This is a genomic window from Ruegeria sp. CE6, assembly GCF_056537485.1.
Map to the genome: position 1 here is coordinate 622974 of NZ_JBQFRR010000002.1, position 55876 is coordinate 678849.

General features: G+C 55.8%; 60 protein-coding genes, 1 other RNA gene and 1 pseudogene (2 of these 62 only partly in view). 26 read left to right on the forward strand and 36 right to left on the reverse strand.

Annotation, left to right across the window (positions count from 1 at the left end):
- The 3 genes in view from ACR0DK_RS11560 to ACR0DK_RS11570 are tightly spaced (at most 30 nt apart) and all read left to right on the forward strand, a layout consistent with a single transcriptional unit that may run on beyond the window.
- A protein-coding gene (locus tag ACR0DK_RS11560; RefSeq protein WP_170405694.1) for an ABC transporter ATP-binding protein crosses the window boundary here: on the forward strand, positions 1–224 show its 3' end. Its footprint begins 550 nt before the window's first position; the window shows 224 of its 774 coding nt (coding positions 551–774); its start codon lies off the left edge, out of view; it ends in the stop codon at positions 222–224.
- Between the two features lie 5 nt (positions 225–229).
- The gene (locus tag ACR0DK_RS11565) at positions 230–2116 is read left to right on the forward strand and encodes an AMP-dependent synthetase/ligase (protein ID WP_480736224.1); all 1887 of its coding nucleotides are present in this window, start codon (positions 230–232) and stop codon (positions 2114–2116) included.
- Between the two features lie 30 nt (positions 2117–2146).
- Positions 2147–3307 carry an ABC transporter substrate-binding protein gene (locus ACR0DK_RS11570; RefSeq protein ID WP_480736226.1) on the forward strand — a complete coding sequence of 387 codons (1161 nt, stop codon included), beginning with the start codon at positions 2147–2149 and terminating at the stop codon, positions 3305–3307.
- Positions 3308–3367: 60 nt separating this feature from the next.
- On the opposite strand, the gene rpsI is transcribed toward ACR0DK_RS11570, so the two are convergent.
- On the reverse strand, positions 3368–3853 hold the full coding sequence (rpsI, locus tag ACR0DK_RS11575; protein WP_010440030.1) for a 30S ribosomal protein S9: 486 nt from the start codon (positions 3851–3853) through the stop codon (positions 3368–3370).
- A 6-nt stretch (positions 3854–3859) separates the two neighbouring features.
- Entirely contained in the window at positions 3860–4318 is a 459-nt protein-coding gene (gene rplM / locus ACR0DK_RS11580; protein WP_039536983.1) for a 50S ribosomal protein L13, read from the reverse strand.
- Positions 4319–4557: 239 nt separating this feature from the next.
- Here rplM and ACR0DK_RS11585 point away from each other — a divergent pair, with 239 nt between their 5' ends.
- Positions 4558–4923, forward strand: coding sequence for a nuclear transport factor 2 family protein (locus tag ACR0DK_RS11585; RefSeq protein WP_223118062.1), 366 nt, complete (start codon positions 4558–4560; stop codon positions 4921–4923).
- A 3-nt stretch (positions 4924–4926) separates the two neighbouring features.
- Here ACR0DK_RS11585 and ACR0DK_RS11590 read toward each other — a convergent pair whose 3' ends face one another.
- Positions 4927–6330, reverse strand: coding sequence for an aminotransferase-like domain-containing protein (locus tag ACR0DK_RS11590; RefSeq protein WP_480736228.1), 1404 nt, complete (start codon positions 6328–6330; stop codon positions 4927–4929).
- Positions 6331–6429: 99 nt separating this feature from the next.
- Between ACR0DK_RS11590 and ACR0DK_RS11595 the strand changes: the two genes are divergently transcribed.
- Positions 6430–6657 carry a YjiS-like domain-containing protein gene (locus ACR0DK_RS11595; RefSeq protein ID WP_170393113.1) on the forward strand — a complete coding sequence of 76 codons (228 nt, stop codon included), beginning with the start codon at positions 6430–6432 and terminating at the stop codon, positions 6655–6657.
- A 59-nt stretch (positions 6658–6716) separates the two neighbouring features.
- Here ACR0DK_RS11595 and ACR0DK_RS11600 read toward each other — a convergent pair whose 3' ends face one another.
- Entirely contained in the window at positions 6717–7160 is a 444-nt protein-coding gene (locus ACR0DK_RS11600; RefSeq protein ID WP_480736231.1) for a PaaI family thioesterase, read from the reverse strand.
- 49 nt (positions 7161–7209) lie between these two features.
- On the opposite strand from ACR0DK_RS11600, the pseudogene ACR0DK_RS11605 reads away from it, so the two are divergent.
- The 4 genes and pseudogenes from ACR0DK_RS11605 to gluQRS form a co-directional block, all read left to right on the forward strand.
- Positions 7210–8004 (forward strand): annotated as a pseudogene (locus tag ACR0DK_RS11605) (enoyl-CoA hydratase); the annotation flags it as partial.
- Positions 8005–8255: 251 nt separating this feature from the next.
- Positions 8256–9596, forward strand: coding sequence for a methylenetetrahydrofolate--tRNA-(uracil(54)-C(5))-methyltransferase (FADH(2)-oxidizing) TrmFO (gene trmFO / locus ACR0DK_RS11610; protein ID WP_480736233.1), 1341 nt, complete (start codon positions 8256–8258; stop codon positions 9594–9596).
- Between the two features lie 38 nt (positions 9597–9634).
- Positions 9635–10249: a class I SAM-dependent methyltransferase gene (locus ACR0DK_RS11615; protein ID WP_170510396.1), complete on the forward strand. Its 615-nt coding sequence runs from the start codon at positions 9635–9637 to the stop codon at positions 10247–10249.
- Positions 10246–11091: a tRNA glutamyl-Q(34) synthetase GluQRS gene (gene gluQRS / locus ACR0DK_RS11620; RefSeq protein ID WP_480736236.1), complete on the forward strand. Its 846-nt coding sequence runs from the start codon at positions 10246–10248 to the stop codon at positions 11089–11091. Before ACR0DK_RS11615 ends, gluQRS begins: the two co-directional genes overlap by 4 nt.
- Before the next feature lie 23 nt (positions 11092–11114).
- Here gluQRS and hisI read toward each other — a convergent pair whose 3' ends face one another.
- Positions 11115–11504: a phosphoribosyl-AMP cyclohydrolase gene (gene hisI / locus ACR0DK_RS11625; protein ID WP_170421534.1), complete on the reverse strand. Its 390-nt coding sequence runs from the start codon at positions 11502–11504 to the stop codon at positions 11115–11117.
- A gap of 48 nt (positions 11505–11552) precedes the next feature.
- On the opposite strand from hisI, the gene ACR0DK_RS11630 reads away from it, so the two are divergent.
- Together ACR0DK_RS11630 and ACR0DK_RS11635 are read left to right on the forward strand one after the other, a co-directional pair.
- Positions 11553–12005, forward strand: coding sequence for an iron-sulfur cluster assembly scaffold protein (locus ACR0DK_RS11630; RefSeq protein ID WP_170405662.1), 453 nt, complete (start codon positions 11553–11555; stop codon positions 12003–12005).
- Between the two features lie 55 nt (positions 12006–12060).
- Complete coding sequence (locus ACR0DK_RS11635; protein ID WP_170393121.1) at positions 12061–12699, forward strand: MarC family protein; 639 nt, start codon at positions 12061–12063, stop codon at positions 12697–12699.
- 185 nt (positions 12700–12884) lie between these two features.
- Here ACR0DK_RS11635 and ACR0DK_RS11640 read toward each other — a convergent pair whose 3' ends face one another.
- The 5 genes from ACR0DK_RS11640 to sciP all read right to left on the reverse strand — a co-directional run bounded on the left by ACR0DK_RS11640 (position 12885) and on the right by sciP (position 18677).
- A complete protein-coding gene (locus ACR0DK_RS11640) occupies positions 12885–13007 on the reverse strand; it encodes a hypothetical protein (RefSeq protein WP_255612104.1) in 123 nt (40 codons plus the stop codon).
- 110 nt (positions 13008–13117) lie between these two features.
- A complete protein-coding gene (recG, locus tag ACR0DK_RS11645; protein WP_223118069.1) occupies positions 13118–15208 on the reverse strand; it encodes an ATP-dependent DNA helicase RecG in 2091 nt (696 codons plus the stop codon).
- The gene (gene ligA, locus ACR0DK_RS11650; protein WP_480436878.1) at positions 15205–17457 is read right to left on the reverse strand and encodes an NAD-dependent DNA ligase LigA; all 2253 of its coding nucleotides are present in this window, start codon (positions 17455–17457) and stop codon (positions 15205–15207) included. Before ligA ends, recG begins: the two co-directional genes overlap by 4 nt.
- Positions 17458–17582: 125 nt before the next feature.
- Entirely contained in the window at positions 17583–18299 is a 717-nt protein-coding gene (ctrA, locus tag ACR0DK_RS11655; RefSeq protein WP_170393124.1) for a response regulator transcription factor CtrA, read from the reverse strand.
- A gap of 84 nt (positions 18300–18383) precedes the next feature.
- A complete protein-coding gene (sciP, locus tag ACR0DK_RS11660) occupies positions 18384–18677 on the reverse strand; it encodes a CtrA inhibitor SciP (RefSeq protein ID WP_170393125.1) in 294 nt (97 codons plus the stop codon).
- A gap of 130 nt (positions 18678–18807) precedes the next feature.
- On the opposite strand from sciP, the gene mnmA reads away from it, so the two are divergent.
- Positions 18808–19953 carry a tRNA 2-thiouridine(34) synthase MnmA gene (gene mnmA / locus ACR0DK_RS11665; protein ID WP_170421523.1) on the forward strand — a complete coding sequence of 382 codons (1146 nt, stop codon included), beginning with the start codon at positions 18808–18810 and terminating at the stop codon, positions 19951–19953.
- Here the strand turns inward: mnmA and ACR0DK_RS11670 are convergent.
- The 18 genes from ACR0DK_RS11670 to ACR0DK_RS11755 all read right to left on the reverse strand — a co-directional run bounded on the left by ACR0DK_RS11670 (position 19950) and on the right by ACR0DK_RS11755 (position 36061).
- On the reverse strand, positions 19950–20531 hold the full coding sequence (locus tag ACR0DK_RS11670) for a cadmium resistance transporter (RefSeq protein ID WP_170393127.1): 582 nt from the start codon (positions 20529–20531) through the stop codon (positions 19950–19952). The two genes, mnmA and ACR0DK_RS11670, sit on opposite strands and share 4 nt — an antisense overlap.
- The gene (gene lpxB, locus ACR0DK_RS11675; protein ID WP_480736243.1) at positions 20531–21688 is read right to left on the reverse strand and encodes a lipid-A-disaccharide synthase; all 1158 of its coding nucleotides are present in this window, start codon (positions 21686–21688) and stop codon (positions 20531–20533) included. Before lpxB ends, ACR0DK_RS11670 begins: the two co-directional genes overlap by 1 nt.
- Complete coding sequence (locus tag ACR0DK_RS11680; RefSeq protein ID WP_480736245.1) at positions 21688–22482, reverse strand: LpxI family protein; 795 nt, start codon at positions 22480–22482, stop codon at positions 21688–21690. Before ACR0DK_RS11680 ends, lpxB begins: the two co-directional genes overlap by 1 nt.
- A gap of 4 nt (positions 22483–22486) precedes the next feature.
- A complete protein-coding gene (gene lpxA / locus ACR0DK_RS11685) occupies positions 22487–23272 on the reverse strand; it encodes an acyl-ACP--UDP-N-acetylglucosamine O-acyltransferase (RefSeq protein WP_170405636.1) in 786 nt (261 codons plus the stop codon).
- Positions 23269–23742, reverse strand: coding sequence for a 3-hydroxyacyl-ACP dehydratase FabZ (gene fabZ / locus ACR0DK_RS11690; RefSeq protein ID WP_170393131.1), 474 nt, complete (start codon positions 23740–23742; stop codon positions 23269–23271). Before fabZ ends, lpxA begins: the two co-directional genes overlap by 4 nt.
- A 72-nt stretch (positions 23743–23814) precedes the next feature.
- Complete coding sequence (locus ACR0DK_RS11695; protein WP_170393132.1) at positions 23815–24399, reverse strand: OmpH family outer membrane protein; 585 nt, start codon at positions 24397–24399, stop codon at positions 23815–23817.
- 6 nt (positions 24400–24405) lie between these two features.
- Positions 24406–26766 carry an outer membrane protein assembly factor BamA gene (gene bamA / locus ACR0DK_RS11700; RefSeq protein ID WP_170393133.1) on the reverse strand — a complete coding sequence of 787 codons (2361 nt, stop codon included), beginning with the start codon at positions 26764–26766 and terminating at the stop codon, positions 24406–24408.
- A gap of 128 nt (positions 26767–26894) precedes the next feature.
- Positions 26895–27023, reverse strand: a complete 129-nt coding sequence (locus ACR0DK_RS11705) for a hypothetical protein (RefSeq protein WP_255612105.1) — start codon at positions 27021–27023, stop codon at positions 26895–26897.
- A gap of 91 nt (positions 27024–27114) precedes the next feature.
- Complete coding sequence (rseP, locus tag ACR0DK_RS11710) at positions 27115–28467, reverse strand: RIP metalloprotease RseP (RefSeq protein WP_480736249.1); 1353 nt, start codon at positions 28465–28467, stop codon at positions 27115–27117.
- A gap of 5 nt (positions 28468–28472) precedes the next feature.
- Positions 28473–29645 carry a 1-deoxy-D-xylulose-5-phosphate reductoisomerase gene (gene dxr / locus ACR0DK_RS11715; protein WP_480590431.1) on the reverse strand — a complete coding sequence of 391 codons (1173 nt, stop codon included), beginning with the start codon at positions 29643–29645 and terminating at the stop codon, positions 28473–28475.
- Entirely contained in the window at positions 29645–30427 is a 783-nt protein-coding gene (locus ACR0DK_RS11720) for a phosphatidate cytidylyltransferase (RefSeq protein WP_170393136.1), read from the reverse strand. The genes dxr and ACR0DK_RS11720 overlap by 1 nt, the downstream gene beginning before the upstream one ends.
- Positions 30424–31155, reverse strand: coding sequence for an isoprenyl transferase (locus ACR0DK_RS11725; RefSeq protein ID WP_170421502.1), 732 nt, complete (start codon positions 31153–31155; stop codon positions 30424–30426). The genes ACR0DK_RS11720 and ACR0DK_RS11725 overlap by 4 nt, the downstream gene beginning before the upstream one ends.
- Positions 31156–31164: 9 nt before the next feature.
- The gene (gene frr, locus ACR0DK_RS11730) at positions 31165–31728 is read right to left on the reverse strand and encodes a ribosome recycling factor (RefSeq protein WP_480736252.1); all 564 of its coding nucleotides are present in this window, start codon (positions 31726–31728) and stop codon (positions 31165–31167) included.
- 184 nt (positions 31729–31912) lie between these two features.
- Positions 31913–32908: an acryloyl-CoA reductase gene (gene acuI, locus ACR0DK_RS11735; protein ID WP_480736254.1), complete on the reverse strand. Its 996-nt coding sequence runs from the start codon at positions 32906–32908 to the stop codon at positions 31913–31915.
- A gap of 50 nt (positions 32909–32958) precedes the next feature.
- The gene (locus tag ACR0DK_RS11740) at positions 32959–34053 is read right to left on the reverse strand and encodes a dimethylsulfoniopropionate demethylase (RefSeq protein WP_480736256.1); all 1095 of its coding nucleotides are present in this window, start codon (positions 34051–34053) and stop codon (positions 32959–32961) included.
- Position 34054: 1 nt separating this feature from the next.
- Positions 34055–34561: a DinB family protein gene (locus ACR0DK_RS11745; RefSeq protein WP_170393141.1), complete on the reverse strand. Its 507-nt coding sequence runs from the start codon at positions 34559–34561 to the stop codon at positions 34055–34057.
- Positions 34561–35265, reverse strand: coding sequence for a DUF1326 domain-containing protein (locus tag ACR0DK_RS11750; protein WP_170393142.1), 705 nt, complete (start codon positions 35263–35265; stop codon positions 34561–34563). The genes ACR0DK_RS11745 and ACR0DK_RS11750 overlap by 1 nt, the downstream gene beginning before the upstream one ends.
- A gap of 4 nt (positions 35266–35269) precedes the next feature.
- Complete coding sequence (locus tag ACR0DK_RS11755) at positions 35270–36061, reverse strand: DUF2182 domain-containing protein (RefSeq protein WP_170562820.1); 792 nt, start codon at positions 36059–36061, stop codon at positions 35270–35272.
- An 89-nt stretch (positions 36062–36150) separates the two neighbouring features.
- Here ACR0DK_RS11755 and ACR0DK_RS11760 point away from each other — a divergent pair, with 89 nt between their 5' ends.
- The 9 genes from ACR0DK_RS11760 to ACR0DK_RS11800 all read left to right on the forward strand — a co-directional run bounded on the left by ACR0DK_RS11760 (position 36151) and on the right by ACR0DK_RS11800 (position 43139).
- On the forward strand, positions 36151–36882 hold the full coding sequence (locus tag ACR0DK_RS11760; RefSeq protein ID WP_170421487.1) for a GntR family transcriptional regulator: 732 nt from the start codon (positions 36151–36153) through the stop codon (positions 36880–36882).
- A gap of 116 nt (positions 36883–36998) precedes the next feature.
- Positions 36999–38399, forward strand: coding sequence for a selenium-binding protein SBP56-related protein (locus ACR0DK_RS11765; RefSeq protein WP_170393145.1), 1401 nt, complete (start codon positions 36999–37001; stop codon positions 38397–38399).
- 13 nt (positions 38400–38412) lie between these two features.
- Positions 38413–39063: a hypothetical protein gene (locus ACR0DK_RS11770; protein WP_170393146.1), complete on the forward strand. Its 651-nt coding sequence runs from the start codon at positions 38413–38415 to the stop codon at positions 39061–39063.
- Between the two features lie 62 nt (positions 39064–39125).
- Positions 39126–39488 carry a DUF4345 family protein gene (locus tag ACR0DK_RS11775; RefSeq protein ID WP_480561531.1) on the forward strand — a complete coding sequence of 121 codons (363 nt, stop codon included), beginning with the start codon at positions 39126–39128 and terminating at the stop codon, positions 39486–39488.
- 36 nt (positions 39489–39524) lie between these two features.
- Positions 39525–39872: a transfer-messenger RNA gene (gene ssrA, locus ACR0DK_RS11780) on the forward strand.
- A 99-nt stretch (positions 39873–39971) separates the two neighbouring features.
- Positions 39972–40403, forward strand: a complete 432-nt coding sequence (locus tag ACR0DK_RS11785) for an ester cyclase (RefSeq protein ID WP_170393148.1) — start codon at positions 39972–39974, stop codon at positions 40401–40403.
- Between the two features lie 129 nt (positions 40404–40532).
- The gene (locus ACR0DK_RS11790) at positions 40533–41348 is read left to right on the forward strand and encodes a chromate resistance protein ChrB domain-containing protein (RefSeq protein ID WP_480736263.1); all 816 of its coding nucleotides are present in this window, start codon (positions 40533–40535) and stop codon (positions 41346–41348) included.
- Positions 41345–42595, forward strand: a complete 1251-nt coding sequence (chrA, locus tag ACR0DK_RS11795; RefSeq protein ID WP_480736265.1) for a chromate efflux transporter — start codon at positions 41345–41347, stop codon at positions 42593–42595. Before ACR0DK_RS11790 ends, chrA begins: the two co-directional genes overlap by 4 nt.
- A gap of 76 nt (positions 42596–42671) precedes the next feature.
- Positions 42672–43139 carry an SspB family protein gene (locus tag ACR0DK_RS11800; protein WP_480736268.1) on the forward strand — a complete coding sequence of 156 codons (468 nt, stop codon included), beginning with the start codon at positions 42672–42674 and terminating at the stop codon, positions 43137–43139.
- Between the two features lie 27 nt (positions 43140–43166).
- Here ACR0DK_RS11800 and ACR0DK_RS11805 read toward each other — a convergent pair whose 3' ends face one another.
- Positions 43167–43730: a hypothetical protein gene (locus ACR0DK_RS11805; protein ID WP_480736270.1), complete on the reverse strand. Its 564-nt coding sequence runs from the start codon at positions 43728–43730 to the stop codon at positions 43167–43169.
- Between the two features lie 207 nt (positions 43731–43937).
- On the opposite strand from ACR0DK_RS11805, the gene fumC reads away from it, so the two are divergent.
- The 4 genes from fumC to ACR0DK_RS11825 are packed head-to-tail and all read left to right on the forward strand — an operon-like array spanning position 43938 to position 46388.
- The gene (gene fumC / locus ACR0DK_RS11810; protein ID WP_170510046.1) at positions 43938–45332 is read left to right on the forward strand and encodes a class II fumarate hydratase; all 1395 of its coding nucleotides are present in this window, start codon (positions 43938–43940) and stop codon (positions 45330–45332) included.
- Entirely contained in the window at positions 45332–45508 is a 177-nt protein-coding gene (locus tag ACR0DK_RS11815) for a DUF4169 family protein (protein ID WP_170393154.1), read from the forward strand. The genes fumC and ACR0DK_RS11815 overlap by 1 nt, the downstream gene beginning before the upstream one ends.
- Entirely contained in the window at positions 45505–45726 is a 222-nt protein-coding gene (locus ACR0DK_RS11820; protein ID WP_170393155.1) for a ribbon-helix-helix domain-containing protein, read from the forward strand. The genes ACR0DK_RS11815 and ACR0DK_RS11820 overlap by 4 nt, the downstream gene beginning before the upstream one ends.
- 59 nt (positions 45727–45785) lie before the next feature.
- Positions 45786–46388, forward strand: coding sequence for a DNA-3-methyladenine glycosylase I (locus tag ACR0DK_RS11825; protein WP_480736272.1), 603 nt, complete (start codon positions 45786–45788; stop codon positions 46386–46388).
- Positions 46389–46400: 12 nt separating this feature from the next.
- Here the strand turns inward: ACR0DK_RS11825 and ACR0DK_RS11830 are convergent, their stop codons facing one another.
- From ACR0DK_RS11830 to ACR0DK_RS11845, 4 genes are all read right to left on the reverse strand, one after another.
- Positions 46401–47282, reverse strand: a complete 882-nt coding sequence (locus ACR0DK_RS11830; RefSeq protein ID WP_480736274.1) for a fructose bisphosphate aldolase — start codon at positions 47280–47282, stop codon at positions 46401–46403.
- A 72-nt stretch (positions 47283–47354) separates the two neighbouring features.
- Positions 47355–48704, reverse strand: coding sequence for a cytochrome P450 (locus ACR0DK_RS11835; protein WP_480736278.1), 1350 nt, complete (start codon positions 48702–48704; stop codon positions 47355–47357).
- Complete coding sequence (locus ACR0DK_RS11840; protein ID WP_480736280.1) at positions 48701–49915, reverse strand: hypothetical protein; 1215 nt, start codon at positions 49913–49915, stop codon at positions 48701–48703. The genes ACR0DK_RS11835 and ACR0DK_RS11840 overlap by 4 nt, the downstream gene beginning before the upstream one ends.
- 87 nt (positions 49916–50002) lie before the next feature.
- On the reverse strand, positions 50003–50755 hold the full coding sequence (locus ACR0DK_RS11845; RefSeq protein WP_170393160.1) for a cytochrome c biogenesis CcdA family protein: 753 nt from the start codon (positions 50753–50755) through the stop codon (positions 50003–50005).
- Between the two features lie 105 nt (positions 50756–50860).
- On the opposite strand from ACR0DK_RS11845, the gene ACR0DK_RS11850 reads away from it, so the two are divergent.
- Complete coding sequence (locus tag ACR0DK_RS11850; protein WP_170393161.1) at positions 50861–51094, forward strand: sulfurtransferase TusA family protein; 234 nt, start codon at positions 50861–50863, stop codon at positions 51092–51094.
- Positions 51095–51150: 56 nt separating this feature from the next.
- On the opposite strand, the gene ACR0DK_RS11855 is transcribed toward ACR0DK_RS11850, so the two are convergent.
- The 3 genes from ACR0DK_RS11855 to ACR0DK_RS11865 all read right to left on the reverse strand — a co-directional run.
- Positions 51151–53982, reverse strand: coding sequence for an Rne/Rng family ribonuclease (locus ACR0DK_RS11855; protein WP_480436901.1), 2832 nt, complete (start codon positions 53980–53982; stop codon positions 51151–51153).
- A gap of 507 nt (positions 53983–54489) precedes the next feature.
- A complete protein-coding gene (locus ACR0DK_RS11860) occupies positions 54490–55824 on the reverse strand; it encodes a sigma-54-dependent transcriptional regulator (protein WP_170393162.1) in 1335 nt (444 codons plus the stop codon).
- Between the two features lie 11 nt (positions 55825–55835).
- Positions 55836–55876: the end of a sensor histidine kinase gene (locus ACR0DK_RS11865; protein WP_370644429.1), read on the reverse strand. It continues 1738 nt past the right edge of the window; 41 of the gene's 1779 nt are visible here — the last part of the coding sequence; its start codon lies off the right edge, out of view; it ends in the stop codon at positions 55836–55838.

The window sequence follows — 55876 nt, forward strand, 5'->3', positions numbered from 1 at the left end:
TGAATGACGAACAGAGCATGACAATGATGCTGGTCGAGCAGAACGCCAATGCGGCACTGGAACTCGCCCATCATGGCTATGTAATGGAGATCGGACGGATCGTTATGGATGGTGCGGCTGAAACCTTGCTGCAATCCGAGGACATTCAGAATTTCTATCTGGGCGTTCAGGAAGAAGGCGCGCGAGAAAACCGCCGCTGGAAACGCAAGAAGACATGGAGGTGAGCTGGATGGACGCAAGCCCCCTGCCCCCTCAGATCAGAATCAACGGTGTGCAGTTCAACGCTACGCCAGGTCAGAGACCCCTGCGAGTCGATGGCTGTGTCACGATATGCGAGCTATTCCAGAAACGCTGTGCCGAACTGGAACAGCGTACGGCGCATCGCGAGAAGGACTTCGGCATCTGGAAATCCTACTCATGGGCCGACTACTGGCAACACGCCAAATGGATCGGGCTGGCCCTGCGCAAGCTGGGTCTGCAACGTGGCGAGGTTGTCTCGATCCTGTCCGAAGACCGCAAGGAATGGGCGTGGTTCGACATGGGCATCCAGTGTGTCGGAGGGATTGCTTCGGGCGTCTACACCACAGATTCGGCCAGCCAGTTAAAATACCTGATCAATGACAGTGGCAGCCGGTTTCTGATCGTTGAAGATGAAGAGCAGTTGGACAAGTTCCTCGAAGTCGAGGCGGATCTGTCCGATCTGCTCAAGGTCATTATCCTTGAGGATGAAGGCCTGCACGACCTGGATCATCCGCGTTGCATGATGATCGAGGACTTGTATGCTCTGGGGCAACAGGCTGAGGTCGATGAACCCGGCGCATTCGAAGCAGAAATCGCTGAAACCACGTCACAAGACACCGCCCTGCTCATATATACGTCAGGTACCACCGGTAATCCCAAAGGCGCCATGCTAAGCCATGAGAACATCATGGCCGCGATTGAGGCAGGGGCGCATTCCCTGCCCTCCCAATCAACCGACGAACAGCTATGCTTTCTGCCGCTCTGTCATATCCTCGAACGCGACGTGTCGATCTACTACCCGCTTGCGATGAAGACTACTGTGAATTTCGCTGAAAGCCCCGAGACAGTGTTCTCCAACCTGCAAGAGGTCTCTCCCGCCACCTTCACTGCCGTCCCGCGCGTGTGGGAGAAGATCTACTCGCAGGTCATGTTCATGGCGAAGGAAGCAACGCCCACAGGACGCTTCGCCTTTGCACAGGCGCTTAAGTCTGGAATGGCGCGCGCTGAATTTATCCTTGCGGGCAAACCTGTTCCAGCACCGATCGCTATGCAGTTCTGGCTTTGGGATCGGCTTGTTCTGCGTAACCTGCGCCGGATGCTGGGCTTAGATCGTCTCCGCCGAGGCGGCTCTGGTGCAGCGCCGATCTCTCCCGATTTGCTCAGGTGGTATTGGGCAATTGGTGTGCCCATAGTAGAGGGCTTCGGTATGACCGAAACCGCCGGCATAGCAGCGCTGAACACGCTTGAGGCCAACAAGATCGGCACCATTGGGAAACCTGTTCCTGGCAACGACCTGCGCATCTCGGATGACGGAGAAATTCAGGTCAAAGGCCTGAACGTCTTTCAGGGCTACTGGCGCAACAATGCCAAAACAGCCGAAAGCTTCACCTGCGACGGTTGGCTGCGCACTGGGGATATGGGGCATATCGACGAGGAAGGTTTTGTCACCATCACAGGGCGCCTCAAGGACATCATCATCACTGCGGGCGGTAAGAACGTCACGCCCGCAGAGATCGAGAGCGGGTTGAAGTTCAGCCAGTATATCTCGGACGCGGTGATCATCGGGGATCGGCGCAAGTACCTGACGGCGCTAATCATGATCGATCAGGAAAACGTGGAGAAATTCGCACAAGAGCGCAAGATCCCCTTCTCGAACTTTTCTTCCCTTTGTGCTGCGTCCGAAGTGACGGAGCTGATCGGCGAGGAAATCGCAGCGGTCAATAAGGACTTTGCGCGGGTCGAACAGATCAAGGATTTCCGGCTGATCGACGTGTTGCTCACTGCCGAAGATGAGGAGCTGACGGCGACGATGAAACTCAAACGTGGTCTGGTGGAAAAGAAACACGCACATCTCATTGAAGATATGTACAATTAGTTAAGGGGCGACCCAACAGGGAGGAGAAATATGAAACACTTATTTAAGGGCCTTGCGGCAGCGACGGCATTGACTGCATCCGCCACGATCAGCTGGGCGCAAACACAAGGCGTGACAGATGACGAGATCGTCATTGGCTCAGTCAACGACCTCAGTGGCATCTTCGCTGCCGTGGGCGTTCCGGCCACCAAAGGCGCAAATGTGGTCTTTGATCGCGTCAACGCCGAGGGTGGCGTGCATGGCCGCAAGATCCGCTTTGTCGTCGAGGATAACGGCTATCAGATGCCACGCGCGATGCAGGGCTATAACAAGCTGCTGAACCGTGACAAGGTTTTTGCGATGTTGCAGTCGCTGGGTACGCCGATGAATGTTGCTGGGTTCAAGCTGCTGGATCCGAAAGGTATTCCCAACGTCGCCCCTCTGACCGCCGCGCGGCAAATGCTGCAAGAGCCGATGAAGAACAAGTTCACCTCGTTCTCGACCTATTACGATCAAGCTCGGATCGGGGTGAAGTATCTGAACGATGAGTTCGGCTCACAAACCGTATGCACCATGTATCTGCCCACCGATTTCGGTGAGGAAATTCTGGAAGGCAGCAAAGCGGGAGCCGAAGAGGCTGGCATCACTTTCGGCGCTGAGACCACCCATAAACCGGACGAGACGGATTTCGTGGGGTCCTTGAGCAAGCTTAAAGAAGAAGGTTGTGACATCGTCACGATGGCGCTCGGCGTGCGTCAGGCAATCACTGTTGTTGGAACGGCCAAGAAAATGGGCCTGACCGACATGAAGTTTCTCGGCACCTCGGCCAGCTTCCTAACCGTGGTCGCACAGGTGCCCGGTGGTGTGACCGACGGTTTCTATGCGGCGGCCTCGTGGCTGGATCTCTGGGCGCGCGCCGAAGAGCCCGCCCCGGCAGCATTTATTGCTGAATACAAAGAGGCTACGGGCGAAGACCCGGTCGGATTTTCAATGCTGGGCTATTCAGCGGCCGAGATGATGGTCAAAGCGCTTGAAGCTGCAGGTCCTGATCTGACGCATGATAGCTTCATCGCCGCGATGGAATCTCTGGATTACATGGATGAGTTGGTCGGCAACCAGATCACATATGGGCCCGATGACCATCAGGGTGCTGACTCTGTGTTTGTCAGCGTCGTCGAAAATGGTGCGTGGAAACTGGTTTACGAAGAATAAACCGACCAAGGAAAAAGGGCTCGCAGTTGCGAGCCCTTTCCAATTCGGTATCCGTAGCGATTAACGCTTCGAGAACTGGAACGAACGACGCGCTTTGCGCTTACCGTATTTCTTACGTTCCACAACGCGGCTGTCGCGGGTCAGGAAGCCTGCGGCTTTCAGAGCGCCACGCAGGTTGGGATCGTACAGTTGCAGCGCTTTCGAGATGCCGTGCTTGACCGCACCGGCCTGACCGGTCAGGCCACCACCTTTGACGGTTGCAACAACGTCGAACTCACCTTCCACACCAGCAACCTGGAACGGCTGGCGCAGGATCAGCTGCAGAACGGGACGCGCAAAATACTTGTCCTGATCCTTTCCGTTCACGGTGACCTTGCCGGAACCCGGCTTGATCCAAACGCGGGCAACAGCGTCTTTACGCTTGCCGGTGGCGTAGGAACGACCCAGCTCGTCACGTACGGGTTCACGTACGATGACTTCTTCGGCCACGGTTTCAACGCCTGCGACGGCGCTCAGCTCTTCGAGAGTATTGATCTGATCAGCCATCGGTCATTAGCTCCGGGTGTTTTTCTTGTTCATGGACTTAACGTCCAGAACTTCGGGCGCTTGCGCCTCATGAGGATGCTCGGCACCTGCGTAAACGCGCAGGTTGGTCATCTGCTGACGCGCCAGACGGTTGCCCGGCAGCATGCGCTTGACCGCTTGGGTCACGACGCGCTCGGGGTGTGCACCCTCAAGGATCTGCTGCTTGGTGCGCGACTTGATGCCGCCCGGGTGGCCAGTGTGCCAGTAGAAGTTCTCTTCGCGCTTCTTGCCAGTCATCTGGATTTTGTCAGCGTTGATCACGATGACATTGTCGCCCATGTCCATGTTGGGTGTGAACGACGCTTTGTGCTTGCCACGCAGGCGCATGGCGACGATCGAGGCAAGACGGCCCAGAACAACACCCTCGGCGTCGATCAGGATCCATTTCTTGTCGATGTCTGCAGGTGTTGCAGAAAAGGTTTTCATGGCAGGATAGTCCTGTTTGATGTGAAAGACCGCCCCTTGGCGGAGCGGCCCGAATTCGATGGAGGGGGTTTAGACCTACTAGTTATGCAGGTCAATACAGGCAAAGTATAATATATCTATCAATAACAATAACTTATAAAATAGGTATTATTTTACCCCAAAATTTCTTCGGCATATCCAGCTTTACGTAGTTTAGCTAAGCTAGACTCAACCAAGATCATCCAATGTCGGAGGTGGCTATGCAAGAATTGGAACAGGTTATCGCTGCCTATGGTGCGGCATGGCAGTCGACCGATCCCGAAAGGCGACGGAGCCTTCTTGAGCAGTGTTTTGCACAAACTGGTCGTTACGTCGATCCAACTGCAGAAGTTTCCGGCAGAGATCAACTCAATGCCCATATCGGAGCGGTTCTGAGTGATACAAAGGGCCGAGTTGAGCTGACCAGTGAGCCGAATTCACACCATGATGTGGTCCACTTCACCTGGCATATGGTTGCTCCCGATGGTTCCATTATGGTGGCCGGACATGATTTCATTCGTCTCGATGCCGATGGTAAAATTGCACATTTGTCGGGCTTTTTCGGCGACCCTGACCCGGTGCAATAACGGCTAGACGCTTATTTGTTCGGGTGGGTTATCCAGCAGCGCGCGCAGGCGCAGCATGGCATCTTCGAACTTCTCAAGCGTGACATGCCCGTTCACCGCTATACGAACGGCATTTGGCGCGCGACCATCCCGAAGCGCGAATTCATCGGCCGATCGCAGCTGAATACCTTCCCGCTCGGCCGCCCGGCTGAACGCAGCAGACCGCCAACCGGAAGGCAGATGAAGCCAGACGAAGGGAATCTCCGAATCCCAGTTTAGATCGAAGCCACCCAGGGCGTTTACCGCCACACGTACATATTCGCCCATCTTGGTACGGACGTTTTTTGCAAGTTGCCTCGCCTCTGGATGTCCCAACAGCAACCGCGTCAACTCAGCCAAAGGCTGGGCGAGCCCGAAATACCCGTATTCTGCAGAACGCCGCAGATCGACGCTCTGCTCTTTCGGTGCGATGGCGAAACCTACCCGTAATGCTGGTGTTAGAGTTTTCGAAATTGACGAAACATGCCAGCCCCGTTCGGGTGCCAAAGCACGATAGCTGGGCGCGCGGGCCTCGCCCATGCGATAGCAATCGTCTTCAATGATCTGTAATTCATGCTTTCGCGCAATCTCGACAACTTCTTTGCGCCGTTCCAACGGTGAATGCCCGCCCGTTGGGTTCTGCACTTCGGGTGAGACGCAGATCGCCTGCGCCTTCGTCTGCCTGAGGATGTGGTCCAGCGCATCGGGGCTTATGCCCCATTTGTCCATTTTTACCCCGACAACCTCGGCGCGCATCAACTCACCTGCCCGTCTGAACCCGGCATAAGACAAGTCCTCAACCAACACGATGGGTTTCGGATCTTTCAGAACGGTCTGGAACACAACGCAAATGCCACTTTGCCCACCATGTGTCAGTACAATGTCATCTGCATTAAATGAGCCCAGAGGAAGATCTGACAACCAGTCGGCCACAACCTGGCGCACGGGTAGGTAGGCATCTCGGGTCGGATAGTTCATAAACATCCGCGGATCGCCTTTTGCAACCTTTTCAAGGCATTCGCGGATTAATGTCACCTGCCCCACATCTGGCAAGCGTGGGCTGAACAGACTGACGTTGGATTCATATTTGTCGTCCCTCAGATGTAACTGCCGCGACCAGACATCGTCCAGAATGGGCGATCTCGGCGGGGCTACAAATGTACCACGCCCGACCTCGGCTTGTAGCAAACCTTCATCGGTCAGGATCGTATAGGCGCGCGCGACTGTGCCTGGTGTAATCTTTAATCGATACGCCAGTTCCCGCACCGGAGGTAGTTTCTTTCCAACCTCCAGTGTTTTGTTTTCTATCGCTTTTCGGATCGTGTCAGCGACCAGAGTATATTTTGGACCTTTGGATTTCGGTAACGCCTCTGGCCAAATTGTATCCATTACAATTCTTCCTTTGATTTCGACACAATGCTGAATGTATCAAAGCAGTGTACCGAACATTTTTACTTTGTGTCAATACAATTAGAAAGGATACCCAAGATGACACGCGCAATGCACAACCCCGCCCTCTTGCTGCTGAACGACAGCCCCCGGCTGCCGCTGATCGCCGCGCTGGCCGTGCGGTTTGCGGCGTCGGTCACACAATGGGAACAACGCCGCCGCAGCCGGGTAAACTTAGGTAAGCTGGATGACAGGCTGCTCCGCGATGTCGGGCTGACCCGCCATCGGGCAGATGCAGAAGTCAGCCGCTATTTCTGGATGAAATAGACTATCCCCAGTCCCATCTAAGGGACCTCTTCCTGGCCGGGGTTTATCCCCGGCCTTTTTTACCCAAAGGCAGCAGCGGCTGAGCCTTCTGGAGGAAGCGAATAGGTCATGCTGGCCCGCGCGACGGGCTTGTCAGAGCCTTCCGAGTAAATCAGCACATCCCCAACAGCCAATGTTCTACCTAATTTCAACAACTTACACTCAGCAATCAGGTCCGCCCCGCCTTCGGGCTTGCGCAAGAAATCCAGAGAACTGTTGGTGGTGACAGCCAGAGATTGTCGACCTTTCCGTGCCAAAACCATTGCATATACACTGACATCGGCCAGCCCGAACATGGACGGACCAGATACTGTGCCTCCGGGGCGCAGGTGACGGTCTTCGACCTTCAGGCGCATGGTGATGTTGGCTTCTGTCAGATCCTCGACCACAAAGTCGCTATGAACCTGTGGAAACACCTGCGCCAGGTATTCCGTCAATTCTTGCTTGTTCAGTGCTAATGACATGCTTCCCCTCGTCGCTCTGCCCGCCTAGAGTTGGCCTGAACGCCAGCGGGAGGGCAAGATGGCAATTCTGGAACGTCACGACACAGGTGCGATTGCACGGCTTCGAATGAACGCGCCTGAGCGGTTGAACGCCCTCAGCGATGAAATGCTGGCGGCCCTGCAGGCAGAGTTCGATGCGCTGCGCGAAGACAAGTCGATTCGTGTTGTTGTTATTTCCGGTGCGGGGAAAGCGTTTTGCGCGGGGCACGATCTGAAACAGATGACCCAGGGGCGGCAGGCACCCGATGGTGGACTTTCCTATTTTCAGGATCTGTTCGACCGATGTGCCAAGATGATGATGTCCATTCAGTCCCTGCCCCAACCCGTGATCGCCCAAGCGCACGGGATCGCCACTGCCGCAGGGTGTCAGCTTGTAGCAACCTGTGACCTGGCAATCGCGGCCGAGGGCACACGGTTCGGCGTAAATGGAGTCAATATCGGCTTGTTCTGCTCCACTCCGATGGTGGCTCTCAGCCGGAATATACCGCGGAAACAGGCGTTTGAAATGCTCACGACCGGTGATTTTATCACCGCCGAACGCGCGGCTGAGCTGGGTCTGATCAATCGAGCGGTTCCCGAGAACTTGTTGGAAGATGAAACCAATGCGTTGGCCGAGAAGTTGGCAGGCAAGCTCAGCAGTGCCGTGAAAATCGGTAAAACCGCTTTTTATCAACAGATTACAATGCGGACTGATCAGGCATACGATTATACCGCCGAGGTAATGGCACAGAATATGATGGACCGGAATACTGAGGAAGGGATTAGTGCCTTTATCGAAAAGCGCCCGCCTGATTGGCACCAGTAACGCAATTATTTAATACATTTTTGCCGACTGTTCGCATTTTTTCACTTTTCAAAAGGGCGACACTGTGGCAAAGCTGGGTCAAGGCCAAGGCCTGACCATACTTTTGGGTCGCCGTGGGCGGAAGGTCCCTCCAAGCTGGTTTCTCTCACCGGCGTTGACATTCCCGCAGCGGCGACCCCAAGAATCCCCCTCAGAACTAAAGCGATTACTGCGCATTGCGCATGGCGCTGCTCTGCCCTATTTGGCAGCACATGACAGAGACATTGCATATCGTGGGCGGCGGCATGGCCGGGTCCGAGGCCGCCTGGCAGGCAGCGGAAATGGGCGTGGATGTTGTGATCCACGAAATGCGTCCTAATGTGGGCACGTTTGCACACCAGACCAGCAATCTGGCCGAGATGGTGTGTTCGAACTCATTCCGATCGGATGATGATGAACAGAACGCAGTCGGCTTGCTGCATTGGGAAATGCGCGCGGCAAACGGGTTGATCATGACGACCGCAGATAGCCATCGCCTGCCTGCGGGTGGCGCGCTTGCGGTTGACCGTGATCCTTTTGCCGAAGCCGTAACTGCCAAGCTGAAGGCCCATCCACGGGTCTCGGTCTCAGCGGAAGAAGTAACCAGTCTACCCCAAGACGGAAAGTGGATCTTTGCAACCGGGCCGTTGACCTCGCCCGCATTGGGGGAAGCCATTCGCGCAGAGACTGGTACCGAGGCGCTGGCCTTTTTCGACGCGATCGCCCCCATCGTCTATGCAGACAGCATTGATATGAGCAAAGCCTGGATGCAGTCACGCTACGACAAGGGCGAGACTGAGGAAGAGCGCACCGCCTACCTCAACTGTCCGATGAATCGTGATCAGCACGAAGCCTTCATTGATGCGCTGCTGGCTGCAGATAAGACCGAATTCCACGAGGGAGAGACCGCTGGTTATTTCGACGGCTGTCTGCCGATCGAGGTTATGGCCGAGCGTGGTCGTGAAACTTTACGCCATGGCCCGATGAAACCTGTTGGCCTGACAAATCCGCATCAACCGGACGTAAAACCTTATGCCGTCGTCCAATTGCGACGCGACAATGCCTTGGGCACGTTGTTCAACATCGTCGGTTTCCAAACCAAGATGAAATACGGTGCGCAAACCGAGGTATTTCGTATGATACCGGGTCTGGAAAATGCCAGCTTTGCGCGATTGGGTGGCATTCACCGCAATACTTTCATCAACTCTCCGACTTTGCTGGACGCGCAGATGCGGCTCAAGTCTAGGCCAAATATTCGTTTTGCGGGGCAAATCACGGGGGTGGAAGGCTATGTGGAAAGCGCAGCGATGGGCCTTTTGGCAGGCCGTTTGGCCGCTGCCGAAATACTAGGCCGATCCCTTCCCGACGTACCGCAAGACAGTGCGATGGGCGCACTGATCCACCACATCACGGGCGGCGCCGAAGCCAAGACCTTCCAGCCGATGAACGTGAATTTCGGTCTGTTTCGCCCGGTCGACGGCCTGAAGGGGGGGCGCCGAGGCCGCAAGGACCGCTACAAGGCCTATACCGATCGCGCCAAGGAAGTCTGGAGCGATTGGGTAAAGCAGTGTTGACTGGACGTCGCCCCCAGCCTGCGCCTAACATGTAAGGTATGAGCGATAAGTTTCTGAAAGACACATACAATCTGAATTCTGCCCAGGAAACGCACGATCACTACCAGAAATGGGCGGCCTCATACGATGATGAGGTCGGTGAGCACGGATATGTCACCCCGGACCGTGTTGCGGCAGCATTGAAATCCTTTGTCTCAGATGCTGATGTGCCGGTGCTGGACTACGGATGCGGTACCGGGTTGTCGGGTTTAGCACTTCGCAAGGCGGGTTTTCGTGTCATCGATGGGATGGATCCAACACCAAAGATGCTGGAAGGTGCCGCTGCCAAGGGGGTTTATCGCAACTTGATAAACTTCGAAGTTACTGATCCCAACCCCATTGAGGCCGAGGCTTACTCAGCCATAACATGCATTGGCGTCATCGGCGTTGGTGCCGCGCCGCCTGAAACCTTTGATCTACTTATGAACGCGCTGCCACGTGGCGGATATCTGGCGTTTTCCTTCAACGATCACACTTTGGCTGACCGCACTTACACCGGGCGGCTGAACGACTGGCTGGACATGGGTCACGCAAGGCTGTTATTCCGCGAATACGGTCCGCATCTACCGGGTATGGACATGAAATCAGACGTTTATGTTGTTGAAAAAAAGTGATATTCACAACGCGTTTTGCGCCATCGCCAACAGGTCCGCTGCATTTGGGGCATGCCTATTCCGCGCTTCTTGCGTTTGATCAGGCACGGGCTGCGGGTGGATCATTTCTTTTACGGATCGAAGATATTGATCAATCGCGATCCAGGTCCCATTGGGAAACCCAGATCTACGACGACCTGCACTGGCTTGGACTGCGCTGGCCGCACCCGGCGATGCGCCAGTCGGACAGGCTGCCGCGATACAGAGAGGCATTGGAAATTCTGAAAAACATGGGCCTTGTCTACCCTTGCAGCTGCAATCGTGCCGATATCGAATCTGCGGCCGGTGCTCCGCAGGAAGGTGTACCCCAGTTCGGACCTGACGGGCGCATCTATCCAGGCACGTGCCGCGACCGCCCTTTGTCGGATGCTTCAGCTGGGGATGTTCTGCGCCTGAACATGCACAAGGCAATCAAGGCATCCGAACTTCGTGGATTTTGTGAAACTGGTGCGAAGTATTTGGGAACGCATGAGCTTGATGCGCACAACCTCATGAACGCGGTTGGCGACATCATTCTCGTTCGGCGCAATATGGGCAGTTCGTATCACCTGTCCGTCGTGGTTGATGATGCGGACCAGAACATCTCACATGTGGTCCGGGGCGAGGATTTGTTCGATGCCACGCAGATACATGTCCTTTTACAAGGGCTGCTTGGGTTGCCGACACCTGTTTATCATCATCACCGTCTGATCCGGGACAACAACGGCAAACGCCTCGCGAAACGTGACGACGCACGCGCCATCTCGCTTTATCGCGACCAAGGAGCATCTCCCGCTGAAATCAGAGAGATGGTGGGCATTTGACCTGACCACCATCAGAGGCCCCTCTATTCCATTGGCTTCATGAGTTCGACTTCGGTCCCATCGCGGACGGCCGTGTAGAAACAACTTCGCCGGTTGGTGTGACAGGCTGGCCCCGTTTGGTTCACCACAACCAGCAGGCAATCCCTGTCGCAATCGACGCGAAAATCCACCAGGGCCTGCAAGTGGCCTGAGCTTTCGCCCTTGATCCAGAACGCCTGTCGTGACCGCGACCAATACGTAACCCGTCCGGTTTCCAACGTGTGCTCGATGGATTGGGCATTCATCCAGGCCATCATCAGAACCTCGCCCGTCGCTTCGTCCTGTGCGATCGCGGGGATCAAACCCGCCTCATTGAATTTCAGTGTCGACGGATCGAACAAGACTGCGTCAGCCATCGCAAAAACCTTTTGCATCCCAGAATCCCGCCATTATGTATGGGGAATGGACAACGAGGGAAAGCCATGAGCGGCGAAACCGATCTGATCAAGCTCTATTCCGGACGCATCTTGGCGCTAGCTGCGGATATTCCGCATCTGGATCGCTTGGATAATCCCGATGCGACGGTAAAGAAACGAGCCCCTTTGTGTGGATCGACCGTGACTGTAGACGTCAAGCTCGAAGATGGGCGGATCGTGGACTTTGGGCAAGACGTAAAGGCCTGTGCGTTGGGTCAGGCCTCGGCTTCGGTCGTAGGCAGCGCCGTGATCGGGGCGACGCGGTCGCAGGTCGAAACCGCACGTGATCAGCTTTCCGCAATGCTGAAGAAAGACGGCCCTGCCCCAGAGGCGCCCTTTGACGGGCTCGAAGTTCTGATGCCCGCGCGGGACTACAAGAACCGCCACGCGTCAATCCTGCTGGCGCTTGACGCGACCGCCGAGGCGATGGAGCAGGCCGAACAAGCCAACTGCGCCTGATTGGCTTTTCCATACAAAGCCGTATAGGGTGCCCCCAATGATTGGGGGGGCTAACGTGAACAATTTGCTGGAACATTTTGTGACGCTCTGGGTCGTGATCGACCCCATCGGCACCATCCCCGTCTTTATCGCTGTCACTGCTGGGATCGCGACGGGTGCGCGTCGTAAAACTGCTTTACTGGCCGCGTTGGTCAGCGCAGGCATTCTGCTGTTCTTTCTGATCTTCGGGCAACTTGTGATCGAGGCTTTGGATATCGGCCTTAACTCGTTTCAGGTTGCAGGCGGAATTATTCTGTTTCTCTTCGCTCTGACCATGATCTTTGGCGAAAGCAAACAGGTGATCGAGCAGCGCCAGGCCGAAGAAGACCTGGACGACAAAATGCACAAGACCAATCCGGCCATTTTCCCTTTGGCCGTCCCTTCGCTTGCGTCACCGGGCGCGATGCTGGCGATAGTGGTTCTAACGGACAACAACCGATACAGCGTCGCCGATCAGAGCATCACTGCACTGGTTATGTTGGTCGTTATTGCCATAGCGTTTGTGCTGATGCTGCTGGCCGAGCCGATCATCCGGTTGATCGGGCATTCCGGCGCAGCGATCATCAGCCGCGTGATGGGGATGATCCTTGCATCTGTCGCCGTAAATTCAGTTCTATCCGCCACGATCGAAATCATCAAAACCGGACAGCTGTAAAAAGAACCGCCGCACCTTCCGGGCGGAAAGGGCGGCGGCAAGTCATGCGTTTCTCATGTAGGGTCCGGATCACCGCACGGGGCCGAGGCAGGCCCCTTCAAGGGAAATGGGACAGGCAGGTCACCCTTGACTATGACGGGGAGACAAGCGCGGTGTGATCGGCACGAGATCGCAGGCAGAAAGGCTTAGAACCCGGTTGGCAGGTGAAGGGCAACCACCAGCATCACAACCAGTGAAACCGCGCCCGCTGCATCCTGCAAAATCGTGGATTGTGAACGGGTAAAGGCAGTTTTGATCTGGCTCAGCATGGTCTCACCTCCGGTCAGGTTTAATCCTTTGTTGACCTTTTGTTCTCATATTTTAACGAGTCGGTAAAGAACTTTTTGAGAACATTTGTGAACTTAGTGGGATTTTCGGTCTAACCCACTGATATCAAACGGATCGCCTGATCCTGCTTCATAAGCCACAGAAGAACACGCGCAGCCTGCCCCCGATCCGAGGTCAATTTGGGGTCTGCGGACAGCAAAGCGCGCGCATCTGATTGCGCCACCGCCATCAGCCCAGCTTGCCTTTCAAGATCAGCTATCCGGAACTTTGGCAGGCCAGATTGTGCGGTTCCGATCAAGTCACCCGCACCGCGCATCTGCAGATCGGTCTCGGCAATGCGGAAGCCGTCTTCAGTTTCTCGGAGTACCTCCAGCCGTTTGCGACCACCCTCGCTAAGCGGTGGCTGATACATCAACAAACAGGTTGAGGCATCTTCACCACGTCCAACTCGGCCCCTAAGCTGATGCAACTGCGCCAGACCAAAAATCTCTGCCCGCTCAATCACCATGATCGTGGCGTTCGGCACGTTCACCCCAACCTCGATCACCGTAGTAGCGACAAGGACTTTGGTCTTACCACTCTGAAACGCCGCCATTGCCGCGTCTTTATCGGCGGGCGGCATTTGGCCGTGTACCAGACCCACCACATCGTCCCCCAAGATCGCGCGCAACCGTTTGAAACGCTCCTCAGCCGCAGTCAGGTCCGAGATCTCGGATTCATCGACTAATGGGCACACCCAATAGCATTGTTTGCCTGCATCAATCGCACCGCGCAGATGGGCCACAACTTCGTCCATGCGTTGCGTGCTGACGACTGCGGTCTTGATCGGTTTACGACCCGGCGGCTTTTCATCCAGCACCGAGACGTCCATATCGCCGTACTGCGCAAGCGCCAAACTGCGCGGGATGGGCGTAGCGGTCATCACCAGCACATCGGCGCGTTGGCCCTTTTCGGACAGCTCCATGCGTTGGCGGACGCCAAAACGGTGCTGCTCATCAACGATGGCCAGCCTTAGGGCTTTGAATTCAACATCGTCCTGAAACACCGCGTGGGTACCGACCAATATCTGAATATCTCCCTGCTTCAGCGCAGCCAGCTTCGCTCGACGCTCAGCCCCCTTGTCGCGCCCGGTCAGGATTTCCAGTACAACTCCGGCTTCTTCTGCCAATGGACGCAGCCCTTCAAGATGCTGCCGGGCAAGGATTTCGGTAGGGGCCATCATCACCCCCTGCCCGCCAGCTTCGACGGCTATAAGCAGCGAAACAAATGCTACCAGAGTCTTTCCTGCCCCCACATCGCCCTGAAGCAACCGGTTCATCCGCGTCTCAGCGGCCATATCTGCCGAGATTTCCTCGATCGCGCGTGTCTGCGCTCCGGTTGGTCGATATGGAAGGCTTGCCAGCACCTTGGATTGCAAAGCACCGGTGCCGAGACTGATGATCCCCCGCGCTTTACGCTCACGCTGTCGTGCCAGGGCCAGCGTCAGTTGATGTGAGAGCAGCTCATCGTAAGCCAGACGTTCCCGCGCAGGCGCAAAAGGTGCTACGTCGTCCGCCCCTTGTGGGTGATGCGCCGCGTGAATAGCAGTTGTCCAATCTGGCCAATTCTGTTGTGCCACCTGAGCGGGGTCGGCCCATTCGGCCAATGCAGGTACTCGCGCCAACGCACTTTGAGCAGCTTTATAGGCAGTTTTTTGCGTCACACCCTGCGTCAGATGATAAACCGGTTCAAACTCGGGCAATTCGCCTGCGTTTTCAGGCGCGACCATATGATCGGGGTGTACCATCTGAGCCATGCCATCGAACAGCTCAAGCTTTCCCGATACCACCCGGCGCGCGCCCTCCGGCAACAGCTTCTTCAGATAGTCCCCTCGGGCATGAAAAAACACCAGCTGGAAATCCGCCTGACTGTCTTCAACATGAATGCGATATGCGCCCCCTTTGTTCCGCGGTGCTCGATGCGCGCCGATTGTCACCTCAACAGTCAGAGTCGTCGGAAGGTCGGCGCCCTGAATCGTATCGCGTCGCCGCCGGTCAATCACCGCATAGGGTAGCGAAAACAATACATCGCGCGGTGAATCGATCCCTAATTGGCCCAGAAGCTGCGCGGTCTTCGGCCCCACACCATCTAGTGTTTCAAGACCCGCAAACAGCGGAAAGAGCTGTTCAGGCCTGCCGCTCATAGATCGCCAATCAGTTGAAGCCAGCTATCTTCATCCAAGGTTTCGATGCCCAGATCAGCCGCTTTTTTCGCCTTGGACCCTGCGCCCGGGCCCGCCACGAGCAAATCAGTTTTCTGACTGACCGAGCCAGATACCTTGGCCCCCAGCGCTTCGGCGCGGGCCTTGGCCTCGGCGCGTGTCATCTTTTCAAGCGTTCCCGTAAACACGACGGTTTTTCCTGCGACCGGACTGTCTGACGCAGGAGCCTCTGGTGGAACAACCGTCAGATGTTTACGCAGATCATCAAATGCTTGGCGTTCCTCCGAATTGGCAAACGCATCAGATAGTGACAACCCGAGCGTGGCGCCGATTCCGTCGATACCAATCAGATCAGCCCAGGCGCTGGCGGCATCTGTCGAAACATCCATTCGCACGAAAGCCGCATCCCGAACTTCTTTAACTTTCGCGCGTCTCGCTTCTGCAGTAGCCGCGATTCTCTCGGCGTCTTCCGCTTCATCGGCTGCACGCTGCGCAAGCGCGGCAGGCCGGGCCGTATCAATGGAGGCCGCCATTACATCCCATTCCCGATAAAACAACGCCAAATCTCGTGCACCAACTTCGCCCACATGACGAATCCCCAGAGCGAACAACAGACGGGCAAACGGTATGGTTCGCTTGTCATCGATCGCTGCAAACAGGTTGCTTGCCGATGTCTCGCCCCAGCCGTCGCGGTTTTTCAACCGGGCCAGGTTTTCGGTGTCGCGATCTTTCAACGTAAATATATCAGCGGGTGTGTTTATTGGCAGAAGAGGATCGCCATAAAACATCTCGATTTGTTTTGCGCCAAGCCCTTCGATATCGAACGCCTTGCGCGATACGAAATGTTTGAGTTTTTCAACCGCCTGAGCGGGACATATCAGCCCCCCTGTGCAGCGGCGGACCGCATCCCCCTCTTCCCGGATCGCGTCGCTGTCACATTCCGGGCATGTCGTCGGGAAAGCGAAGGGCCGCGCATCATCGGGTCGTTTCGACAGATCAACATCCGAGATTTTCGGGATCACATCCCCGGCCCGATAGACCTGAACCCAATCTCCAACGCGAATATCCTTGCCCTCACGAATGACTCCGCCTTTGGCGTCCCGCCCTGCAATATAATCTTCATTGTGTAGGGTCGCGTTCGAAACAACTACCCCGCCAACGGTTACCGGATGCAGCCGCGCTACCGGGCTAAGCGCGCCCGTACGACCCACCTGAATGTCGATGGCTTCAAGCCGCGTCCAAGCCAGTTCGGCGGGAAACTTGTGCGCAATCGCCCAGCGGGGCGTGGTAGATCGGAAACCCAGCCGGGCCTGCAGACTCAGATCATCGACCTTGTATACGACCCCATCAATGTCATAGCCCAAGGTCGCGCGCTGAGCTTCAATCTGACGGTAATGTTCCAACATCTCATTAGTCGTTGAGCAACGCCTTGTCAGCGCATTTACCTGGAACCCCAAGGTTTTGAGGCGATCAATTGCGCCCATCTGAGTCTCAGCTAGCGGTGCAGACAGTTCACCCCAGGCGTAGGCAAAGAATTTCAGCGGGCGAGATCGTGTTATTTCGGAATCCAGTTGACGGAGCGAACCAGCCGCAGCGTTGCGCGGATTTGCAAAGGTCTTTCCACCTGTTTCGATCTGACGTGCGTTCAAAGCCTCGAAATCATGGTGAGACATATAGACCTCGCCGCGAACCTCAAGAACGTCTGGTGCACCCTCAATTCGGTGTGGAATATCGGAAAGCGTACGCGCATTTGCGGTAACGTTTTCACCGGTCTCACCATCACCACGTGTTGCAGCCTGCATCAGTTCACCCTGCTCATACCGTAGGGATAATGACAGGCCGTCGATTTTGGGCTCAGCTGTATAGGCGAGCGGTGCCTCATCTCCCAGTCCCAGATATTTGCGGATCGAGCGGTCAAAATCGGCAACATCCGTGTCATCAAACGCATTGCCCAGTGACATCATACGCACGGCGTGGGTCACTTTTGCAAATCCATCTGAAACGCGTGCGCCCACTTGTTCAGTAGGGCTGTCGGAGCGTTTCAGTTCGGGGAATCGCGCCTCGATCTCGGCATTGCGACGCTTGAGAGCATCATAGTCGGCATCCGAAATTTCTGGAGCATCTTCAGTGTGATAAAGCTGGTTTGCCCGCAGCAATTCCTTGGCGAGCCGGGCCAATTCTTCCCGTGCTTCATCTTCTGTCAGATCTGCGATTGCTGTGGTATCGCTCATGGCCCCGCCCTGTCACGTCGTCTTGAAAACCAGTGATAGGACGAGGCCATGGTCAGGTCCAGTGTTGTGCTGACACGCGAGTGGATTTACCGCCCCGGACCATCGACGGTAGCAATCAGATCAGATTAGGCACCCACGGCCATGCGGGTTTCACCCATGTTGTTGGCTTGCGGATCACGCAGGACATATCCACGGCCCCAGACCGTCTCGATATAATTCTCACCACCGGTCGCATTGCTGAGTTTCTTGCGTAACTTGCAGATGAAGACGTCGATAATCTTGAGCTCGGGCTCATCCATGCCGCCGTAGAGATGGTTCAGGAACATTTCTTTGGTCAGTGTTGTTCCTTTCCGCAGGCTCAGAAGTTCCAGCATCTGATATTCCTTGCCTGTCAGGTGTACGGTTTTTCCGTTCACCTCTACGGTTTTGGCATCCAGATTTACGGCGACCTGCCCGGTGTGAATCACGGATTGAGAATGCCCTTTAGAGCGGCGGATAATCGCATGAATGCGCGCCACCAGCTCTTCGCGATGGAAAGGTTTGGTCAGATAATCGTCTGCTCCAAATCCGAATCCTTTGATCTTGCTTTCGGTGTCATCAGCGCCCGACAGAATCAGGATCGGTGTCTCTACCCGTGCTATGCGCAGTTGGCGCAACACTTCATGGCCGTTCATATCCGGCAGGTTCAAGTCCAACAGGATGAGGTCGTAATCATATAGCTTGGCCAGATCGATGCCTTCTTCGCCAAGGTCCGTCGCATACACGTTGAGATTGGCGTGTGTCAGCATCAGTTCGATGCTTTTGGACGTGGTTGGATCATCCTCGACAAGAAGTATGCGCATGTTCACTGCTCCAATTTAGGTCAAATTCTTCAACTGATTTGAGCCTGAATAAAAATGGTTAATCTGACGTTACCGTTGAATCATTTATTCACTTTCACCTTTAAGTTGTCGATATTTTTTTAAGGCCGTCACCTTCAACGCATCGATCCCGTGCTCAGCAACTGCTGAGACCCACGAGTTGAACTCTTCATCGCTGATGCCATAGCGCTTTTTGGCTTCGGACAACGAAATCAACCCATAAAGTACACCACGCACGACGATCACCTTGCGCGACGCCACCCAGCGCCGCGTATCCGCAGGAGGCAAATCGGCGCGTGTCAGCACGCTCCCGTCCGGTAGGGTGACCGACCTTGGACCTTCCACTTTGTGCAAATACATCTCTCATACCTTCTGCTGCTGCGACAAAGCTGCACCCAGCCTACTTAAAAGGGCGTGAAACCGCCCCTTGAGAGTGTCTAGAATTTTCTTATATTCTGCCGGTCTTTCTTAACCCGGACAGGAACCACCTATGGCCCTCGATACCGAGACCCCGCTGAACTCGCTTGGCTTTGCCAAACCACCCTCGGAAACGCGGGTTGTCGTGGCCATGTCCGGCGGTGTGGACAGCTCTGTTGTGGCGGCCCATCTCGCTGATCAAGGCTATGATGTCGTAGGTGTTACTCTGCAGCTTTACGATCACGGTGCGGCGTTGGCCAAGAAAGGCGCGTGCTGTGCGGGGATCGACATTCACGATGCGCGTCGCGTGGCGGAAGAACGCGGGTTCCCTCACTACGTCTTGGACTATGAAAATATCTTCAAGGACGCTGTAATCGACGAATTCGCCGACAGCTATCTGGCCGGCGCGACTCCGGTGCCCTGCATCCGTTGCAATGAACGGGTAAAGTTCAAGGACTTGCTTGAGACCGCCAAGGACCTTGAGGCCGACTGCATGGCCACGGGCCATTATATTCAGCGCAAGATGGGCGCAAACGGGGCCGAATTGCATAGTGCTGAGGATGCAAATCGCGATCAGTCCTATTTCCTATTTTCGACCACACCGGAACAGTTGGATTTCCTGCGTTTCCCGCTAGGCCACCTGCCCTCCAAAGACGCCACGCGCGAGATGGCGGCACAATATGGGCTGGCCGTTGCGGACAAGCCGGATAGTCAGGACATCTGTTTTGTGCCCAACGGAAACTATGCCAGCGTGATCGAAAAACTGCGCCCCGGAGCCGCAGAACCCGGTGAGATCGTACACGCCGATGGCCGCGTTCTAGCGCAGCATAACGGGGTGATTCACTATACGATCGGTCAGCGTCGTGGGCTCGGTATCGGTGGTCTCAGCGAACCTTTGTATGTGGTCAAGCTGGATGTGGACAAGAAACAGGTTGTTGTCGGCCCCAAAGAGATGTTGGCCACAAGAACCGTTCCCGTGCGCGAGATCAATTGGCTGGGAGACGAACCGTTCACGTCAAAGAACGAATGGCATGTTTCGGTCAAAGTCCGCTCGACCCGCCCCCCGCGTGAGGCGATTATTCGCCCCCTTTCGGACACAACAGCCGAGGTTGAATTGCTGACGCCCGAGGAAGGTATCTCTCCGGGTCAGGCTTGTGTGTTCTACGAAACCGATAGCAGCCGTATCTTTGGCGGCGGATGGATCTGGCGCGGTTACTAAATCGCGTCAGTCCACGAGTTGCTGAGGATATAGATCCCGGCACAAATCATCACGTAAGGCACCAGTTTCTCAAGCCGACGTGCGAAACCGCCGGTCATGATTGGGGATTGTGCACCCCAAAGCCCCAGCATGGTCAGCGTCAGCGCTGCGGCCACCGCGCCGGTGACACCCGCAATCCGATAGCTGGGGGCTGAGTCGGCCAATAGCGGCGCAAGCACAGCGAACGTGTCCATCGACAGACTTATGAACAGCAGCATGGTGACGAATGTCGAAGCACCCGTGGATATTTGAGGGGCCTCCTCGGTCTCCGATCCGCGGAACTGACGGATAACTCCGATCAGCCCGAGGCCAAGTGGTATCACGCCCAGATATCCAGCCCAATGTGGCACCACATCATCGACACCCAAGGCCAACAATAAGGCGGCAGCGATGATTAACATCTGCGCCAGCAGGAACCCCGCAACGGTCCGGCGCGGACCAGACACCATCATCAACGCTACAAGAGCTGCAAGGTTGTCGAGATTGGTCAAAACCTGCGCCATGAAGGCAGAAGCAGCAAAGATCACATGATCCAGCATCACGATTTCATTCTGTCCAAAACGGACCTTGCCGCACGCAAACCCGGTGCTTCGCCACCGCGACCAAGACGCTCCATCGTCGTCGCCATGGCTTGATGTTGGGCGTCGGGGGTGGCGGCCACCTGTTCCAACGCCGAAGCGATCTTGTCCGGTTGGCATTCATCCAGCAGACATTCGGGTACTGCGTGTGTCTCCGAGACCAGATTGACCAGTGTGACGGTGTCCAGCATAACCATTCGTTTTGCGATCAGCGTGGTCAGCCAGTTGAGGTTATAGGCGATCACCATCGGTGTTGCCTGCGCGGCCAGTTCCAATGAGACCGTGCCGGATGCAGCCAATGCAAGATCAGCTGCGGCAAACGCTGCCCGTTTCTGCGCTTGCGCGTCGTCCGAGGGCAATTCCCGCGGATCGACAACTATCGGATTCCCCGGCCAGTTCCGAACCTGTTCGACGACCGCATCAACCATATGTGCAACTGCGGGCACGACCACGCGCATACCGGGACGGTCTTTCAGAAATTCCTGCAAAGCAGCGCCAAAGATCGGAGCCAGCCGCTCGACCTCACCCCGTCGAGAGCCGGGCAAAGCCAGCACGATGGGCGCGTCGCCCAGATCGTGAGCCGCGCGGAATCGCTGGATATCCTGATCGGACGCAATGGGTTCGTTCACAACCGGATGGCCGACAAAGTCACACTCCATCCCTGCCCGCTCCATATAAGGCGGTTCAAAGGGTAACAGCGCAAGGACGTGATCGATTACTTTCGCCATCTTGTCTGCGCGCCCCGGTCTCCAGGCCCAGACGCTGGGGGCAACGTAGTGGACAGTGCGAATCTCGCTGGAGGCCTTTACCAGCTTAGCCACACGCAACGAGAAATCCGGGCTGTCGACAGTGATCAGTACATCAGGCTTCGTGTCTAGAACTGCCTGAGCAGTCTCAGCGATACGGCGTTTCAGGTGAAAGAACTTGGGCAGAACCTCGACCAACCCCATAATGCTGAGTTCGGACATGGGAAATCGGCTGGTCAGCCCCTGCGCCTGCATTAGCGGCCCGCCAACCCCATCAAACTGCACCTCTGGCAAAAGGGTACGCAGACCTTCCATCAACGCGGCCCCCAAACGGTCGCCCGAGGGTTCACCGGCGACCAGAAATACGCGCATCAGACCGTGCGCTCGCGGACATAAAGAAACAAACCAAGGCGATTGCATTCATCAATCACGCGGTCGCGCTGCAAAACAATGACGCCGCCCTTTTCGATGACAATGCCCGACAGGCCCGCCGCGACAGCCCCCGAAACGGTGTCGGGTCCGATGGCAGGCATATCTGCGCGGCGATCCTGATCTGGTTTTGGACCCTTGTACAGAATGCCACCGCCCGCGTCGGGGCGCTGAGTCAAGGATTGCAGCATCCAAGCGGTGCCATAGATGCCCTCGATCGCCAACGCTTGGGATTTCAGTACTACGCAAGCCTGACCGATATCCGCCGTCCCCATGTTGCGCAGGATTCCTGCCGCTCGATCTGCGTCGGCGTGATCAGCTTCAGAAGGTTGGGCTTCGGTCAATGAGCCAAGAGGCGGCAGCAAATCCGGTGCGATCTCATGCGCCGCACGGACCGTCAAACCGGCATCCTCAAATATACCAATGACCGCGCGCAATGCGCCGTCGTCACCGGCCATGATGGCCTTTTGCAGGATCGGCACCAGCGGCATCGTCGCCGCATCAATGCGAGCTGGATTGACAGTCGGACGACGCACTGCCCCTGCCATGCAAATCTCGGTCACGCCGCTGGCTTTGAGATCGGCGACGAAGCTACCCAGTTGCTCCAATGGAAAAACCAAGTCGGTGGTCAGTGTATCGGGCTCAAACCCTTCCAGAGCGCAGATCAGCGGGCGGTTTGGCAGACAATTGACCACCTCGTCTGGTAAAGCGCCAGTTCCTGCGATCAATGCCAGCATTGGCCTACTTCCTCGGGGTCAGGAACGAACGGTCTGTTTGCCCCGTCACAAATTCGACGATCTGGCGCACATATTCGTTGTCTGCATCCTCGCCCAGCCGGGTGGCGCGATCCATGAAGGTGCCGTCTCCTTCTGACAGTTCCTTGAAGGCCGCGCGCAATGCCGAGATATCCTCACGCGTTACACCACGCCGTTTCAAACCGACCAGATTCAAGCCATCCAGCTCGCCCCGAGGCGCCTGAACAAGCCCATATGGGATCACATCATTCGGGACCATCGTAAGCGCGCCAATGATGGCACCGCGACCTACGCGCACGAACTGATGTAAGCCCGAAATTCCGCCAACGATGACGTCATCCTCGATAATACAGTGACCAGCTGCGCCAGCGTGATTCACCAGAATGACCCGGTTGCCGATTTGTACATCATGCGCCACGTGGACACCGGCCATCAGTAAGCAGTCATCGCCAATCCGGGTGATACCACCGCCGCCATCCGTGCCGGTGTTGATAGTGACGTGTTCGCGGATACGGTTGCGCTCACCGATTTCAAGGCGCGTGTTCTCACCACCGAATTTCTTGTCTTGCGGAATTTCCCCGACAACAGCAAAGCTGAAAATCACTGTGTCATCACCAATTGACGTATCGCCGGTGACTACGACATGGGATTTCAGTTCGACCCGATCGCCCAGACGGACCTGCGGACCGATATGGCAGAATGGACCAATCGTACAACCCTGCCCGATCTGCGCACCGTCTTCGATAATGGCGCTGGGATGAATACCGCTCATGTTGTTTTTTCCATGTCCCAGTCGACATAGGCCGAAAATTCAGCTTCGGCAGCAACCTCGCCCTCGACTGTCGCGCGGCCGCTGAACTTGAAGATCTTGCCACCTTTCTTACCGCGTACAGTTTCGACATGCATTTCGAGAACATCGCCAGGTACGACCTTGCGGCGGAATTTGCATTTGTCGATATTCATGAAATAGATCAGCAACTCGCTGTCGATTACATCCATGCCGACACCCAGCATAACCCCTGCAGTCTGCGCCATCGCCTCGACAATGGTCACGCCAGGCATGATCGGAGTTCCGGGGAAATGGCCCTGAAAGTGCGGCTCGTTCATGGTGACATTCTTGATGCCCACCGCTGATTGATAGCCATCGATATCCACAACCTTGTCGACCAACAAAAACGGATAGCGATGCGGCAATATACGCTGAATCAGCTGAATGTCGGCGCTCTTGGTTTCCGTGGTCATGGTGCGGATGTCCTGTTCTGGATGTCTCTTTCAAGCGTGGTTAGCAATACCCGTACCCAAGGGCAAGCCAGCCTATTCGTTGTTATTGTTTTCAAGTGTAGCGCCGTCGCCGATAGCGGCATCGATCCTGGCGATCGCAGCGTTGGTAATATCTGAGGCGTCCGTGCTTAGAACCACATTGGACCGCTCGATCACAATCGAGGCGCCAAATTCGCGCAGCAATTCGATCAGCACCGGTTGCGCCATTTCAAAAAACTGACCACGCGCCTCTTCGCCGCGCCGCGCTAATGCGTCCAGTTTGGCGCGCTGGCCGTCACGGTGTGATTGAACTTTCTCGTCAAAAGCTTCGGCAAGCGGGCGAAACTCGTCCGCCGAAAGATCTGACCTCTTTTCGGTCAGATCTTTTTCTTCCTTGCTCAACTGCGCCACAATCCGTTCGTTTTCTTCAGCCAAAAGGGTGCTTTCGGCTTCAATCTCGCGAAAGACGCGCTGCCCAAAGGCGGAATCTGCAAACAAACGCTCACTGGAGATTGTCAGAACGTCTGTTTGTGGCACGCCCAATTGCTGCGCACCCAGCGGCATTGCTACAGCTACAAGTACCAAAACGCACAGGGCCCTTAGCGGGCCCTGCAGGATGTTCTTAACTTCGGTGATCATTCGCGATCAGAACCTGGCTTGAACGGTCAGGTCAAAGCTTTGCTCTTTATCGAAGTCCTCTTTCTTGAGGGCCTGCGAGAAGTTGAAGCGAAGCGGACCAAACGGTGTTTCCCACAGTACGGATACCCCTACAACATGCCGGATCGAACCGCTTTCACCAACAATATCAGCGCCAGCGGTGTTGACGTTGTTGAGATTGTAGAGGTTGCCAACATCGTAGAAGACGCCGCCACGCAGCCCCAGTTCTTCGGGCAGCCCCAGCGGGAAGTCCGATTCGAAACGAGCAACCCAGTAGTAGTTGCCGCCGATGGCATCGTCCTGCCCGTTCGAAAGGTCACGCGGCCCGATACCAGCAGGCTCAAACCCGCGGAATGTGCTAGGACCTAGAACAAACCGGTCGAGCGTGCGGCTGAAATCGTCCCCGGTCCAGTTCAGTGCACCCAATTCAAGCGTCGCGCGCAATACGACTTCTTCGTTGAGGACGCGTTTCTGCGCGATCGCCCGCGCCGTGGTTTTGAAGAATTCATTATCCCCGCCAAGACCAGCAGCATCCACGCCGACTTCGAACAAGACGCCCGCTGTGGGGTTCAGGCCACCAATACGGCTATCGTATACGTAGGACACCCCCAGAGAACTGCTGGTTCGTTTCCCCTGATCGATCTCTGATGAGATGACAGCGCCGTTCCGCTCATTGCTCTGCTGGGTCATTTCGCTGCGATCCCAACCATAGCGAAGACGCAACGCCGACAATTCACCGATCGCGTAGCTCAGCTGTGGGCGGAAGAACACTGTTTTTGTGTCGTAGCTGGCAAAGCTCGAATTGGTGCTGGCCAGACCAAGCCCAAGATCAAAGCGTAGCTTACGGCCCAACAGATAAGGCTCGGTAAAGTTGATAACGTACTGCTCAGAATCCTGAGCTGTCGACAACGTGATACCCAGGTTTTGCCCACGGCCGAGGAAGTTCGATTCATTCAATCCGATTGCGATCCCGAAACCGTCCGAGACCGAGTAGCTACCACCCAGGCTCAACGAACCGGTTGGTTGTTCTTCGACATCCACGTCCACGATAACCTGGCTTGGCGACGATCCCTCGCGGGTTTCCACATCAGCGACCGAGAAGAAACCCAAGGCGCGAATACGTTCGGCGCTCTGGCGGATTTCACGGGGATTGAAGGGGTCGCCTTCAACGGTATCGAATTGACGGCGGATCACACGGTCTAGCGTGGTTGTGTTCCCCTCGATATCGATGCGTTCCACAAAGATACGCGGGCCACGGGTTAGCACGAACTGGACATCCAACGTCAGATCGCGGGGATTACGCGTTACCCGGGGCTCGACCCGCAGGAAATCAACGCCGTTTTTCAGCCCCAGACGCTCCATCCGCGCGATCGAGTTCTCAAGCACCGTCGGAGAGTAAATTACACCTGGTTTGACTTTCAGAGCCGCCTGATAAGGCGCTGGGTCCACACCCGGGATCTCACTGACGGTCGTAATCTGACCGAACGAGAACCGCTGTCCTTCTGTGACGTTCATAACCAGAAAGAATGCATCCCGTTCGCGGGTGAATTCGACATTGGCACTATTGACGCGAAAATCGATATAACCGCGTGACAGGTAGAAATCACGGATCACCTGTTTGTCGAATTCGATTCTGTCGGCAATGAAGGTGTCGCCGCGAAGGAAGGTCCGCAGAATGTTCGCCTGCTTTGTTTCAAGCACGCGGCGCAGGCGACGGTCCGAAAACGCGCGGTTTCCTACAAAACTGACGCGCTCGACCTCGATTGTCGTTCCTTCGGCGACTTCGAACACCAGATCGACACGGTTATCGCTGCGACGAATGATGCGCGGGATAACCGTCGCGGATACGCGGCCCTGCGCCGAATATACTTCGGCAATCAGGTCGGCGTCCGCTTCGGCCTGTTGAGGCGTGAATACGCGGCGGGTTTGGGACGATATCGCTTCGAGCAGGAGATCATCTTTTACGCGGCGATTGCCCTCGATGCTGATCTGGTTGATGGTCGGGTATTCCTCGACCGCAATGACCAACGTACTGCCACGCGGTGTAAGTTCGACTGTTTCAAAAACACCACTGTCAAGCAAACGCTGGAAGGCATCATTCAATTGTCCTGCCGTAACAGTCTGCCCCGGTTCGATTCCGGTGCGGGCGATAATCGTCGAAGTCTCGATCCGTCGATTGCCCTCAACTTCGAAGCTGTTGATGGTGTAAGATTGCGCCTGTGCGGGCTGCGTCAGAACCAGTAAACCCGGTGTAGCAAAAAGGAAAAAGAACGTTAGTGCCTGCCACAAAATGTTGCTTTTCCGCCCCCGCGAGCCGCAGTATGTGCCCGTGCGCCTGCTGTCAGTCATTTTTTTCACTACCCAGAATTTTCAGCCTTTAGCTGCTGAGTAGCCCGATTGTGGGGCCATGTCAAAAGACGAAAAAGCAAAAACGGCCCATAAGGCCGTTGCACGTAAGTCAGACATGTTCAGGAGAATCACAAACCGAGCAGATAACCACCAACAGCTAGGGCCAGTGCGGTCACGGCAAAGCTGAGCAGCATATCCCAGTTCAACTGGAACAGGACGCTGACACTCTGATAGGATTTTTGAAACGCCTTGGTCATTGAACTCAAGCCTACACTTATCGATGCACCCCAATAAGATAGGCTTGAATTGCGGCAATTTTGCGTCGGAACGGTGCCAAGATCGCCTTAATCAGCAGAACAGATCATTACTGACCGAGAAAAGCATCAATGACAGGATCAGTGTGACACCGACCCCCATCAGTACCCTCAGCGCTTTATCACTGGGTGGTCTACCAGACACAGCTTCATAAGCGTAGAATAGCAAATGCCCCCCATCCAAGGCTGGGATCGGGAACAGGTTCAACAACCCGACCGCCGTTGACAATACGGCGATGAAGAAGATGAAGTTCTGTGCCCCCTGGCTGGCCATAGCACCCGAGGTTTCGGCAATACCGATCGGCCCGGAAATGTTGCAGGTGCTGATCGCTCCGGTGATCATGTGCCACATTCCCGACAGTGAGCCTTCGATGATGCGCCCGGTTTGGACCACGCCACCTTCGATCGAATCCCAAATGCCCGCTGGAACGGTTTCGGGATCGATCATCATGCCGCCGACGATACCGATGCGCCAATGGGTGATGAAACCACCATCCGACGTCGGCTCGTCCGTACGTCGGGGCGCAAGTGCAAATTCTAAATCCGCCCCGTCGCGCCATACATCCAATAGCAATACGCGCCCGTTCGATCCTTCGACATGTTCCTTAAGCTGCTCGAACGCAAAGATCGGATCACCGTCTACCGCCGTGATTACGTCGCCTTGCTGCAACTGTATGTCCATCGCTGCACTGCGCGGCGTAACCTGTTGGATTAGCGGTGGAAAGAGCCAAGGTGCCACGACATCAGTGGTCTCTCCATCTCGGGTAACCGTATAGTCCAGCTCCGGTTCTACAGGCAGCGAATTGATGAAATCGGACCAGTTGCTTGCGTCATCGAAATCCGGTGTTGGAATGCCTGCGATGGCGATAATCTCATCGCCCTCCTGCAGACCCTGAATTGTACCAGGCAACGGCTGCAGTGCGCCAACAGTCAAAGGTTCACGGGAAACACCCTGCGACCAGAAAATCAGGCCAAACACCAATATCGACATCACGAAATTAAAGACCGGCCCTGCCGCAACAGTAGCCGCACGCGCCCAAAGCGGGGCGCCGTGCATGGTGCGGCGCAGCTCTTCCGGGCTTTGTGCAGAGATCTCACTCATCGCGTCTACGTCTTTGCCGGACGCGGCATTGGCATCCCCCAGGAATTTGACATAACCGCCAAATGGCAGCAGCGCGACCTGCCAGCGAGTGCCGCGCTTGTCTACGCGGCTCCATAGAACCGGGCCGAAACCGATCGAGAACACTTCGGCATGAATGCCAGACCACCGACCAACGATGTAGTGGCCGTATTCGTGCACCGCGACAATCACGGAAAGCGCAATAACAAAGGCTATTATCGTGTAGAGCAGATTGCCAAATTGCGGGATCAAAGAGAGTATGTCCAAAAGTTCTATCCTGCTCGTTCCAATACGGTTTCATCGACCCACTGACGTGCGAGATGGTCCGTTTGCTGTACATTATCAAGGGTCAATGGTGCATCAATCAGGCTGTCTGAGGCCTCAAAGCGCTCCAACACGGCCGACACCGTGTCTGCCATATCCAAAAAACGTATCCGGTTTTCTATAAAGTGGTCCAATGCGCGCTCTTTGGCGGCGTTGAAGATCGCACCGGACAAGCCGCCGCGCTGCATCACTTCGCGGGCAAGACGCAAAGCCGGGTAACGCGCTTCATCCGGTGCATGAAATCGCAACTGACCCAGTTGCGCGAGATCCAGGCGCGCAACTGGTAAATCGCGCCGTTCGGGCCAATGCAGCGCGTACCCGATGGCATGGCGCATATCCGGAGCCCCCAGATGCGCCATCAAGGCGCCGTCCTGAAATCCGACCAGTGCGTGAACGATGGATTCGGGGTGCACGAGGACTTCGATATTCGATGGGTTAACGCCAAAATATTCTTTGGTTTCTATAACTTCCAATGCCTTGTTGAACATAGATGCGCTGTCGATCGTAATCCGCTGTCCCATGTTCCAGTTCGGATGACTCGATGCCTGTTCAACAGTTGCTTTGGCCAGATCGCCAAGCGGCCAATCCCGGAACGCTCCACCGCTTGCGGTGATAATGATCCGTTCGACGCTAGTCATATCCTCGCCCACAAGCGCCTGAAAAACTGCCGAATGTTCGCTATCCACGGGCAATAGCGTGGCGCCATGCGCCCGAGCCGTTTCCAGAACCAGCGGCCCGGCACAAACCAGCGTTTCCTTGTTGGCAAGCGCGAGCGTCGCCCCTTGTTTCAACGCTTCGATCCCCGGAGCCAATCCTGCGGAACCGACAATCGCCGACATCACCCAATCCGCCGGTCGCGCCCCGGCCTCGATCAGAGCGGCCTGCCCCGCAGCCGCTCGCACTCCGCTGCCGGCCAATGCGTCACGCAAATCATCGAGTTTGTCATCAAACGCAGTCACCGCCACGTCTGCATCCAGGCGCACCGCATCGCGCGCAAGCTGCGCGACGTTGCGTCCACCGGTCAACGCGACCACGTCATAGGCATTCGGATTTCTTGCGATCAGATCAATCGTATTCTGGCCAATGGAACCAGTCGCACCAAATATGGATACCCTTCGCATCACATACCTCCGGGCGCGTAAAACAGCCCTGCGAGCAACACAAAGACCGACGCGCCCATCATCCCATCAAACCGATCCAGAAACCCGCCATGACCGGGTATAAGGTTTGAGCTGTCCTTAACGCCAAAGCCACGTTTTGTCGCGCTTTCAACAATATCACCGATCTGGCTGGCCATAGAGGCAAGAACGGAGACAACGATAAAAGCAATGCCGAAACCGGCATAGTGCGCAAAAACTGTTCCGACCAGCGCGGCAGCAACCCAGCCTCCAACCGTACCGGACCATGTCTTCTTGGGGCTAACTCTGGGCCAAAACTTAGGTCCGCCAAGCGTTTTGCCCACAAAATACCCGGCGACATCCGTGGCCACGACCACAAGGATCAGCCAAACCATCCATCCAAATCCCAGGTTCTCTCGGATCGATATGAATCCCAGCCCCGACATCGCGATCCAAAGGGCAAACAGGACGTATATCCCGCGCGCACGGTTGATCTGTCCTGCTCCTACCAATGCCGGGGCCACCAAACATGGAAGCTTGTATAGCGGTGGTAGATGATAGCTTAGGACCACGGCGAACCCGGTCAGTATCGCCAGCTGAATCGCGACACCCTGACGTTCTGGGTCGATCATCCGGATCAGTTCCCATATCATCAGACCGCAGACGGTGCCGATAAATATCTCAAACCACAGGCCGCCTAGCCAAACTTCGACTGCCGCAATAGTCACAAGAACCGAAGCCGACAAAACCCGGGCAGTCAGATCAGACCATCGGCCATCACTCATGCCGGGACCGCTCCAAACCGCCGTTCACGCGATCCATAGTTGCGGCACAGCCGTTCGAGTTCTGCAGCGGTGAAATCAGGCCACAGAGTATCGATGAATTCGTACTCGGAATAGGCAGACTGCCACAGCAGGAAATTAGAAATCCGCGCTTCACCACTGGTACGGATCACCAAATCGGGGTCAGGCAGAACGCGCGTGTCCAGATATTTGGGCAGAGTTTCCTCGTCCACGTCCTCGGGGCGCAGAATGCCATCGGCAACGTCACGTGCCAAACGTCTGGTCGCGCGCGCCACCTCGTCACGACCGCCATAGTTCAAGGCAACGGTTAGATGAACCAGGTCATTGTTCTGTGTTTCGCGTTCAAGCGTATCCATCAGCTCGGTCAGCTTGGCATCCAGCCGAACTCTATCCCCAATGAAACGGACCCGAATGCCGTTATCTTTCAAGGTCTTGGTCTCTTTGACGATGTAACGGCGAAACAAGCTCATCAGGCCTGCAACTTCGACCTGAGTGCGTTTCCAGTTTTCAGTCGAAAACGCAAATACTGTCAGATACTTGATCCCTAAACCCGGGCAGGCCTCGACCACCTCACGGACGCGGCGCGCACCTGCATGATGGCCAAACAATCGAGGCCGCCCGCGTGACTGTGCCCAGCGACCGTTGCCGTCCATGATGATAGCAACGTGGCGCGGCCCTGCAATCGGAGAGGTATCGGGATCCTTTGGCATATCCGAGGCTCAGACCTGCATGATCTCGGCTTGTTTGGTCTCGAGCGCATCATCGACGGATTTGATCATGGTATCCGTCAGCTCCTGAACTTCGGTTTCCCAGAATTTCTGATCGTCCTCGGACATGCCGTCTGCTTTGGCCTTTTTGATCTGGTCCATGCCATCACGGCGCACATTCCTGATCGAAACCCGTGCGCTTTCTGCATATTGACCCGCGACCTTGCCGAGCTCGCGACGGCGTTCTTCGTTCAGTTCGGGAATCGGCAGCATGATGATGGTACCATTCAGTTGCGGGTTAATACCCAAACCGCTTTCCCGAATGGCCTTTTCAACTTTGCCGACGAGGCCCTTGTCCCAAACATTCACGGTTACCATGCGCGGTTCAGGGACGTTCACGGTACCAAGCTGATTGATCGGAGTCATCGCGCCGTAAGCATCGACCATGACGGGCTCAAGCATTGAAGCCGATGCACGACCGGTCCGCAGCGAAGCGAATTCGGTTCTGAGGTTGGCCATGGCACCGTCCATGCGGCGTTTCAGATCATCGGTATCGAGTTCGAAATCATCAGACATGCTGCTCACTCCCCGTCTTCAGGTGATGTTCGGATGGGTCTTAAGCCATCACAAATGGGATGTATAGCAATCATGGTCACGAAATGTGGCAATGGCCAGAACTGTTTCCGGCATTTCGGCCTCATTCCCGACAATTGGGTCGGCCGGATGCATGCTCCGGCCGATCCGTTGTCTGTTTTGTCTATCAAGCGTTCACGTTTACCACGACGCGCCCTTTTACCTGACCTTGCAGGATGTCCGCTCCCAACTGGGGCAGATCAGAAAGGGTTGCTGCATGGACCATCGCCTCAAGCTTATCCATGGGCAGATCGGTCGCGATACGCGTCCAGGCACGGACCCGGTTGTCGTATGGCTGCATCACGCTGTCGATGCCCAACAGATTAACACCGCGCAGCAGGAATGGGATCACGGTTGCGGGCAGCGCCGCACCACCGGCAAGGCCAACCGCAGCTACCGAGGCCCCATACTTCATCTGCCCCAGCACGCGGGCAAGCATCGCTCCGCCCACCGCATCAACACATCCGGACCAAGTTTCACTTTCCAGCGGACGCTTGGTGGTCTCGTTCAACTCGTCACGCGGGACAATTGTGGTTGCACCCAGTGATTTCAGGTATTCTTCGGTTTCAGGACGCCCGGTCACAGCTGCAACCTCATAGCCCAGATGGGCCAAAATGGCCGTCGCGACCGAGCCGACACCTCCTGCGGCACCTGTGACCAACACCGGGCCATGACCCGGCTGCAAACCTTGATCCTCCAGCGCCATGACGGCCAGCATAGCGGTGAACCCGGCAGTGCCAACTGCCATCGCCTGCCGTGTATCCAACCCATCCGGCAACGGCACCAGCCAATCTGCCCGCGCGTTTGCTTTTTGTGAATAGCCGCCCCAATGCGCTTCACCTACGCGCCAACCCGTCAGCACTACCTTGTCGCCAGGTTTGTAGCGTGCATCCGAGGACTGCTCGACCGTGCCCGCATAATCGATGCCCGGAATATGAGGATAGCTACGCACCAGACCACCGCCTTTGGGCGACATGCACAGGCCGTCCTTGTAGTTCACCGTTGAATATTCAACGGCGATCGTCACTTCTCCATCCGGCAGCGTATCCAGAGAAATCTGCTTCACCGAAGCGCTTGCGAGGCCACTCTCTTCATCTTTTTCAACGACAAGTGCATTAAACATGAACTTACTCCTTCTATTGCCTCAATCGGCTGTGTTCCTGAAACAAGGGCTTAGCGCCAGAATTTTACCTGCACCTCGGCCCATCGCATTCCATGTTCGGTCATCAATTCAATCCGCGTACCTGGCGCCCAATGGGACCGGTCGACCATTCCAATGGCTACATTCACTCCAAACTCGGGTGAATACGCAGCCGAAGCCACCTGCCCGACCTGCCGGCCCCCGGCCATCAGCGGCCAAGATTCGGTGCACGGTCCGATCTCACCTTCAATGACAAGCGGACGGATCTGCCGGGGTGGACCGTTTTTTGCCTGATCCGCCAAAGCGGCTTTGCCGATGTAATCCAGCGGAGAATTGCAGAACCGTGCTAGCCCGCATTCATAGGGCGTATTCTCGCGCCGCATATCCGACCCGAAACTCAACAGACCGCTTTCAACACGCTCAATCCCGTTTGGGCAACCTGCCCGCACATTCAGGTCTCGGCCATTAGAAAACAGCGTGTCCCATAGTGGCATGCCATAATCCGTTCCTTCGACGTATATCTCGAACCCGCCTTGTTTTGACCAGCCAGACCGGGCGACGACGAATGATGTATCTTCAAACGCCAACCGTTTATATCGAAAGAACTTTATATCCCTGACTTCATCACCAAAGACGCGCGTCATCAGCTCGTCCGCCTTGGGGCCTTGTACCGCCAAGGGCGACACATCCGGCTCAGAAATATCGACATCCAGCCCCAGCGCAATCACGATTCCCAGAGCAAATTGCCAAAGGTCACCATCGGCAACCGACAACCAATAGTGATCATCCGCCAGTTTGATCGCAACAGGATCATTCAGCATGCCGCCATTGTGATCTACTATCGGCACATAATAGCACTGGTTCGCCTGCATTTTGTCCATATCGCGCGGGCTGAGCATCTTCATCAGCCGCAACGCATCCGGGCCTTTGATCTGTACCTGCCGCTCACACGAGACATCCCAGACCTGAACATGCTGTTTCAGATGCGCCGCATCAACCTCGATGCTTTCAAAAACCGTCGCAAGCAGCATGTGATTATAAACGGTATACCCTGTGACGCCTTCGGCCTCGACGCCCGGAGTGAATGGGGTTTTGCGCACGCGCCGGTTCGGTGAGATGACTGCCATGTCAGAAATCCTCTGGCAGAAAGACAAGATCGCTGACAGGTGCCTGCGAACCAGCCTCGGTCAGCATTTGGTGCAATTGTCCGCGATGATGTGTCTGATGATTGAACATATGAATGACGCATTGCCCGTAAGGCTTTGTTACGTCGTTCTCTTTTGCAGCCGAGTACCACGTGAACGAACCGCTCAGGACATCATCCCCCAACGTATTGGCCCATCTGGCAATACGGGCGTCAATCGTATCGCGCAGCGGCAGCCAGTCGGCCATGCCAGTGCAGATCGAGACACTCTCAGGAATGCCACCACCTGGCCCCGGTCCCTTGTCAAACCGGGAAATCCAGATCCAATCCCCCCAAAGCAGATGATTGGCAGTTCCCATGATCGACCCGAAAAAAGCGCCGCGATCCCGTGCCAATTCTTCGTCTGAAAGAGCTTTGAGAAAGCTCTTTAACTGGTTGTTTTGCCAGTGGTTATATCGCGCCATTTCACGGGCATAGGCACCGGTTATCATTACTTAGGCCCGTGCCAGTCAATCGGGCAGATCTCGGCTGACTTGCCGCCGAAGTCCCATACGCGACCATAGTCGCGCACCTTGGATTTCGTACCTTTTGCTACAATGATGTCCGGCCCCATCCAGTATTTCGAATTTGAAACCATCACTGGGTGCTCTGGGTCTTTGCCCGCAAGCATTTCGATCTCACCCTGAATCTTGCGCCCTATCATGATCCGGCGTTTGGTGCCGTCCCTTTCGATCTGAACCGGTGCACGTTCAGCCCCTATGATCTCGCTGACCAACATAGTGAACAGCCCGGTTGTGCCACCTGCCTGACCGCTGAATATCTGCAACAGTCCATTATAAGCCTTGCCGCTGGCACGTTCATCCACATAAGCCGCGACTTTCCACTGGCCTTCGCCCATGCGTCCGGGGATATCAACCAGCAGACCTACATTCAGACCGGACAAATCTTCGCCTTCGTAATGGCCTTCGTCGATCGCGATACCCATCCACGCGTGGCAATGCCCTTCGGTCGGAGGGTGTGCACCCAGCGAAACCACGCATGGGCAGAATACGTCGCACGAACAATTCAGGATCAGTTCACCCTTAACCGCCCAATCGGTCGGGCTCATCTCACGCCGCTTGGGATTTGGCATCCGGCTGTCAATTCTTTGACTGACCGGCAGCTTGTCTGCATCCGGTTTTCTATTTTTAGCCATCGACTTATCCTCCGTAAACAATGTGATGAGCGAGCAGTGCAAAACCACCCGCAATCAAGACGAATCCCATAGGACGGGTCACGGCGTGCCCGATCTGGGGAAGTTTTTCCAATACCATGAACAGGGTCGCCAGCCCCATCCAGAGCAGGCTCATGACGCCGCCGACAAAGCCCAACGCCATGAAGCCCCAGCAGCAACCGACACAGAACGCACCCAGTCCAACGCCCATGCGTACACCGCCGCCGAATCCGGTTTTCCAGTGGCCCAGAAAATACGTCATCGGTGCATGGCAAACACCGTGGCAGACTTCTTTCGCCCGAGAAAACTGAAAGGCACCCACGGCGATCAACAGGCCGGCGGCCAGATATGGCGATTTAGCGATTCCCAACATATCAACCGCGCCGCCAAACAGCAGCGCCAATTGCAGGCCAGTGATCAGCGCAGCGAAGCCCACCCAAACTATGAAGTATCCGGATAGAACGCCCAGCCACCCTGCCCGCGTACCGTTCGCGCTGCGGATCAGATCATCATAACTGCGCAACGTGGGCACCAAAGTCGGCAGCATCATGGCCGCCATCATGATCGCCCACATCCAGAAAAGTGGGCCGAACTCGGCCATGGGCATATACATGTCCATACGCGGATCCATGGCCGCCATCGCCTGACCCATCGGTCCAGGTCGACCGATCCAGTCCACGTCCATATCGCGGCTCATCGAGACCATCATCCACCACGACCAAAGGATCGTGATGTAGAAGCCCAACCAAAGCGCGCTGCGGAAAATTGAGCGACTCACTTGCTCCTCCCGACTCAACTCTCTTGCTTTTCAAATGTCAGACTTTTAAATGTCAGACAAATAAAAATTACGCATCGCCGAAAACAACCATGAAAATCGACCCTCAGAGTACTGCAGATCTATCCGCTCAAATTGCTCAGGCGATCCGGGACGCAATTATCTCGGGTCGGCTGATCGTAGATGAGCGTCTGCCCTCAGAATCTGAGTTGGCCGACCAGTTCAAAGTATCACGGCCTACGGTTCGCGAAGCACTGAAACGCCTGGCAGCGCAGTCCCTTATCCGCACGCAACGCGGGGCATCGGGTGGTGCGTTTGTGAACCGACTGAGTTTTGAGGACGCCTATTCCCAACAAGTCACAACCTCGACACTGCTGCTGTCGATGAACGCAGTCAGTTTCGACACCGCATGCGAAGCGCGTTATGCGCTCGAACGTGCATGCGCTGCTTTGTCGGCACAACGTCGTACCGCGGATCAACTCGCCACCATGCGGGCCGAGATTTTTCGTCAGGCGCAACCAGGTCTCACAGATGAGGCTTTCTGCGCGTCCGACGTCGCCTTTCATCGCGCGCTTGTGGATGGCGCGGGCAACCCCGTTCTGTCCTACCAATTGGCCGGTGCGGTCGAGGCTATGCAACCTCTGATGAACATGATTACGTTCACGGCCCGATCCCGCGAAGAGATCATCGCCCTCCACAGTGACATCACAGACGCACTAGAAGCGCGTGATGCCGGCTCGGTCGATGCAGCATTGATCAAACTTGAGGCCTACACACGGCAACTGGCGCAGGACGTGGCCGAAAGACGACGCAAACCCGCCTGACCACAGGCAAAAAGGAACGAAGGACGGCGAGGTGCCCGAGCAGGCAGCATGACATCCGGCGTTAAGACCGGAACTTCCAACATGAATTGAAGATCAATGACTTACGGGAGGACGTTATGAACCAAAGACCGGACCCAACCTTTTACCCATCAGCCAAACTGGCGATGGAGGGCCCCACTGAAACGCTTGCATTCACGTTGATGCTAAGCCCTGATTTTTCCCAACCCGACGGTTTGGCCGTCGTGAACGTGGATCCGACTTCGGATGATTACGGAAAAATTGTTCATCAGGTGATCATGCCAGAAAAAGGCGATGAGTTTCACCATTTCGGGTGGAACGCTTGTTCCTCTGCGCTGTCACCGCTTAGTGGCCATGCGTTTCTGGAACGCCGCTACCTCATTGTTCCTGGCATACGATCAAGCCGGATCTACATTATCGACGTCAAGAACCCGCTTGAGGCCAAGATACACAAGATCATCGAACCCGAAGAAGTTTTTGCAAAAACTGGATATTCCCGCCCGCACACGATCCATTGCGGACCGGAGGGGATCTACGTGAGCACGCTTGGAGGCGGTGGCGAAGACGGCACGGACGGTCCTCCGGGCATTTTCATCATGGATTGCGAGAGCTTCGAGATCATCGGGCGCTACGAGATCGAGCGAGGTATCCAAGACAAACACTACGATTTCTGGTGGAACCTGCCACGCGACTATATGGTCAGTTCGGAATGGGGGCTGCCTCCGCAATTCGAAAACGGCATCGTGGCCGAGGATCTGCTTTCGAACAAATACGGGCACAGCATCCATTTCTGGAACCTGCGCAGCCGGACCAATATTCAGACCATCGATCTGGGTGAAAATCACCAGATGGCCCTGGAAATCCGGCCCGCTCACGATCCGGTCAAACAATATGGGTTCTGTGGTGTGGTGGTTGACACGACCAACCTGCAGGGCGCGATCTTTACTTGGTGGCGTAATGATGATGGCACCTTCGAGGCCAAGAAGACCATCACGATCGATCCGCAGCCCGCTGATCCCGATGACTTACCTGAATTGCTGAAAGGCTTCTCTGCCGTTCCGCCACTGGTCACGGATATCGATCTCAGCTTAGACGATAAATACCTTTATGTGGCCTGTTGGGGCACGGGTGAGATGCATCAGTACGATGTCTCTGATCCGATGAACCCGACCCTTGCGGGCAAAGTCGAGATCGGGGGGATCGTCAAGAAAACAAAACATCCCAACGGGCAAGACTTTGGTTACGGGCCGCAGATGGTTGAAATCAGCCGCGACGGAAAGCGGGTATATTGGACCAATTCGCTTTATTCCACTTGGGATGATCAGTTCTATCCCGGTGAACGCGGGGCTGCGATGGTCAAGGCGGATGTTGGCGAAAACGGAGGCCTGACATTGGATCCGAAGTTCTGGGTCGACTTCCCCGACGGATATCGGGCCCACCAAATCCGGCTTGAGGGTGGAGACTGTTCTACCGATAGTTTCTGCTACCCATCGGTCTGAGTTGGAAACTCTGATGACATCAACGGCTGGTCTCTGGCTGGCCGTTGTGATTAGCGGCGCTTATCATGGCCTGAATCCCGGAATGGGCTGGCCGCTTGCGGTATCTTCGGCGCTGATGGAACAACGGCCATCAGCTTTGTGGCGCGCATTGACCGCCCTGGCTGGTGGTCATTTCGTCGCCATGCTGGGGGTCCTACTGCCATTTGCTATGATGGCAGTTCTGGTTGAATATCAACGCGAAATTCGTATCGGTGCTGCGCTGATTGTGATCACAATGGGTGTTTACATCGCCATAACACGCCGGCATCCCCGGATGTTGTCGCGCGTACCGCCAAGCAAATTGGCACTTTGGTCGTTCCTCGTTGCGCTGGCACACGGCGCGGCGTTGATGCTGGTTCCGATTTATCTTGGATTGTGTGGATCAGACGAGTTGGAAACGGGCCAGATCGCAGTCTCTCAGATCATGGCGAGCAATGGCCTGCTCGTTCTGACGGTCGCTGCACTTCACACAGCCGCCATGATCCTTGGCGGGGGCATTCTGGCCTTCGCCGTCTATCGCTGGCTGGGCCTTCAATTTCTGTCACGCAGTTGGTTCAATCTGGAACTTGTCTGGGCTCTCAGCCTGATCGCGGTCGGAGTTATAGGCTTGTGGTCAGCGATTTAGATGCTTTTCTTTACATAGTGCTGCGCTAGACTCTGCGGGCAGAGCAGAAAGGGAAAAAGTCCATGATCACAGCCCTTAACGTGATTGCCGCCTTGCTGACCATCGGCTTTGGTTTGTTCGGATTTCTGGCCCCGGCCTACACAGCCAACGCGCTGGACCTAGCCCCCACCAAAAGCACCATGGGACTTAGTGAGATGCGAGCCTCGGTTGGCGGGTTGTTCGTGGTGACAGGTGCCGTGGTTCTCTGGCTCAACACACCGATGGCATATGCCATGCTGGGCGTTGTTTATGCAGGGGCGGCGTTGGGTCGGTTTGTGTCTTTGGCGCTGGATAATCCCCCGTTCGTCAAGGCGCTGACTTTTGGTGGAATCGAGCTTGTTCTGGCCCTTTGGCTTATTCTCGCCAACATGAACAAAGCTGCTTAACTTATTGAATTTGATATAAGTCAACCTTAGAATTCCGGGTTTGCATCCGACCACGTCCTAACCTATATATGAGGGGTCCTTCGGGACTATGGACATAAACGCGCTCGTAATAAGCGGATCGGACCCGGGGGCGGTACCCGGCGGCTCCACCAATCATCCTTCGTTTGGGGATTTTGGGGCCGAAACAGGATCGACGAACGTCTAAAGGGGTTAGCTTTGTCTCGGCTGTCTGCCACCGTTATCGGCGAAACTAGTACAATTGCAAACGACAATCGTGCTCCGGTTGCAGTTGCTGCGTAAGCAGTAGCAAGACCGAAACTTAAGCCCTTGCGCCTAGCCGCGTAAGGCGGGGTTCGCAGGTACCTGGCAACAGAAACCTGCATTTTACCGATTATGTCTGCTCCATGCCCATAACTCACCTGGGATTCAGGGTTTATTCATTTCTCTGATCCATCTTCCTGAACAAGCGACAGGAGGGCTGAGATGACGAATTCTGACAGGCTTAGGGCGTGGTATTCAGAGGTCTGGGAACAAGGCAATACCGATGCAATCGATCAGTTTTTTGCCCCGGATACGATGGCCGAAGGGTTGATACCCGAAATGCAGGTTGGCGCGGACGACTTTCGCGATCTGGTCATGGCGTTTCGTCATGTTCTGGGCGAGATCACAGTCGAACTGCCGAAGATCATCGAAAATGGTGATTGGGTCTCTGGTATTCTGCATGTCCGCACCTTCCGGGCCGATAACGGTGCCCCGCTTGAAGTTACCGGACAAGTCATGGCGCGCTTCAAGGGGGATAAGATGGTCGAGGCCTATAATCAGTTTGATTTCATTACACTTTTTGAACAACTGGGGCAGTTCCCACAGGATACTCTTCCGGTTTGCATGACCGGGCAAAGGTTGGACTGGGCCTGACAAACTTGACCGCAAGCTTGACCCATCCCGCATTTGCACGCTAGCAGAGGATCAAGGGGTAAGCTTGCGAACACCCCGTGAGGCGGCAGCCCAAGTTCGCATGTATCCAAAGCAATAAGGAAACATGCAATGGCTGCCCCCAATGCAATTACACCCCGACAACTCTTGCGCCTGATCGGTACGCCTCAGGCTCCTATCCTGTTTGATGTGCGCACAGATGGGGATTTCGACGATGATCCCTCCCTAATACCCGGCGCATTCCGAATGCCATATCAAAATGTTGATGGCATAAGAAATCATACCGGCGATCATTCTTGCGTTGTAATTTGCCAGAAAGGCAAAAAGCTGAGTCAGGGCGTAGTTTCATGGCTGCAGGCTGAAGGGGTGGTGGCAGAATTTCTGGAAGGTGGAATGTTCGCCTGGCGCGCTATGCCGGGCGCAATGGTCGTGTCTGTGCCTGCCCTTCCTGCAGTTGCAAAAGGCAACACGGTCTGGGTGACGCGGCACCGCCCCAAGATTGATCGCATCGCGTGCCCCTGGCTGATCCGCAGGTTTGTCGACAGGCGCGCTCGGTTCCTGTTTGTAGCACCGGATGAAATTCAGGGGGTTGCCGAGCACTTCGGCGCCACACCCTTTGATGTTGAAGGAACTGATTGGAGCCATCGCGGCGACAATTGCACCTTTGACACGATGCTGGATGACTTCAAGCTTCGATCTGAGCCTCTGGACCGCATGGCCACGATCATACGTGCCGCCGATACAAACAGGCACGATCTGGCGCCTGAGGCCGCCGGGTTGCTGGCCCTTTCGGTCGGCTTGTCGCGCCAGTATCGGGATGACCAACAACAATTGCAGGCTGGAATGCACATCTATGATGCACTCTATCGCTGGGCGCGCGATGGCTCTAGCGAGACGCATGACTGGCCCGCGGGTCACGGCAGATGACCCCTTCATACCAAGAGTTGATCAGGGTGTTTGGGCGCATCGGGCTGCTGTCCTTCGGCGGCCCCGCCGCCCAAATTTCACTGATGCATCAGGAGCTGGTCGAAAAGCGCCCCTGGTTGGACGAACAGACCTATCTGCGCGCGCTTTCCTTATGCATGCTGTTGCCAGGTCCCGAGGCCATGCAGCTTGCCACTTATGCAGGTTGGCGGCTGCGCGGCGTGGCCGGAGGGTTAATCGCGGGCTGTTTGTTTGTACTGCCAGGTGCTCTGGTGATCGCGCTGCTGGTATTGTTTTATGCGGCCTATGGTACATTGCCTTTGGTTCAAGCCGGATTCTTGGGCATCAAGGCCACGGTGATCATCATCGTCCTGCAAGCATTACGGAACCTATCGAGGAAAGCGCTTACAGACGTCGAGCACCGGGTTATCGCGGGCCTAGCCTTTTTGGGGATCTTTGTCTTCAACCTGCCCTTCCCGCTAATCATACTGTGCGCTGCCGTTTGGGGATTCGTGACTTCGAAAGACGACAAGCCCGTTGCCGTTCAAACCAGCCCAACACTTGCCAATCCTGTTCGCACAGCGGTTTTCTGGCTTATTCTTTGGCTGGGGCCGTTGTTTGTTCTGTCTTTGAGCGGTCAGGAACTGCTCAGCGATCTGGGCTGGTTCTTTGCCCGCCTTGCGGTTGTAACTTTTGGCGGTGCCTATGCGGTGCTGGCCTATATGACCCAGACCGTGGTCGAAACCTACCAATGGATCAGCACGGACCAGATGATCGACGCGCTAGGTCTGGCCGAAACCACGCCTGGGCCGCTGATTCTGGTGACTCAATTTGTGGCCATGCTTAGCGGTCAGATTGCCGGAGGCGCCTCGCTAGCGTTTGCGGCGGGCATTGTCGCTTTATGGGCGACGTTTGTACCGTGTTTTCTGTGGATTTTTCTTGCAGCCCCGCATCTGGACAGAATCGCCGAGCGTCCGCGTCTTGGGGCCGCGATGCACGGAATCACAGCTGCGGTCGTCGGAGTGATTCTCAACCTCTCCGTGTGGTTCGGGCTAAACGTCTTGTTCACCTCAATTCCGGGGTGGCATTGGGGACCAGTTTCTCTCCCCCTACCCGACCCTTCGTCGCTTGAATTCAGCGCACTTGTGCTGACCGTTCTGGCTGGCCTGTTGATTTTTCGTATGAAATCCGGTTTAGCAACCACACTTGGTATCATGGTTATGGCCGGACTAGGCATGCAGATTTTGTAATCAATACAGCCCAGCACAGCCTTTCGTTTCCGTCCGAATGAACTATGCTGGGATTAACCACTTTCGAGGATCAACCATGTCGCAAGACATCGACTACGGGAATCTGATGCACACGGCCATGCGAGGCCTGATCAAGACCGTCCTGACCGACGTGTCCGAAACCGGCCTGCCCGGTTCGCATCATTTCTTTATCACTTTTGATACACGGCATGAGGGCGTTGAGTTGGCCGATTGGCTGCGTGAGCGCTATCCAGGCGAGATGACGATTGTCATGCAGCACTGGTTCGAAAACCTCGAAGTCGGTAACGATGGCTTTTCGATTACGCTGAATTTCGGGGATGCGCCGGAACCCCTTTACATCCCCTATCTGGCGATCAAGACCTTCGTGGATCCTTCGGTTGAGTTTGGCTTGCGCTTTGAAAGCCCAGAAGACGAGGACGAAGAGATCCATGTGACGGAAGAAGCCCCGATTGAGCTTGAGGCCGAAGAGACGGAACCTCAGCATGATGCGGATGTGGTCTCGCTGGACAGCTTCCGGAAATGACCCAGAAAACCCCGCTTGATGCGGGGTTTATTCTTTTTGAAGGAATGTCTCGACCGAGCGCGACTTAACCCCATCGCGAAACCGGGAAAATGACAGGTCGAGCCCGCCATCAGCTAGTGTCCGGTCAAATTGCTGAAGCTCATAGCCACCGTTTTCGGCTATGAACAACGAAAACACCGTCAGAGTATCTCCTTCGATCCGCCCCCAAACAAAGGGTTCCCCTTTCATCGGGTCAAGCGGCACCTCATGGCCAAACACATTTCGCTTCATGGCCGCAGAATAAACATCGGGCCGATCCGAGCCTTGAAAATCAACCGAGTATTTCTCATCCTTGATGCGACCGTCGGCTTTGTAAGTCGTGGTGGTCCAACTCACGTTGAAGCCCCCTTTAATTTCCTGAATCGAAACGCTCATATCCCGAGGGGTCGCCGTACCATCCGCATCAACAACGTCGGCCGAACCGGTATAGTCGCCCACGAACGGCTCGATTCCCGTCGCCTGAGCGTGTTGCACAAATACTGCCAGCCAAAAACTCGCGGCAAACAATAACGCAAGCGTATACAAAGGGCTTTTGAGAAGTGACACGCGCATGGTTGCCTCCGTCAGGGTTATTGTCCCATCTTAACTTTAGCCCGCCGACGTACAATGGCACTGTTTTCGCTAACAGAAATTATTTGTAGCTGTGCCGCGTCTATACCTTTGCGCGGCCCAAGTTTAAGGTGCGCTCAACTGGCCGATTGCGCCACAGCCTTGCTGCGGGTAAACGGCATACGACTGCATACCAGACCGGAGCGACCGATGTCTCAAACCCGCACTGAATCCGACAGCTTTGGCCCGCTTGAGGTGCCTGCCGATAAGTACTGGGGCGCGCAAACGCAGCGTTCGATCATGAACTTCCCCATCGGCTGGGAAAAGCAGCCCGTCGCCATCGTGCGCGCGTTGGGTGTGATCAAAAAGGCCTGTGCAATTGAAAACAAAGCCATCGGCAAGCTGGACGCCAAGATCGCCGACGCGATCATACAAGCGGCCGGTGAAGTGTTCGAAGGCAAGTTTGACGACAACTTTCCTCTGGTCGTATGGCAAACCGGCTCGGGCACGCAATCCAATATGAACTCGAACGAGGTCATTGCGAACCGCGCGATTGAGATTATGGGTGGCGAGATTGGCTCGAAAGATCCCGTTCACCCGAATGATCACTGCAATATGGGTCAATCCTCGAACGATACTTTCCCCACCGCGATGCACATCGCCACAGCGATGAGTGTGCGCGATGTGTTGATGCCCGGGCTTGAGAAGTTCGCCTCGGCGCTGGAAGCCAAGGCAAAAGAGTTTGCCGGTATCATCAAGATCGGCCGTACCCATACGCAGGATGCCACGCCGTTGACGTTGGAACAGGAATTCGGCGGGTATGCGCACCAAATCCGTCAGGGTATTGCGCGCGTAGAAGCTGCAATGCCCGGTATCTATGAACTGGCTCAAGGCGGTACTGCTGTGGGTACCGGTTTGAACACGCATGGCGGCTGGGATGAGGCTGTCGCCAAGAATATGGCCGATATCACCGGCCTGCCCTTTGTGACCGCGCCGAACAAATTCGAAGCGCTGGCCGCACATGATGCCATGGTCTTCCTGTCGGGCGCGTTGGCCACGATCGCCGGTTCCTGCTACAAGATTGCCAACGATATCCGTCTGTTGGGTTCGGGGCCCCGCTCAGGATTGGGTGAGCTTATCCTGCCCGAAAACGAGCCCGGTTCCTCCATCATGCCCGGAAAGGTGAACCCGACACAGGCCGAAGCGCTGACTCAGGTGGCCGCGCATGTGATGGGCAACGACGCAGCAATGAAGTTTGCAGGTTCGCAGGGCCATTTCCAGCTGAACGTCTACAACCCGATGATGTCCTATAACCTGCTGCAGTCGATCCAGCTGCTCGGCGATGCAGCCGACAGCTTTACCGAGCGGATGCTGTTGGGCATCAAAGCCAACGAGCCACGCATCGACAAGCTGATGAAGGAATCCCTGATGCTGGTGACTGCTCTGGCACCGACAATCGGGTATGACAACGCCACGACCGTCGCCAAAACAGCGCACAAGAACGGCACAACACTTAAGGAAGAAGCGATTGCGTTGGGCTTTGTGGATGAGGCGACGTTTGATGCGGTTGTGCGGCCCGAGCATATGATTGGACCCAAGGACTGATGGGTAAACCGGTTAACCTGAACCGGTTTCGAAAAGAAAAAGCGCGGGCTGAAAAAAAGGCCCGCGCGGATGCAAACGCTGCGAAACACGGACAATCCAAAGCCGACAGGACCGTAGTAAAGCTGCAGCAAGACCGGCAGCGCCGGGACCTTGACGGTCACAAGGTCGACGAATGAGTGGACGTCCTGTCAAACGCTCCCTGACCTTGCAAGGTCATCGAACATCCGTTTCGCTTGAGGATGAGTTCTGGCAAGCCTTCCGTGATATCGCGCGGGAAAAAGATATCCCAATCAATGTCCTGGCGGCAAATATTGATGCAGAGCGCGACCCGGAAACCGGACTGGCTTCGGCCATTCGTGTCTTCATTCTGAATTGGTATCGTCAAACCGATTGAGTACTTGATTTCAAACAATCGCGTCGCTTATCTTCGCGGAGAACAAAAAGGGTACATTCATGAACGATTTGGCAACAGGCCCAGATGGAAAGCCTCGGTGTTCGTGGTGCAACGTCGCCCCCGAATTCTTTGACTATCATGATAACGAATGGGGATATCCGGTTTCCGATGACAGACGACTGTTTGAGAAACTGTGCCTCGAGAGCTTTCAGTCAGGCTTGAGTTGGCGCACCATTCTGTCAAAACGCGAGAATTTCAGGGCAGCGTTTAGAAACTTTGATTTCAACAAGATAGCCGAATTTTCTGATGCAGATATCAATCGACTTCTGGACGATAAAGGCATCGTGCGACACCGCGGCAAGATTGAAGCCGTGATCAACAACGCCCGCCGCGTGCAGGACCTAATCGCTGACGAGGGATCATTGGCCGCTTATGTCTGGAGGTACGAGCCTACGGCGCCACCCGCCCCGCAAAGCGCTTCCACATCGAAAGAATCCATTGCGATGTCGAAAGATCTGAAGAAACGCGGTTGGAAATTCGTAGGCCCCACCACGATCTTTGCCTTTATGCAGGCCATGGGGTTGATCAATGATCACGCCAACGGATGTGTCATGCGCGAAAAAGCGGCGCAATTGCGCCGCGATTTCATCAAGCCCGAATAGATTACCCCACTATCAGACCGAGGCGCGGAAGATATTGTCGATATTCCCGCCGAGCGCTGCATTGAATTCCGCGTCTGATTGCTGCTTGGACAGCCCTTCGGTCAGTGCGCGCGAAAACGACGCGATCATCTTGCTGTTTTGGCCAAGCAGGTCGCAGGCCTGCTCGGTCGAGTATCCGCCGGAAAGCGCCACAACACGCAGGACGCGCGGGTGATCCGCCACCTCATCATACAGGTTGGCCTGGCTGGGGATCGTCAGCTTCAGCATCACTTCCTGACCCTCGACCAATTGATCCAGGTTCTTCAGAATTTCTGATTTCAGAATGTCCTCAGCTTCGGCCTTGGTTTCCGAGTGGATGTTTACCTCAGGCTCGACAATTGGGACCATTCCCGCATCAGTGACCACGCGTGCGACCTGGAACTGCTGCGCGACAACGTCGGCAATGCCCTGAGCATTTGCTTCGTGGATAACTGAGCGTTCCTTGGTGCCAAAAACATCATCCGCCTTGGCCAACGTCTGAGCCAGCCCCGGAATTGGCTTCATCATCTGAACACCGTTGGCCTGATCCTCAAGTCCTTTGTCGATTTTCAGAAACGGCACGATACCTTTTTCGGACCACAGATAATCCGCGACCTTCTTGCCGTCGATTTCTTCGCCCAAGGTCCGTTCGAACAGGATCGCGCCAATCACTTTATCCTTGGTGAAATCGTCAGCCAGAATGATCCGCGCGCGCATCTTCTGAATCTCGCCGAACATCTCTTCGTCTGATCCGTAATCCGATGCTTCAACACCATACAAAGCCAGCGCTTTGGGGGTTGAACCGCCGCTTTGGTCCAGTGCTGCGATAAATCCTGCGCCTTCGGACATCTGCGCGCGCTGTTCTGCTTTCGACATAACTCAATCCCGTTCAATATGATTCCACATTTTCAATCCGCATACAGCATGCCGAAGAGCGATGGTAGTTTGTTAGCGCTCAACCAAGCGCAACCAAATTCCGTCTTTCGATCTGACGGTCAAATGCGCGACCGGTACCGGCGTTTCGTCTGGTATTGTTTCGAATCGGTAACGACGCAAGAGCATCGATAAGATCAAAGGACCTTCTACCATCGCGAACCCTGCGCCCGTGCAGACCCGGGGGCCCGCCGAAAAGGGAATATAGGCCTCGCGCTGGCATTTCTTTCCGTTTTCCGTCGTCCATCGCGTGGGGTCGAAATCGTCTGGCCGGTCCCAAAGCCTTTCGTGCCGATGCAAGTGCCAGGGGCTTACAACGATCTGAGAACCCTGCGAAATATCCCGATCTCGGAAGCGTTCAGGGCATGTCGCCTCGCGCACCATCATTGGAACTGGTGGATACAGGCGCAAAGATTCACGAAACACATCGCGGCTAAGTTTCAATTGGGACATGGTAGAAAACTCGGGCATGTCCAGAGCTTTCGCTTCCTCAGCCAGCTTTTCCTGCCAGTCCGGATACATCGCCATCAGATAGAGCGTCCAAGCCAGTGCAGACGCGCTGGTTTCATGCCCCGCCAAAAAGAAGATGGCGACCTGATCGACCATTTCCTGCGCATCAAACCGGTCTCCGGTTTCCGGGTCTGTAGTCGTCATGATCTTGGTGGCCAGATCATCGGGGGCCGACCCGTTTTCGATTGCTATAGCGCGTTCATCCGTCAATCGGCTGATCAGATCCCGAATCTCGCCGGCGGTTTGGCGAGTTTTGCGAGAATGAAATCGGGGCATCCAGCTTGGAACCGTCACGAATGCGGCCAGGTTCAGCAAGGGCTGTTCGCGCTGATAGATTCGGAATTTATCGAAGACCTGCGCGGCAACCTCATGTTCGATGGGAACCGAAAACAGGGTGCGGAAAATCACATCCGCCGCGACATGGCTTGTGATTTCTTCACATTCCACCTTCTGCCCAACCCTGCCAGAAAGCCGATCCGCACAAGCCTGCGCCGCATTTAACATTGCGGGAAACGTATCTTTCAAACGTCCGCCTTCAAAGGCGGGATCAATGATCCTGCGCTGCCGTTTCCAGACTTCGCCATTGGTCAGGAACACGGACCGGCCCAATAAGGGGCGTAAGCCTTCGCTGATGCGATTTGATTTTGGAAACGCATCCGGGCGCTCTTTCAGAACTGCGCGGATCAGATCGGGTTGGTTGACCATATACGAGCGAAAGAACGGCGTTCGGAATTCAGCCATCCACGCTCGATATAGACGCTGGGGCTGAGCAGACAGCAAGTCTTGCCGAAACAGACGTAGATACCGCCACAGCGAGACCTTATCTGGTCGTGCTTCGGGCTTTGGGGGCGTCATGCTTCCACCGCGATGTATTTCGAAACAGCCCGCTCAATGCGCGATCGTGATGGGGCGCGCCTTTCAAACCGCTGTTTCAATGTTTCAGGACCTGCGGTGATGCGGAAATAGTCATAAAGTCCAGGTTGATCGAACGCACAAAGATATTGAAAGTGCAGGCGAAAAAAGCGCCAACGCAATTGCTGCCATCGCGCGTGGGACAGTGTTTGGGTGAAGGCCGCAGAAAGAACCAGCGGCCCGCATTTTTTGGGGCCAGCGACGCCGCTGACCGCGACCGGATCGCACAACGCAAACGCGCAGCCATCCCCTGGTGCAGAGACATCGATCCAAGTCATATCCGCGCGTTCGGACAGATATTTAAGATCAGCGCGAAGCGTGTGTGCCTGCGGTAGAAACGAAACCATTGGCACCACCTGCCCCAAGGTCAGAAAGGATAAGACTGGCTTATCCTGTACACCGCCCCGTCGTCGTAAAACATCTGCCAACACTGACACACCAAGATGGGCGCCAGAGCTGTGACCTACGACCAGCACCTCATCGGTGTCTGTGTCCAGCGTCTCGGTGATCAGGTCAGAAAACTCCCGCAGCCTCGATTGCAGATCTTGCGAGTACGCGCCGTATAGCTTCGCCGAGTGGGCATAGTCATGCATGAGGTAATAAGCGAACAGTCGATTATCGATCTTTCGGAACCATTGCATCAGAGCATAGATTACCCCGGCAGCAGGTACCAAAGACCACCACCCAACGAGTGGTTTCAATACAGCGACTAAACCCCAAGCAATAAACAACGATGCCAAAAGCTGCAGCAGCAGCATTGCCACCGGGTATAGCGCCGCAATTACGGGCCCCTTGCGCAGCTGCATCAGCCGCCAAAGCGTACCGGTCGAGATATATATCCAGGCGGTTCTCGCCAGTTGCAGATAGGTTGCCGGTATCGATTGAGCCATGCTGTCACGCACGATATCCGACCAGACCAGAACCTGAACATCTGCATCAACAGGACTGCCGTCCTGCTGAGAAGTCACCTGCCAGCCGTAGGGACCTTCGCCCGCCCTAGCGCTAATATCGATCTGGTATCCCGATAACTCAGCCTGGGCGTGCCCCTCTTTGCGGTAGAGCTCTCGATATCGGCGCGGATGAATCGGGTCGTAGCCGGGAATGTAAAACACCCGGCGTTTGCGCACCTGCGGTTTGGATTGCTGACTGCTCATTACCCGGCCCTCTGCGCCAAAGATTAGCGCAGCGTTGACGCCAAGGTAAGACCTGGCGTCTATCCATCCGCGTTTAAAGCCAGAGGGTTAACCGAGGTTTGCCAAAGCCGGGAATGTTTCCAACAGCCACCAGCTGAATTCGGTGAACAAACCGGTGACAAGCATGATGCCAACAAACAGCAGCAGCCCGCCCATCACCTTCTCGATTGTGCCCATATGCGGTTTGATGCGGTTCATAACCGCCATCGAGCGGTTCAGGAACATCGCAGCCAGCAAGAATGGAATGCCCAGGCCTGCCGCATATACGCCAAGCAATACGGTGCCACGCGTGACTGATGCTTCGGAGGCGGCAAGCGACAAGATTGCACCTAATTGTGGGCCGATACACGGCGTCCAACCGAAGGCGAAGGCCAGTCCCAGAATATATGCCCCGAACACAGATCCGCTGGAGTCACCCGTATCAACGCGTGCCTCACGATCCAACAAAGGAATACGGAACACGTTCAGAAAGTGCAGGCCAAAGACAATGACGACAGCACCCGAGAGTTTGGCGAAAAGCACCTGGTTCTGAAGGACAAACGCCCCAAAGACCGAGGCTGTGAAGCCTAGCAGCAGGAACACTGTCGATAGACCCAAAACAAAAAACAGTGCCGCCAGGGTCGCCTTGCGCCGCGCGCGCGCCTCATCCTGCATCTCGTTGATAGTCACACCGCTCATATACGCGAGGTACGGTGGCACAATCGGCAGCACGCAGGGAGACAGAAAACTTATCAACCCGCCCAGCATGGCGATAAACATGGCAGGCAGAAGGCCCGCGTCTATGATCTCAATTCCGAACATGACTCAGCACATATGGTATCGCGCGGGTTTCGTCACGAGGCCATTCGGTCACATCCTCGTGGTTGCGCGCTGGACAGTATCGCTCGTTAGAAATATCTCAGCCCCATGACCAATGAGATTGAAACACTGGATGCGTTGGGATTGTTGTGCCCCTTGCCTGTTTTGAAGGCTCGGAAGCGCCTGAAATCCTTGCCTGCGGGGGGTATGCTGCGCGTGCTGGCCGATGATCCTGCCGCGATCATCGACGTACCGCATTTCTGTACCGAATCTGGCCATACACTTGTCTCGCAAGACACAGTGGATGGTCATCAGATATATGTGATCCAAAAATCGGCCTGAGGATTCTTTGGAACGCACCCTAATGAAAAAGGCGGGCCAGTTGGCCCGCCTTTTTCTTACTGTCCCAATGACCACCACCCTCGGCGCTTTGGCTTGGCCGGCGCGGGTTCGGGTTCGTCTGCCACTGCCTCCAAGACTGGCTCTGGGGTGGCAGCCTCAATGACTTCGGGTTCTGCTGCCACGGTCGATTCTTCGGCTTCTTCGGCAACCAGTTCAGGCGCTTCAGCAGGTTCCTCTGGCACTTCTTCAGCGACTTCAGAAGCCGACGTTGCTTCGGCTATCTCAAGTTCTGATGGTGCATCAGCACTATCGGGCTCAGCGGCTGGTTCGATGCTTTCAGACTCATCGGCTGGCTCTTGCTGTTCAGCCTCGTCGGCCTCAGCATTGACCGGCTCTTTCTCCTGATCGGAGTTCGCATTATCCGCTTCGGTCTGCGTCTCGCTTGCTTCGGCTGTGGCCTCAGTATCCTTTTTGCGTCGACGCGGTGCCCGGCGCTTTTTCGGTTTGGTCGCTTTCTCGGCATCTTCCTCAGCAACAGGCTCCGCCTCGGTCTGTTTGGCTTCGACGCTCTCAGCTTCGTTGCTCGAGTCGGTTACACTGTCTGCGTCAGACTCGTCCGCATTGCCATCCGGCGCGTCACCATTGCCCGAACTCTTCTTGCGCCGGCGCCGACGCCGTTTACGCTTGGGCTTGGTCTCTTCCTCGCTCTGAACCGCAGTTTCTTCTTCGGTTTCGTCCTCATCCGTGGCGTCGACCATATCCATCAGCGACGCATCAACCGAAACCACCGGCGCAGTTGCTTCAGGAACAACACGGCTAGCGGTCTTGAACTTCTCCATCGAGAAGTCGGGGCTGACCAAATGAACGTCCCCTTCGATCCGAACCGACAAACCGTACCGCGCTTCGATCTGCGCGATGTGTTCGCGTTTCTGGTTCATCAGGAAGTTGGCGATGCTAACCGGGCAACGCACCAATACCTCACGCGAACGGCGGCGAGTGCCTTCCTCTTCAATCTGGCGAAGGATTGACAGTGCCATATTGTCGTCCGACCGGATCAGGCCGGTACCATGGCAAGACGGGCATGGCTGGGTCGTCGCCTCAAGCATTCCAGGACGCAGGCGCTGACGGCTCATTTCGAGCAGTCCAAAGCCCGAAATCCGGCCCACCTGAATACGGGCACGATCCGTTTTCAGCTTGTCTTTCAGTCGTTTCTCAACGGCCGAGTTATTTTTGCGCTCGTCCATATCGATGAAATCGATCACGATCAGACCGGCCAGATCGCGCAGACGCAATTGGCGCGCCACTTCTTCGGCGGCCTCCAGATTGGTCTTCAACGCGGTTTCCTCGATCGAACCTTCTTTGGTCGCCCGACCCGAGTTCACATCGATCGCCACCAGCGCTTCGGTCACCCCGATCACGATATAGCCACCGGATTTCAGCTGAACCGTCGGGTTGAACATCCCGGCCAGATAGCTTTCCACCTGATATCGCGCGAATAGCGGCAGCGCGTCTTCGTATCGCTTCACGTTCTTGGCGTGCGACGGCATGATCATCTTCATGAAGTCTTTGGCGATGCGATACCCGCCCTCGCCTTCAACCAGAACCTCATCGATGTCGCGATTATACAAGTCGCGGATCGAGCGTTTGATTAGGTCGCCTTCTTCATAAATTTTCGCAGGCGCAATGGATTGCAACGTCAGCTCGCGGATCTGCTCCCACAGTCGTTGCAGGTATTCATAGTCGCGCTTGATCTCTGATTTGGTCCGCTTGGCACCCGCCGTGCGAACGATCAGACCCGCGCCCGTGGGCACGTCAATTTCAGCGGCAATGTCCTTCAGTTTCTTCCGGTCAGCGGCATTGGTGATCTTGCGGCTAATTCCGCCGCCCCGTGCGGTATTGGGCATCAGTACGCAGTACCGACCCGCCAAAGACAGATACGTGGTAAGTGCCGCACCCTTGTTGCCGCGCTCTTCCTTGACCACCTGCACCAGCAGGACCTGACGCACCTTGATAACTTCTTGAATCTTGTAGCGGCGCGGGCGTGGCTTGCGCGGAGGACGGATATCCTCGCTATCGTCTTCGTCTGCGACCGACTCGATGGTATCGTCTTTCGAAGCCGCGTCAGCGCTTTTGCTTTCTGTCTCGCCATCCGCCTCGGGCTCATCGCCAGAAGCTTCCGCCTCTTCTTCGTCAGACTTGGCTTCGACCTCATCCGAAGGTTCTTCTTGGTCGGTATCAGTTGCTTCGACAGGCGCGTCTTCCGCTACCTCAGCAGTCTCTTCTGGCGCTTCCGCCTGCTGATCTACATCTTCGGACTTGGCTTCTTCGATCGGAGCTTCTTCAGCGACAGGCTCGGCGGCATCCTCAGGCTCTTCCACCGGCGTCTCGGCAACGATTTCCATCGGAGACGTCCCTTCGGGCACCTCCGTCTCTTCACCGTCATCCAGATCGATGGTTTCCATTCCGGTCGGCTCTGAGGAAACCTCCAGCGTCTCAACCGGATCGTCCGTCTTGACGTCAGCGGCCTTCGAGCGCGAACGCGACCGGCGCTTCTTGGGCTTTGTTTCCTCGGCCTCATCCCGCGCCTTCATCGCCTCGGCATAGGCGCGCTCTTCCTCCATCAGCGCCTCGCGGTCAGCGACGGGGATCTGGTAATAGTCGGGATGTATTTCGGAAAACGCCAGAAACCCGTGCCGGTTCCCGCCGTAGTCCACAAATGCCGCCTGTAGCGACGGCTCAACCCGTGTTACTTTTGCAAGATAGATGTTGCCAGCAAGCTGGCGTTTGTTTTCGGATTCAAAGTCAAATTCCTCAACCTTGTTTCCGTCGACCACCACAACGCGGGTTTCCTCCGCGTGGGTGGCATCGATAAGCATTTTCTTAGCCATGTGTCCTTGGTGCACCGCGCCAAACGCGTTGTCCTGACCCGTCCAGGCGGACAGGCGCTTTTGGGGAGGTGTCTTGTACGGGCGATATCGGACGGCGCGCGGCAGGGTCTGGCGCTTTGGCCCCCTGCCCGTATACTCAATCGTTGCGCGCGCGTCATCGCGGTTCTTCTCCGACAGGCGCGTCTATATGCGGCCCGCCCATTTATTCCTTTCACCCGCATAGACGGGTTCAGGCGTTCATCTGCCCCATTGGGGCACAATCGGTCTGCCGCGCCGCGCGGGATCTATCCTCACCATCAGCTCAGCAGCGAAACTCAAAACACGGGGCTTGCAGGCACAAAATACCCGGCCCGTTCGATCACAATAAAAGCAGTCCTGTGGAAAAGACAATGGGCAAACTGCATCGCGACCCAAGAACGCGCCGAAGAGTCCCTTCATCTGTTCAGAAATATCCAGGGGTTGAATTGAACCGCAGGCTCAAGAGGGGGCCAGCCCCCTCCTCCACCTTCACAGGTAGTCCGAACGCTGCAACCCGTACTTCGCCATCTTTTCGTTCAGTGTCCGGCGTGGCAGGCAGAGTTCTTCCATCACCGAGGCGATCGATCCCTTGTGACGGCGCATCGTATTGTCGATCAGCATCCGCTCGAAGGCTTCAACATATTCCTTCAGCGGCTTGCCTTCAGTTGTCATCACTGGCTGCATCTCTTCGTGATCCGACATCAGCAGCGAAGCAATTGTCCCCGACCCGCGCCGCGACTGCAGCACCGCACGCTCAGCAATGTTGATCAACTGCCTCACATTCCCGGGCCACGGGGCCTGAAGCAGCTGAGCCGCTTCCTGCGCACTGACCTGAGGCGCGTCGCAGCCATATTCCTCTGCGAACTGTTCGCTCAGACGGGTGAACAGCGTCAGGATGTCCTCACCCCGCTGTCGCAGCGGAGGCATGGTGATGCGCAGCGCCGCCAACCGATAGAACAGATCGGGACGCAATACATCTTCTGAGGTTTTGCCCGCTTCCTGCAGGTTCGAAATCGCAACGATCCGCGTTTCCGCAGGGGTGCCCTGCTCATTCATAACGCTCAATAGACGGGCCTGCAGCGTATCACTCAGGGCTTCGACATCCTCAAGAACCAGCGTACCGCCGCGGGCCTCTTCGATGGCGGGCAACTGCGTGTCTTCGGGGAGCATCGGGCCAAACAGGCGTTTCGACAGCGCTTCTTCCTCAAGTGCTGCGCAAGAAACCAAGACGAATTTCTTACCCGCCCGGCTACCAACCGCGTGCAATGCATGCGCCACCAAAGTCTTTCCGGTTCCGGTTTCCCCATCGATCAGGACATGACCATCCGCCTGCCCCAGATCCAGAATATCTTCACGCAACCGCTCCATGACGGGGCTGGCACCGATCAGCTTGTTCATGATCTGCGTACCGCCAGACAGCTCACGCCGCAGGGCTCGGTTGTCAAGCGTCAGACGACGCGCATTGCTGGCGCGTTTGGCCAGTTCGGACATGCGATCGGGGTTAAACGGCTTTTCAAGGAAATCGAACGCCCCGACACGCATCGCCTCTACGGCCATTGGCACGTCACCATGCCCCGTGATCATGATCACCGGTAGCGTGCTATCGGCCCCCATCAGCTTTTTCAGCAGTTGAATGCCATCCATTCCAGGCATCTTGATGTCAGAAATCACGATCCCGGGGTATTCTGGCCCCAAGACCTTGAGCGCATCCTCGGCGCTTGAAAAGGTTTCGGTGTCGTACCCCGACAAAGCCAGCCACTGGCTGATCGACTGGCGCATGTCCTGTTCATCATCCACGATGGCGATTTTCATGGCCTGTGCCATAGTCACTTCCTCTATTCCGCGGCCTCAAGGCCGTCGCTTCCCAATATGGGCA

Bases quoted from the DNA above. Each gene is read 5' to 3' on its own strand.
- ACR0DK_RS11565 (WP_480736224.1), top strand. From the start codon at position 230: ATGGACGCAAGCCCCCTGCCCCCTCAGATCAGAATCAACGGTGTGCAG.
- ACR0DK_RS11570 (WP_480736226.1), top strand. From the start codon at position 2,147: ATGAAACACTTATTTAAGGGCCTTGCGGCAGCGACGGCATTGACTGCA.
- rpsI (WP_010440030.1), bottom strand. From the start codon at position 3,853: ATGGCTGATCAGATCAATACTCTCGAAGAGCTGAGCGCCGTCGCAGGC.
- rplM (WP_039536983.1), bottom strand. From the start codon at position 4,318: ATGAAAACCTTTTCTGCAACACCTGCAGACATCGACAAGAAATGGATC.
- ACR0DK_RS11585 (WP_223118062.1), top strand. From the start codon at position 4,558: ATGCAAGAATTGGAACAGGTTATCGCTGCCTATGGTGCGGCATGGCAG.
- ACR0DK_RS11590 (WP_480736228.1), bottom strand. From the start codon at position 6,330: ATGGATACAATTTGGCCAGAGGCGTTACCGAAATCCAAAGGTCCAAAA.
- ACR0DK_RS11595 (WP_170393113.1), top strand. From the start codon at position 6,430: ATGACACGCGCAATGCACAACCCCGCCCTCTTGCTGCTGAACGACAGC.
- ACR0DK_RS11600 (WP_480736231.1), bottom strand. From the start codon at position 7,160: ATGTCATTAGCACTGAACAAGCAAGAATTGACGGAATACCTGGCGCAG.
- trmFO (WP_480736233.1), top strand. From the start codon at position 8,256: ATGACAGAGACATTGCATATCGTGGGCGGCGGCATGGCCGGGTCCGAG.
- ACR0DK_RS11615 (WP_170510396.1), top strand. From the start codon at position 9,635: ATGAGCGATAAGTTTCTGAAAGACACATACAATCTGAATTCTGCCCAG.
- hisI (WP_170421534.1), bottom strand. From the start codon at position 11,504: ATGCAAAAGGTTTTTGCGATGGCTGACGCAGTCTTGTTCGATCCGTCG.
- ACR0DK_RS11630 (WP_170405662.1), top strand. From the start codon at position 11,553: ATGAGCGGCGAAACCGATCTGATCAAGCTCTATTCCGGACGCATCTTG.
- ACR0DK_RS11640 (WP_255612104.1), bottom strand. From the start codon at position 13,007: ATGCTGAGCCAGATCAAAACTGCCTTTACCCGTTCACAATCCACGATT.
- recG (WP_223118069.1), bottom strand. From the start codon at position 15,208: ATGAGCGGCAGGCCTGAACAGCTCTTTCCGCTGTTTGCGGGTCTTGAA.
- ligA (WP_480436878.1), bottom strand. From the start codon at position 17,457: ATGAGCGATACCACAGCAATCGCAGATCTGACAGAAGATGAAGCACGG.
- ctrA (WP_170393124.1), bottom strand. From the start codon at position 18,299: ATGCGCATACTTCTTGTCGAGGATGATCCAACCACGTCCAAAAGCATC.
- sciP (WP_170393125.1), bottom strand. From the start codon at position 18,677: ATGTATTTGCACAAAGTGGAAGGTCCAAGGTCGGTCACCCTACCGGAC.
- mnmA (WP_170421523.1), top strand. From the start codon at position 18,808: ATGGCCCTCGATACCGAGACCCCGCTGAACTCGCTTGGCTTTGCCAAA.
- ACR0DK_RS11670 (WP_170393127.1), bottom strand. From the start codon at position 20,531: ATGCTGGATCATGTGATCTTTGCTGCTTCTGCCTTCATGGCGCAGGTT.
- lpxB (WP_480736243.1), bottom strand. From the start codon at position 21,688: ATGCGCGTATTTCTGGTCGCCGGTGAACCCTCGGGCGACCGTTTGGGG.
- ACR0DK_RS11680 (WP_480736245.1), bottom strand. From the start codon at position 22,482: ATGCTGGCATTGATCGCAGGAACTGGCGCTTTACCAGACGAGGTGGTC.
- lpxA (WP_170405636.1), bottom strand. From the start codon at position 23,272: ATGAGCGGTATTCATCCCAGCGCCATTATCGAAGACGGTGCGCAGATC.
- fabZ (WP_170393131.1), bottom strand. From the start codon at position 23,742: ATGACCACGGAAACCAAGAGCGCCGACATTCAGCTGATTCAGCGTATA.
- ACR0DK_RS11695 (WP_170393132.1), bottom strand. From the start codon at position 24,399: ATGATCACCGAAGTTAAGAACATCCTGCAGGGCCCGCTAAGGGCCCTG.
- bamA (WP_170393133.1), bottom strand. From the start codon at position 26,766: ATGACTGACAGCAGGCGCACGGGCACATACTGCGGCTCGCGGGGGCGG.
- ACR0DK_RS11705 (WP_255612105.1), bottom strand. From the start codon at position 27,023: ATGACCAAGGCGTTTCAAAAATCCTATCAGAGTGTCAGCGTCCTGTTC.
- dxr (WP_480590431.1), bottom strand. From the start codon at position 29,645: ATGCGAAGGGTATCCATATTTGGTGCGACTGGTTCCATTGGCCAGAAT.
- ACR0DK_RS11720 (WP_170393136.1), bottom strand. From the start codon at position 30,427: ATGAGTGATGGCCGATGGTCTGATCTGACTGCCCGGGTTTTGTCGGCT.
- ACR0DK_RS11725 (WP_170421502.1), bottom strand. From the start codon at position 31,155: ATGCCAAAGGATCCCGATACCTCTCCGATTGCAGGGCCGCGCCACGTT.
- frr (WP_480736252.1), bottom strand. From the start codon at position 31,728: ATGTCTGATGATTTCGAACTCGATACCGATGATCTGAAACGCCGCATG.
- acuI (WP_480736254.1), bottom strand. From the start codon at position 32,908: ATGTTTAATGCACTTGTCGTTGAAAAAGATGAAGAGAGTGGCCTCGCA.
- ACR0DK_RS11740 (WP_480736256.1), bottom strand. From the start codon at position 34,053: ATGGCAGTCATCTCACCGAACCGGCGCGTGCGCAAAACCCCATTCACT.
- ACR0DK_RS11745 (WP_170393141.1), bottom strand. From the start codon at position 34,561: ATGATAACCGGTGCCTATGCCCGTGAAATGGCGCGATATAACCACTGG.
- ACR0DK_RS11750 (WP_170393142.1), bottom strand. From the start codon at position 35,265: ATGGCTAAAAATAGAAAACCGGATGCAGACAAGCTGCCGGTCAGTCAA.
- ACR0DK_RS11760 (WP_170421487.1), top strand. From the start codon at position 36,151: ATGAAAATCGACCCTCAGAGTACTGCAGATCTATCCGCTCAAATTGCT.
- ACR0DK_RS11765 (WP_170393145.1), top strand. From the start codon at position 36,999: ATGAACCAAAGACCGGACCCAACCTTTTACCCATCAGCCAAACTGGCG.
- ACR0DK_RS11770 (WP_170393146.1), top strand. From the start codon at position 38,413: ATGACATCAACGGCTGGTCTCTGGCTGGCCGTTGTGATTAGCGGCGCT.
- ACR0DK_RS11775 (WP_480561531.1), top strand. From the start codon at position 39,126: ATGATCACAGCCCTTAACGTGATTGCCGCCTTGCTGACCATCGGCTTT.
- ACR0DK_RS11785 (WP_170393148.1), top strand. From the start codon at position 39,972: ATGACGAATTCTGACAGGCTTAGGGCGTGGTATTCAGAGGTCTGGGAA.
- ACR0DK_RS11790 (WP_480736263.1), top strand. From the start codon at position 40,533: ATGGCTGCCCCCAATGCAATTACACCCCGACAACTCTTGCGCCTGATC.
- chrA (WP_480736265.1), top strand. From the start codon at position 41,345: ATGACCCCTTCATACCAAGAGTTGATCAGGGTGTTTGGGCGCATCGGG.
- ACR0DK_RS11800 (WP_480736268.1), top strand. From the start codon at position 42,672: ATGTCGCAAGACATCGACTACGGGAATCTGATGCACACGGCCATGCGA.
- ACR0DK_RS11805 (WP_480736270.1), bottom strand. From the start codon at position 43,730: ATGCGCGTGTCACTTCTCAAAAGCCCTTTGTATACGCTTGCGTTATTG.
- fumC (WP_170510046.1), top strand. From the start codon at position 43,938: ATGTCTCAAACCCGCACTGAATCCGACAGCTTTGGCCCGCTTGAGGTG.
- ACR0DK_RS11815 (WP_170393154.1), top strand. From the start codon at position 45,332: ATGGGTAAACCGGTTAACCTGAACCGGTTTCGAAAAGAAAAAGCGCGG.
- ACR0DK_RS11820 (WP_170393155.1), top strand. From the start codon at position 45,505: ATGAGTGGACGTCCTGTCAAACGCTCCCTGACCTTGCAAGGTCATCGA.
- ACR0DK_RS11825 (WP_480736272.1), top strand. From the start codon at position 45,786: ATGAACGATTTGGCAACAGGCCCAGATGGAAAGCCTCGGTGTTCGTGG.
- ACR0DK_RS11830 (WP_480736274.1), bottom strand. From the start codon at position 47,282: ATGTCGAAAGCAGAACAGCGCGCGCAGATGTCCGAAGGCGCAGGATTT.
- ACR0DK_RS11835 (WP_480736278.1), bottom strand. From the start codon at position 48,704: ATGACGCCCCCAAAGCCCGAAGCACGACCAGATAAGGTCTCGCTGTGG.
- ACR0DK_RS11840 (WP_480736280.1), bottom strand. From the start codon at position 49,915: ATGAGCAGTCAGCAATCCAAACCGCAGGTGCGCAAACGCCGGGTGTTT.
- ACR0DK_RS11845 (WP_170393160.1), bottom strand. From the start codon at position 50,755: ATGTTCGGAATTGAGATCATAGACGCGGGCCTTCTGCCTGCCATGTTT.
- ACR0DK_RS11850 (WP_170393161.1), top strand. From the start codon at position 50,861: ATGACCAATGAGATTGAAACACTGGATGCGTTGGGATTGTTGTGCCCC.
- ACR0DK_RS11855 (WP_480436901.1), bottom strand. From the start codon at position 53,982: ATGGCTAAGAAAATGCTTATCGATGCCACCCACGCGGAGGAAACCCGC.
- ACR0DK_RS11860 (WP_170393162.1), bottom strand. From the start codon at position 55,824: ATGGCACAGGCCATGAAAATCGCCATCGTGGATGATGAACAGGACATG.